This is a genomic window from uncultured Psychroserpens sp. (assembly GCF_947494225.1).
Classification (GTDB): domain Bacteria; phylum Bacteroidota; class Bacteroidia; order Flavobacteriales; family Flavobacteriaceae; genus Psychroserpens.
On the sequence record NZ_CANLUG010000004.1, the window covers coordinates 288,357 to 346,027 of the forward strand.

Below are 57,671 nucleotides of genomic sequence, written 5' to 3' on the forward strand. Positions count from 1 at the left end.
ATTAAACACCGTAATCCCAACCACATCATTACCTTCAACGATAATTTTCCCATCAACTTTTACACGTTTTATGTCCTGAGAAACCGCAACAAAAGAAGACAATGCAATGCAAAAAAGTAATAGTTTCTTCATAGTTGATATTTTTAGTTAAGTAAAGAAATGATTTGAAAACTTAATTTATTAATAAAGACTAACTAAACTTTTGTTAAATTAATCCTTTACCTAAATTTACAACAAATTACAACCAATGAAAAATATAATTATTGCTAGTACATCAACTGTTCATGGTGGAGAGCCTTTAGATTATTTACTAGAGGTATTAAGCGATTTCTTTGAGCATACTTCGGAAATTCTATTTATTCCATACGCAAGACCTGGCGGAATTACGCACGATGAATACACTTCTAACGTTAACAAGGCGTTTGAAAAAATCGACAAAAAAGTAGTAGGTATCCATGAATTTGATAACCCAAAAGAGGCGATTAGTAAAGCAAAAGGTATATTTACTGGTGGTGGAAACACCTTTGTATTAGTTAATCAACTTTACAAAAATGATCTTATTGATACCATAAAAACTACAGTTAAAAATGGGACGCCGTACTTAGGTACAAGTGCAGGCAGTAATATTTGCGGACTTACAGTTAACACTACCAATGACATGCCTATTGTGTATCCTCCAAGTTTTAAAACTTTCGGGTTTGTACCTTTTAATATTAATCCGCATTATCTTGATCCAGATCCAACAAGTAAGCATATGGGCGAAACTCGAGAAACAAGAATTAAAGAGTTTCACAAATTTAATACACAACCCGTAGTAGGTATTCGCGAAGGTAGTTGGTTAGAAGTCAATGGAGATTCAGTTGTTTTAAAAGGACCTCTTGATGCTAGAATATTTGAATACAACAAAGCTCCATATGAAGTGCAATCTGGTATTGAACTCAGTCATTTAAAATAAAAAAACTTCATCAGGTTTTGATGAAGTTTTGAGCGAGAGACCGGGTTCGAACCGGCGACATTCAGCTTGGAAGGCTGACGCTCTACCAACTGAGCTACTCTCGCATTCTGGCGGCAAATATAAACTATCTTTTCACTTTTTGATAAAGAATTTCAGAACTTTTTCAAAAAATGATATCCTAAAATTTCAAAGCCTTCATTATAGTAGAATTTATGTGATGGGTAATTTTGCACATAAGTATTTAGTTCTACCGTTGTGCACCCTTTTGTTTTAACATAATCATAGATCCAATTTAGAAATTGTTTTCCAAGTCCTTTTCCTCTATAGACACTTTCAATATAAACATGATCAATCTCCACAGTTTTTCCAGCATAATGACGTGTACAAAACCAAAGCCCCGAAACACCAATCAATTTGTCATTATCATAAATAACTGCACATTCATAATTCTGAGTTACCATCTCTGCAAAACGTTCTTTTAATATAGCTTCTGAGACTTTATGTGCACTAAGCTCTTGCACTAAAGGAATAACTTCATTTATTTGAGATTTATCTAAAATTTTAAAGCGAAATGACATGTATCAATATTTTAAGTGAAGATAATTATTTTTACTTAAGTTTGATGTAGAGCATCTTCAATATTAGCCAAGATATCACCTTAAATTAAAATGCTGGGCAAAGGAAATAAATTGGCACATATTATGCAATAGAAAAGTATAATGAATAGACGACATTTTTTTAAAACAACAACACTAGCAGGAATAGGTTTATCTATTTTTCCTCAACTTGCATTTCAAAATGCTACAAAAATTATATCCTACAAAGAGCTTATCGGAAAAGGTAATCCACAGTTATTTGGAGACGGTTTTAATCTAAGAAAAGATGCATATGATGCCTTTATAAAATTAACTTCTGAAGCACTAAAAAGTGACATTCGAATACAAGTTGTGTCTAGTTATAGAGGGTTTCAACACCAAAATAGAATTTGGGAGCGGAAGTATAAGCAAAATATTAATAATGGGTTATCACCTAAAGAAAGCATCAGAAAAATCATAGAATATTCAACAATTCCTGGAACATCTCGCCATCATTGGGGAACAGATTTAGACCTCATCGATGCTAACGTAAAACAGCCAAGGCATGTTTTAAATCCTAGTCATTTTGAGGGAGATGGTCCGTTTTCGAAATTTAAATCATGGATGGACGAACATGCAAATGATTTTGGGTTTTATTTGGTATACACCAATGAGAAAGATAGAAAAGGGTTTAAATATGAACCTTGGCATTACAGTTACAAACCATTGTCGAAACCATATTTAAAAGCATACCGTAAGCTCGATTTGAAAGACATTATAACTTCGGAAAAATTAATGGGTGGGACTCATTTTTCTGAAACATTTATCACTAATTACCTGAATCAAAATATTTTAGATATAAATCCAGAACTTTTGTAAATTTATAAACACTAATTATTACAGTCATGAGAGGAAAGAATTTTAAAGTAAGATTACTTATTGGCGTTGCCATAGCACTTTTTTTTGTTGTAAAGCGATGTAGTCAAAGGGAAGAAAATCCATATACTGGACGTATGCAAACCATTTCGATGACGGCAGATAAAGAAATACAGATTGGTTTAGCAAGTGCTCCTCAAATGGAAGCTCAACATGGCGGGATGCACCCTAACAGTCAATACCAAGCAGTTGTTGACAATGTAGGACGTAGTTTAGTTAATAGTAGTATCGCCAAAGACACACCCTATAATTATGAATTTCATTTATTGGCAGATCCGAATACAATTAATGCTTTTGCCTTACCTGGCGGACAAATATATATTACGTTTGCCTTGTTTTCTAAATTAGATAATGAATCACAATTGGCTGGAGTATTAGGCCATGAAATTGGACATGTACTAGGGCGTCATAGTGCCGAGCGAATTGCAGAAAGCGAATATTGGCAAGGTTTAGCCACAGCAGGATCTGTTGGTGGAGATATTGGAGGTTTAGTAAGCGGAATTGGTCAAAATACGTTGCTAACTAATGGTCGAGAGGATGAACTAGAAAGTGATGATCTGGGCGTAAGATTTATGATTAATGCTGGTTACGATCCAGAAGAGATGATTGGTGTAATGGAAATTCTTAAAGCAGCTGCTGGACCTAATCGTGTTCCTGAACGAATGAGCACCCATCCAGATCCAGAAAACAGGAAAGAAAAAATTAAAGAATCTATTGAAAAATATAAAAATGCACTTTAATCTCTTAAAGTGCATTTTCAACTAACTAACTCAAATAATTGTTTCTGCTTTAGAAACTTTTCGTTTACGATTCTAACCCTTTAATGTAAGCTAGAGCATCTTTCGCATTAGAAATTTCAGCATACTTCTTTGCCGTCATTCCTTTAGATGATTTTAAATTTAATTTCGCTCCTTCTTTTACAAGAAGTTTTAAAATATCTAATCTATTATACTTAGCTGCATACATTGCCGGGGTTAAACCGTTTGATTTTTTATTGACATCCTGACCTAAGTCAATTAATTTTTTTACCGTTTCGATATCTCCTTTAATAATAGAAACACAAAATGGGTCTACCACTCTTTTAGCTACCGTAGTTTCGTAAGTAGAAGGTGTTACAATGTCGTTTGTTGCATTTAAAGAGGTAAAAGAAAACCCCAATGCGATTGCGATAATTACTGCTGATTTTTTCATGATGAAAGATTTTAATTAATTGATTTTTGTTTTTTGATTATAATAAAGAGACGACATAAATTCTAAAGTGTTACACAAAAAAATCTTTAATAACATTTATTTAACTCTTTGTAAACAAATATGTTAAGACAATCACAATTAGCCTCGAATTTTTAACAAATCAAGTATTATCCTAATGCATTGATAACTAATGATATTTTGCAATCTTAAATAGAAATTAAATGTGTGAAACATCTATCTTTGATTCCATAATATTTTTTAACAATGAACAAAAAAGTAATTTTAATGATTTTGGATGGATGGGGAATGTCTCCAGATCCAAAAGTTTCCGCTATAGATCATGCCGAAACACCATTTATAGATTCTTTATACCATAACTATCCGCACGCCACCTTAAGAACTGACGGTTTGCATGTTGGTTTGCCAGAAGGCCAGATGGGAAATAGCGAGGTTGGACATATGAACTTGGGTGCAGGTAGAATTGTATATCAAGACTTGGTTAAAATTAACTTAGCTGTTAAAAATAACACCTTAAAAAATGAAAGTGTCCTTACAGATGCTTTTGAGTATGCAAAAACAAACAACAAATCTGTTCATTTTTTAGGCTTGGTGAGCGACGGAGGTGTACACTCTCACATTAATCACTTATTTGGACTAATAGATGCTGCCAATAATTGTGGTGTTCAGCATTCATATGTGCATGCCTTCACCGATGGACGAGATGTTGATCCCAAATCTGGATTTGGTTTCATTACATCCTTAGAAACACACATAAAAAATACCAACACAAAGCTAGCTACAGTTACTGGGCGATATTATGCTATGGATAGAGATAAACGTTGGGAAAGGATAAAACTAGCATATGATGCTTTGGTTAATGGTTTAGGAGAGCATTCTCACTCAGCAACAGATGCTATTGAAAACAGCTACAATAAAGATGTAACCGATGAGTTTATAAAACCCATTGTCATGGTAGACAAGGACAATCTTCCAATAGCCCAAATAAAAGAAGGTGACGTAGTCGTTTTCTTTAACTTTAGAACAGATCGTGGTCGAGAACTAACCGAAGCCCTATCTCAAAAAGATTTCCATGAGCAAAACATGCATAAGCTCGATTTACATTATGTTACATTAACTAATTATGATGATTCTTTTCATGGTATCAACGTGGTCTTTAACAAAGACAATCTTACCGAGACCTTAGGTGAAGTCCTAGAAAAACACAATAAAACTCAAATTAGAATAGCTGAAACTGAAAAATATCCTCATGTCACATTTTTCTTTTCAGGTGGACAGGAAACGCCTTTCGAAGGGGAAACTAGAATATTAAGGAATTCTCCAAAGGTGGCAACTTATGATTTAAAACCCGAAATGAGCGCCTTTGAATTAAAGGATGCTCTAATTCCAGAAATTAACAAAGGCCATGTGGATTTTGTATGTCTCAATTTCGCAAATGGAGATATGGTAGGCCATACAGGTGTCATGGAAGCTGCTATTAAGGCGTGTGAGGCTGTTGATCAATGCGTCAAAGATGTCATTGTATCGGCTTTAGACAATAATTACACAACCATTTTAATCGCAGATCATGGTAATTGTGAAACAATGATTAACCCAGATGGCACTCCACACACGGCACATACAACCAATCCGGTACCTGTGATTTTAATAGATAACGAAAACCTAAAAATTAAAGATGGGATCTTGGGTGATATAGCTCCCACAATACTGAAATTAATGGGGATTTCTCAGCCCGAAACCATGACTCAAAAACCATTAGTTTAATTAATTATGAAAAATTGTATTTTTGTAACTGTACAAAAATTAGCAGATGAATTTCCAAGATAAACTAGTTATTGCCATTGATTTTGATGGTACTATCGTTGAAGATGCTTATCCAAAAGTAGGCAAAGCTCGTATTTTTGCATTTGAAACCATGAAGCGACTTCAAGCCGATGGACACCGCCTTATACTTTGGACCTATAGAAGTGGCTCAAAACTTAATGATGCCGTTGCATTTTGTAAAGAAAACGGTATTACATTCTATGCTGTAAATCAGAGTTTTCCTGAAGAAAAATATGACAATTCCGTAAGCCGAAAAATTTATGCCGATATTTACATTGATGACAGAAATATTGGTGGCATTTTAGGTTGGGGAGAAGTATACCAACTTATCACCAATGAAGAACCCAATATGAAAGCTGCTAAGCAAAGAAAAGGGCTTTTTTCATTTTTAAAACGCTAACTGCTTATCTCTAGTTAATTCAAAATAGGTTTTATCGATTTGCTCTCTATGACTAGGATGTGCAATATTTACAAGTGATTTTACACGCTCTTTAATCGTTTTTCCATATAAATTGGCAACACCATATTCTGTAACTACATAATGTACGTGTGACCTCGTTGTAACAACTCCTGCTCCCGCTTTTAATGATGGTACTATTCTACTAATTCCATTTTTTGTCATCGATGGCAATGCAATGATTGCTTTTCCTCCTTCACTCAACGAAGCACCTCTTATAAAATCCATTTGACCTCCTACTCCAGAATACATACTTGGTCCAATTGAATCTGCACATACTTGACCAGTAACGTCTACTTCAATTGCAGAGTTAATAGCAACCATTTTAGGGTTTTGCTTAATTATGGATACATCATTCGTGTAGTTGGAAGCTCGCATTTCTACAAAAGGATTGTCATCAACATAATCATACAATCGTTTAGATCCCATCAAAAATGTGGTAAGCGCCCTTCCTCTATTTATTTCTTTATAATTACCATTTATGACGTCGTTTAAAATTAAATCAATAACACCATCCGAGAACATTTCAGTATGCAACCCTAAATCTTTATGGTTATTTAAACGAGATAATACAGCATTAGGGATACTACCTATTCCCATTTGTAACGTACTTCTATCTTCAATTAAGTTGGCAACATAACTCCCTATTTTATTCTCAATTTCCGAAGGTTCCGCCATATGATGAATTGGCAATGGTTCATTAGACTCCACAAAATAATCCACTTCTGATACATGGATAATTCCTGCGCCATGTGTTCTTGGCATTTGATTATTCACTTGAGCAATTACGACAGAAGCACTATCTATTGCAGCCAATGTAGCCTCTACAGAAACGCCAAGAGAACAATAACCATGTCTATCTGGAATTGATACATGAATTAACGCCACATCTAAATCGATGCTATTTCTTTTAAATAACAAGGGTAACTCACTAAGAAATACAGGTGTATATGATCCATTTCCTGCCTTTAAAGTATGCCTCACATTTTTTCCGATGAAAAAGGAGTTCACATGAAAACTTTTCCTAAGTTCTGGGTTTGCATAAGGCGCCGCCCCTTCTGTATGTAGTTGGCAAATTTCTACGTTTTCTAGTTCCTCATGCCTCGCTGTCATGGCTTTTATAAGGGTTTGTGGAGCAGCAGCCGCTGCTTGAATATAGACTCTGTCGTTTGAATTAATGGCTTTCAAAGCCTCTTCTGCTGTTACCGATTTGTACATGACTTTTACCTTTTATTTGACTACAAAATTAGCGTAGATTTTCAGCTTAAAACCTGTCAAATATCATATTTCAGTAAAAAAGAATTTCATTTTAATTTTAAGTATCTTTGCCCATATTTTTTAGACATGATTATAGTTAAAACAAAAGAGGAAATTGAATTAATGCGCCAAAGCGCATTAGTAGTTTCAAAAACGTTAGGAATGCTAGCTAAAGAAGTTAAAGCTGGCGTCACTACAATGGAATTAGATAAACTCGCGGAAGATTTTATTAGAGAACAAGGTGCTGTTCCTGGTTTCTTAGGTTTGTATGATTGTCCTTCAACATTACTATGTAGTGTCAATGAAGCCGTTGTTCATGGTTTACCAACTAATATTCCTTTAAAGGAAGGTGATATTGTTTCTATAGATTGTGGTGCTTTAATGAATGGTTTTTATGGTGATCATGCTTATACTTTTGAAATTGGAGAGGTGACACCAGAAACAAAAAAACTCGTACAAGTCACCAAAGAATCTCTTTATATTGGTATAGAACAACTAAAAGTGGGCAACCGAGTTGGAGATGTTGGCTACGCAATACAACAATATTGTGAGTCTCATGGTTATGGTGTTGTTCGAGAATTAGTAGGTCATGGAATTGGCCGTAAGATGCACGAAGACCCAGAAATGCCTAATTATGGACGAAGAGGTCGCGGTAAGAAATTTATTGAAGGTATGGTTGTAGCTATAGAACCAATGATTAATGGTGGAACACATAGAGTTAAACAACTAAAAGATGGTTGGACCATTGTTACTCTAGATGGTAAACCTAGCGTTCATTTTGAGCACGATATTGCTATTGTTGATGGAAAACCAGAAATATTGTCAACATTCGCCTATGTTCATGAAGCACTAGGAATTACATCTGATGAAGAAGATCGATTTAGAAAAGAAGCACTTGTATTATAATGGCTATTGAAATTGCAAATATTCCTCAAAAAGAGATTATTAAAGGCTTTAAAGCCCAGTTTGTTCATAGTGAGCATACCACAACCGCTTTTTGGGAGGTAGAAATTGGAGCAGAACTTCCATTGCACGCGCATGTTCACGAACAAATTTCGATGGTAACTGAAGGGCAATTTCAAATGACAATTGATGGTATTACTAAGATATATTCGCCAGGAATGATCGTTGTTATTCCTTCCAATGTAGAACACTCCGGAAAAGCATTAACCGCTTGTAAAATTACAGATGTGTTTTCTCCTGTAAGAGCGGATTATAAGTAATGAAGAAACTCTTTAAAATAATTTTAAATACAATACCAAGGCCTATTCTTATTAGGTTGAGCTATGTAGTGCGCCCTTTATTGGCTTTCTTTTTAAGAGGAGATACTTTTATAGATCCTATAGACGGAAAAGGATTTAGAAGTTTTTTACCATACGGTTATGGCGATCAACGCAATAATGTTCTATCACCTTCAACCTTAAGTTTAGAACGTCACAGATTATTATGGTTATACTTAAAAGAGGATACGTCATTTTTCACTGCTGAAAAAAAAGTACTTCATTTTGCCCCAGAACAATGTTTCTTAAAACGGTTTAAAAGATTGGCTAATCTCGATTACACTACGACCGACTTAGAATCTCCAATTGCCGATGTAAAAGCAGATATCTGCGATTTACCATTTGAAGATAATAGCTATGACGTTATATTATGCAATCATGTATTAGAACATATTCCTGATGACACCAAAGCTATGCAAGAACTGTATCGTGTTATGAAACCTGGAGGTTATGGCATATTTCAGATTCCACAAGATTTATCGAGAGCAAACACCTTTGAAGATAATAGTATAACCGATAAAAAAGAACGTGCTAAAATCTTTGGTCAATATGATCATGTTCGTGTCTATGGTCGCGATTATTTTGATAAACTTCGAGATATTGGCTTCACAGTTGAGGAGGTTGATTATACCGCTAATCTCTCACAAGAATTAATTGAAAAATATTGTTTAGCTCAGGGTGAGATTATTCCTGTTGTGTACAAATAAAAAAAGCTGAACTAAAAATAATTTTTAGAACAACTTTTTTAGATATTGATTAATAGCACTATTAAGACACTACATATTTATCAAAGTCACATGCTGTTTTTATTCAGGAAATGAATTCAAATTCAATGTTTCGAGTTCTTGTTTTTCGTTTTCGAAAATAATAAACACTTTAAATTCTGGGTGCGATGCTAAAAACGTTTTGACCTTTTCAATTCCCATAGCCTGAAATGCAGTAGCATAGGCATCGGCAATCATGCAATTTTTAGTAATTACTGATACACTTAAAATATTTGTTTTTGTTGGATAGCCCGTTTTAGTATTGATGATATGCGCATATCTATTTCCATTGTCATCAATTTTAAATTTTCTATACGTCCCAGAGGTGGCCATAGCTTCATCTTTTAAACTTATAGCTTTGTAAACAGATTGTCCACCATCAAACCTTGGTTCATCTAGGCCTACACGCCAGGGTGTGTTTTTTTCCAAATTTTTTCCTCTAGCACGTATTTCGCCTCCAATTTCTACTAAATAATTGGTTATCATCTTATGCTCAAGAAATTCACCAATAACGTCTACACCATAACCTTTGGCAATAGCATTGAATTCTAAATAGGCGCCTTTAGGTTTTTCTATTTTTAGAGTACCATCTCCTAAATAAATTGGACGAATTTTATCTAATCCTACAAATTGCATTAAACTATCAATAGTCTTACTATCTGTTAAAAATTTATTTTTATCGGCTCCAAAACTCCAAGCGTTAACAACATTCCCAATGGTTGGATCAAAGGTGCCTTCTGTAGCTTTAAAAATGTCTTGAGACATTACCAGTACCTTTGCAAAATGATCGTCCAAAACAATAGTTTCATTTCTGTTTAATTTAGAAATATCAGAATCTGGTATATAAGTAGACATGGATTGGTTAACAACATTAAACAAACTATCAAATTGTTTACTGTAGTCCTTTTCAGAATTATATATGACATTGTAAGTGGTTCCAAAAACAGGCCCAGATAATGTCATATTTTGAATAGCTTCACTTTGTGTTTTTGTTTCCTTTTTACATGAAAAGAAGGCACAAAGAATAAGTACCAATGTTAACTGTTTCATTTAATTTAAATTTGGTTCTATGACCTGAATGCCGTTATATTCTATTAAATAATCTTCATTAAGATGTACTGGTAAATCTTCACCATTAGGGTTTCCTAGACCAACACCAGCATACAATACTTTGGCGTCTTTTTCAAAAGCATGCTTTTTAAAAGTTTCCATCCAAACAACATCATAATTATTAGGGTTTTCTGGAAGTTTCACCGCTCTTACAATCACAAAAAAGTATTGACTTTTTTTATCAATACAAACAAATTGTGGATGCCGTTTCAATTTACTATTAATAGCTACAAATTCAAATCCACGCTGTTCTAAATCTTTTCCAACATGGTTCATAGCTAGATTATGAAGTTCTTGTTCTGTTAAGGCTTTACTCATGACACAAAGATACGATAAATGCTTTTTTTGATGACATTAAATAACAATTACGATACTTAGATATAATATAAAATCTTTTACAATGAAATTATTAAAATACATCAAATTAGTTATCGTCATTTTTACATTGTTTTCTTGCAGCAGTGGAGACGACAACAACCCAAATGAAAATATAGCGGGTAGAATCTCAAGTTGCGACAATGCTATTGGGTATACAGGTTTGTACTGGGATTTCGCAAATGCCAAACCAACTGGTTTAACACAAGTTCCGTTAATACAAAATCCTGGTCAGCAATTTGTTCACAGTCAAATACCACTTCTAGGATTTACAATACCTCAAGGTTTTACAGCCTTTGAAGTTACAGATCCGCAAACTCAAACTTTAGGTGTTAATGTATTTAGAGATGACAATGCCGTTTTATTCCGTTGGGTACCAACAAGTACTATATTTAACCAAGCGGTACCTTCTCAAAGTGTTATTGCCAACGAAATAAATACAATGTTTAACTTCTACGGTTTTAACGGAACACCAGATGTGCTCTGTTCTGAATTTAAGCAACAGGTCATATCAACAATTCCAATGGAGTTTAATGCACGATTACTTCGTTTTAATGGGAGAATTGCCCAAGTTTGGGTTATTACCACTTATGCTGCTGGAAACACTTATGTTACAATATCTGTAACCACAGCTCCCGAAACAGAATATGACACACAAGTAGCCAATACTTTTCTGCCAATAAACTTTCAGTTGTACGTTAATGAAAGTGGAGGCATCGTAGACAATGATATGGATGGATTTGATATTCTTCGTGATCCAGACGACAACGACCCAACTGTACCAGGAAACAATTAACGGTTTGAATTAGTCTCTGAAAAGTCTTCAATATGATATTGAAGGCTTTTTTTATGATGACATTTTAAAACCACTACGATGTTTAATAAAACAACAATACGATGATAACAGCAAAACATCCTTTCTTAAGTATTATGATAAGTACAATTCTAGTCTCTTGTACCTTTTCTAACTCAGGAAATAGCCAAACGAACAGCACTAACCTTTCTGCTAAAAGAAACAACAATGAACTTCATCAAAATAATTTAAAGTATAACAATGTATACGACAAAAACAACGGTTTAGTTATCTGTAGAACACCATTACCAAAAGATTGGAATTATGATTCTCGAGAAAATGCAGAATTCACCATAACTGGAGATCATAACATTAAAGTATCCAAAACAGAAACGCACAATTATGCTTATGCCAGTGATAATTTTTCACTACAATCACTAAGCCAAATGCAATCTCAAGATTTACAAATTGCGCCTGTAGAGTCTCTCCGTCAGATTTTACAAAACTATGTTATTCCTTCTGCACAATCTCAAGGGTATTCACTTATTAAACAATATGATCTCCCAAGTGTTCTAAAGTTTTGGCATCAATTTGAATCAGGAATGTTAAATACAGGAAGTAAAAGACAGTATAATGTTCTGGGAACTGACTGGAAAGACGCTAATGGAAACAGATCCTTTATAGTATTTGTTCAATCTATCATTTACAAAGACAGTTTTGTGTATTGGACCTTTCAATCTACAGAACTTGAAGCGCCTTCAACTCATTTTGAAAAAGCTAAAAACGCCTATATCTATGGCCTAGCAAATACTCAAATTAACATGCAATGGCAACAGGCTAAAAACACAGAACTATTAAACACTATCAGGCGAAACAATGCCTTCTGGGAAAATGCAACTAGGCAAAGTAAAATAGCTCATAACCAACGTATGGCAGCGATAAATGCTAGAGGAAACAGCACAAGATCTATTGGAGACACCTATAGCGACATTCTAGATATTAGTCATGCCGGTTATCTTAAAAGAAACGATATGAATAATGCTGGCCAGTCAAAAACAATAAATATGATTGGAGAACGATCTACAATTTCTAATATGGCCACAGGTGAACGCTATAACGTAAATGCCGGAAGTAAATATTATTGGGTAAATACTAATGGCGAATATTTTGGTACTGACAATTCTTTTTATGATCCAAGAATAGATAAACGCATTAATCATGAGCAATGGTCTCAATTTGAAATCGAAAACTAATTGAACAAATGTGCAATACCATAAAATTTTTAACATCCTTTGATGACATTATTTGAGGTTTTCGATGTAATAGAAACAAGTTCTTAATTAAAATCAAACTTATTATGAAACAGTATATTTACATATTAGCATTAGCCCTTATTTTTTCAAGCTGCTCGTCTGATGACACTAGTGACCCTAGCAACTCAAATCCAAGTAACTTTTCAGCAAATACAACAGATTTGAGGTTTGATGGAGCCACGATAGAATGGACAGATGCTATAGACCCCGATGGAGACAATGTTACTTATGCCATTATTCTAGAAGGGCAGGAAATAGCTTCTGGAGGCACAACTTTAGTTTATAGTTTTTCCGGACTGGAGCCAGAAACAAATTACGAAGGTTATGTTGAAGCCAGAGATGGTAATGGAGGAACATCTCGAGCAGATTTCTTTTTTACCACAGAGCCTGAGGTAATAATAATGAACGTCGAAATAGAATATAGAAGCTGGACTGGAGCAGGAGGATATGGCATAGTTGCCTATTTTGAAGTGCCAGCGGTGGATAATGCCGTAAGTTATTTTTTAGAGATTTTGGATTATACGCCAGATGTTATCCCTTCTAATGTGGGACGAACTTATTCATGGACACCAGACGACAACTTACCGCAAGGCAATAACGTTGGTTCTGGAGCTAGTCATCTCGTTGAGTATACTCCAGGTATTTATCATGCCAATACGAGTACATCGAGTGGTCCATTATCTGGATTTTCTGATGTAGAAAATTATTATGCATCTATAGTCGCTAATGCACAGCTAACCATTACAGTGGGAGAATGAAACTAGAAAATCTTAAAACACCTTAATTGTTCACTGAAGTTTTTTAAATGGATAAAGATATTTATCCATTTAAAAAACTATTCAAACGACTACTGTTTGTTAGAAAATGAAATAATTGTATCTTTCTAATGTTTAGCTATTAACATGAGGAGAGTTTACGAAACTGACTATAAACTACAATTAATTAGAGATATTAAGGACAATGATGCCGTTGCCTTAAAAAGCATCTACGCCGCTAATTATTTTAAGGTAGAGGCACTTGTACTTAAAAACAATGGGACTAAAGAACATGCTAAAGACATTTATCAAGAAGCCTTTCTAGCGGTATGGCAAAACATAAAACAAGACAAATTCACACCAAAGAATGAATCTTCTGTACATGGTTATCTATACACAATAGCAAAGAATAAATGGATGGATTTTTTAAGATCAAAAGAGTACAAAAAAACAATGGTTTCAGATCAAATAAACAATTTTAACGCTCCTGAACTTGATGTCGATACAGACACTAACAAACTGAAAGAGCAACAATTAACAAATGTCATGCAAGCATTTAAAACACTTGGGGAGCCCTGTAAGTCGCTTTTGCGTCAGTTTTATTTTGATAAAAAATCTATGAAAGACATTGCACAACACCTACAATTAGACGCAGCATCAACCCGAAATAAAAAATACAGATGCATGCAACAACTAAGAGCATTAGCATTAAAAACTAATACCCAATAATGAACCCAAACACCAACATATCGCAAGAGTTATTAGAATCTGTTGAACGTTATTTCAACGGAAACATGACTGCAGATGAACTTAGTGCTTTTGAAGGCAAACTTAAAAGCGATATAGATTTTCAAACGCAAGTTGAAGATATTAGAACATTACTTTTTGGAATAGAATCACAATCACTAAAAGAACAACTAGACGATTTCCACAATGAAATCCCTAATACTTCTGCTAAAAAAGCCCAATCTAAAGTACGATTTTTACATTTCGGAAAAATTGCAGCAGCAGCAATTGTTGTTATTGCTATAGCTAATTTTTGGTTTTTCAATCAAAGTCCCAATGAAAAATTATATGCTAACTTTTTTTCTCCAGATCCTGGTTTAGCAACAACCATGAGTTCAAATTCTAATTTTGAGTTTTACGATGCCATGGTAAATTATAAACAAGGTGATTATAAAGCGGCTATTTCAAAATGGACGACAATTCACCAGAGCAAACCAAAAAATGATACACTAAATTATTTTTTAGGTGTAGCGTATATGGCTAATAAAAATGAATCTAAAGCCATCACATATCTTGAAAAAGCTATTGAAGAACCAACCAGTAACTTTAAAAGCGAGGCCTACTATTATTTAGGCTTAGCATATTTGAAAGAAGGGCATATTGAAAAAGCCAAATCTAGTCTTGAAAACTCTAATAACAACAATAGTAAAGCCCTCTTATCTGCTTTAAATAACTAAGCAACTTTTAAAATTGATGTTTTATGAAACAATGGCGTAATTGTTTAAAAATGACCATTTTATTTGGAGCATTCTTGAGTGTTTTTAGTAGTTACTCTCAAAGTACCATATGGGATGGTGCGCAAACTATCGATTCTTTAATTTCGGTCAAAGCATTTAAAAAAGCTGATACACTCCTCCTTACTAATATTAACGATTTAAGGCATAAAAAATCCTATTTAGAACTAACCAAGCGGATCTACTATTTTGGTAAAATAGCGTTGAACTTAAATCCTAAAGACGTGGCTATTAAAAAAGTCAATGACTTTGCTAATAGTATTACAGATGCCACAGACTCTCTCGCAGTTTCGCGCCAAAAACACTTGGTTCTTGCTAGGTTCTATGTGTTCCTTCGTGATTATCAAAACGCAGCAAATCAGAACTTACTGGCTCTTGAAGAGACAAAAAAAATGCCAGATGCCACAGGTGATCTATTTGGTTTAATACATCATAATTTAAGCATAGATAACAGAAGACAAGGAAATATCAAAAAAGCAACATGGCATAGTCGTAAATCTTTAGATTATTATTTGTCGTATCCTAAATCTGACAAATCTAAAGTACTAGATGCGTACAATTCTTTAGGTGCCAGAATGTGGGATGTCTTTAAAATTGACAGCGCTTTGTTTTATTTTAAAAAAGGAGAAAAAATCATAGATGAACTGGAGCCTACAGCTATGAATAAATTTTACCATAGAGCTAAATCGCAATCAAACATTAGCTCTGTTAGTTCACTTCTAGGAAATTCTATTGAAGCCATGCTTTACAATGAAAAAGCCATTAAAAATTATTCTAACTTTATTAAATCTGATGCAGACGGTAAAGATTTCTTCAAAGAAGAGGCGCGATTATTTTTATTTTTAACGATTGAAAATTATGCAGACGATTTCAGCAAGCAAGCAAACTATACCAAAGCAAGAGATCTTATTCAATATGTCTATGACCAAAAGCTAAAATTTCTGTCTCCAGACGACTCTGAAATTGCATATTCTGCGTTGCAATTGGGTAATATATATTTAAAACTAAAACAGCATAAACTTGCCGAAGAATTATTTAATAAAGGATTAGAAATCTATACGAAAAGTGAGCAAAAAAATTACTTAGGAATTGCTGATGCCTATTACTATAAAGGTGTTATTAACGAGTATTATAACAAGGTCGATTTAGCTAAAACATATTACGAAAAAAGCAAAACCTATTACGAAACTATTTTTGGTGAGAATTATGATAAATTTTATCTGGATGCCATGGTCAATTATTCAAATTTCTATTCCAATAATGGTTATGCAGAAAAGGCCATAGAAATGGCTACCAATGCTTATGATTACGTTGTGAAAAATCAAGGACAAACAACAGCTTTAGAAAGTTCACAGTTATTAAATTTAGCTTCCATTCATTTTAACTCTAAAAACTATAACAAGGCATTTAATTATATAAACAAAACACTAAAACTTCTCAATACTTCGAGTAACGAACAAATTAATGAGTTCAGCATTGAAAAGCCTAAAGCGCTCTTACTGAAATCAAAAATAGAAGTCGAGTTACATAATTCGAAAGACTCTTTGTTTTTAAAAGATCAATATGTAAATATAAAAAAGGCTATTTCAATTTTAGAAAAACAAAAAACGGTAATAACCGAAGACCAAAATTTATCCATTATTCTTTATAATAATGATGAAATTTTTGAATTTTCAAAGCAACTTGCATTAAGACTATACAATCAAACTAAAAACCCTATTTACCTCAAAGAACTGCTTAGTTTGCACGAGTCTAAACTTTATAATAAAATTAGACAGCAACTTAATGTAAAACAGTCTTTTACCACAAAAGATATTCCTGAATCTGTTTTAGCAAAAGAACAACAGTTAAAAGCAGATCTTAATTCAATTTTAAAAAATCAAAATAACATTGAGTTCTTTATTGAAACCAATAAGACATGGCAAAACTTTCTTGAAACACTTCAAAAAGATTATCCAAAATACTACAACCTAAAATACGCATCTGTTGCAAAGTCTCTAGACTATTTTGACACACATTTTCCTGAGAATTCATCAATAATTAGATATGTATTTATCGATAAAAACCTCTATGCTTTCGTGATTGAAAAAAAGAAAATAGAAGTGCATAATATCGATGTTACTGCATTAAATAAACTTTTATTTGATCATAAAAACAATCAGCCAATCCTAGAAAACAACTTAGAGACCAACCACAATCTTTATAAGGTTTTATGGAAACCTTTCGAAAATACTATCACTAATAAAGACATCATTATTATTCCAGACAGAGATCTTTTTAATTTGAGTTTTGATGTACTTACACCTAAGCATGTCGCAAATTTTAAAGCGTTGCATACCGAAAGTTTATTAAGCAAATACAACCTGTCTTATAATTACAGTCTACTCTTAATCAACAAAAATAAAACTCCAAGTTTTTTCGAAAATAACTTTGTTGCCTTTACGCCAGAGTTTAATGATCAAATGAAGACTAAATATAAAACGGCTATTACCGACTCTGTGTTTCTAGACAAAACATACCTAACACTTTTACCTCAACCTTTTGCCGTAGATTTAGCAGAAGAATATTCTAAATTATTTGATGGTACCTCCTTTCTTAATGAAGACGCATCAAAGCAAATATTTACCGAGCAAGCGAAAGAGCATAAGATAATACACATTGGCACGCATGCCGAATCTAATAACGTTTCGCCAGAATTGTCTCGCCTCATTTTTGCTAAAAGTGCTGCGAAAGAAGACAATTCACTCTATACTTACGAAATTTACAATCAAAACTTATCCTCAAATCTCGCTATTTTAACCGCATGCGAAACTGGAAAGCCAACGTATCAATCTGGTGAAGGTATGATATCATTGGCCCATGCGTTTAATTATGCTGGTAGTGAAAGTATATTAACAAGTCTTTGGAAAATAGATGAAAAATCCAGTTCTGAAATATTAAAACTATTCTACAACAATTTAGCTAATGGTTTAAAAAAAGATGAGGCACTTAGACGCGCTAAATTAGATTATATCGCATCTGCAGAGGGAAGAACAGCAGCACCTGAGTATTGGGCTGGGTTAATTTTAATAGGAGACTCCAACCCAATCGAGATACAAACGTCATCCAATATTATATTTTGGTTAACTATTGCATTTGTGTTTTTAATTCTAATGATAGTTGTTGCAAAGAAAAAAAGCGTTTTCTAAATATAGAAAACGCCTTATATATAATAAACTCCTTTAAATTTTCCCCAAAACAAATAACATTCGAGTTTATACCTTCTCATCGGAGTTTTATTTAAATGTGAGCATTTCTCACTTAAACCTAACAAATTTTGAACTACTAAAAGTGTAATTAGAAACCGGTATAACCGCATCTTTTTCAAGTTGATACCAAGGCGACAGTGTAGCGTCTTCTAAATTTTTTACCAAATGAACACTTTGCGCAGGTGTATTACCTTGAAACAGTAAAAAACGTTTTTCTCCTTTTTCATTAATAACCTCATCACATATCATCACAATATGTCCTGGCGTTCCTCCTTTAATAAGCATATCTCCTATTTTAAGTTGACTTACATCTTCAATTTCTGAGAGTTCGTTAAATAACGATAAGGTTCCTGAGTAGGTGTAGATTAAATTCAAATACTTGTAAAAATTGGCTTCTGTATCATTAGGACTTGCTGTTTTACTAAAGGTCACCTTACTTCCGTTAATTTTTGGACGATACCCTTCGGCATATTTTTTCCATGAGCAATAATGTCCAGAAGTGAAATTAAAGCCTATCTCATCTTTTCTATTATTTTTCCATAGATATTCACTCCTAATTCTAATAAGCGCATCGGCACACTGCTGAAGTCCATTTTGAGGCACAGGTATTTCTAAAATACCCACATGACCACCTTGCCAAAAATAAGCAGTATCATCATAATTTATAATCTTACTCCCAAATGGTTTTAACTTATAATGTCTAAGATATTCTTCAAAACTCCCTTTTGCATAAGCCACACGTTTATAGCCTTCAGGACAATTAACACGCGATTTGATAGTTAAACTATCCTTATTTATTAGACTAGGTGTTTCTAAACTTGCCTTTACTGTATGCACTACTCTTTTTACCGGTTTTAACTGAAACGCTAAAAGAATAAGACATATAATAATACCAATAGTGAGTAATAGTTTTTTCATAGTATAATTAACGTTAATACATTAAGCTTTGTTATTCAACAGATAAAAAACTTAGTATATTTATCATATTAAGACAAACATATGAGTTCATCAGCTTCGGAAAAAGCATTAACATCAGAAAAATTTAATGACCTGAAATTAAAAAAACCAGCAACAAATAGTGTTGGTTTGCCTGCAGTAACATCGGCCATTAAGCATGCATTAAAATATATGGATGCGAAGACAGCTTTTGAAATATCTAAGAAAATAAATCAAAAAGGAGGTTTTGATTGCCCAGGATGTGCATGGCCTGATCCAGATGACGAGCGTTCTTCACTTGGTGAATATTGCGAAAATGGATTAAAAGCCATGGCAGAAGAAGCTCAAAACAAAATAATTGACGCCTCTTTTTTCGCTAAAAATAGTGTTGATGAGTTAGCCGAACTCTCAGATTTTCAGATTGGAAAATCTGGTAGATTAGCACAACCCATGTATCTCGCTAAAGGCGCTGCGCATTATACAGCTATTAATTGGGAAGATGCATATAAAAAAGTTGCTGATCATCTTAATAATTTAAGCACTCCTGATGAAGCCATTTTCTATACCTCAGGCCGAACAAGTAATGAAGCTGCTTTTTTATACCAACTATTTGTTAGAGCCTACGGAACTTCAAATCTTCCTGATTGCTCAAACATGTGCCATGAAGCAAGTGGTAAAGCCTTATCTGAAACCCTTGGTATAGGAAAAGGCTCAGTAAAACTTGACGATATATACAAAGCCGAATTAATTCTGGTTGTTGGTCAAAACCCTGCAACAAACCACCCAAGAATGTTGACAGCTCTTGAAAAGTGCAAAAAAAATGGCGGAAAAATAGTAGCCATAAACCCCTTACCAGAGGCAGGTCTAATAAAGTTTATCAACCCACAAAGTCCTCAAAAAATCATAACAGGAGGCACCAAGATTGCTGATGTCTTTGCTCAGGTTATGATTAATGGAGATGTCGCTCTGATAAAAGCCATCTTACTTAAATTGGTAGAAGCCGATGCGACTAATAATGCCGTTTTTGATCATGAATTTATTCAAAAGAATACAAGTTTCTATTCTGAATTTATTTCAGATTTAAAAACGTACAATTTTGACGATTGTGTGAAACGTTCTGGTGTTTCTGAAAGTGTCATTTTAGACATTGTTGATTTAATTATCAAGCGAGATAAAATTATTATCTGTTGGGCTATGGGTTTAACTCAGCATAAAAATGCCGTAGACAATATTAGAGAGTTTGTAAATATTCTACTTTTAAAAGGAAGTATTGGAAAAGAAGGTGCAGGAACTTGCCCAGTTAGAGGGCATTCTAATGTTCAAGGGGATCGTACTGTTGGTATTTGGGAAGCTGCTCCTCAAGCCTTTTTAGATAAAATTGAAGCCAAGTTTAACTTCAAACCACCAGTAAAGCATGGCTATGCCGTTATTGATGCTATAAAAGCAATGCATGAGAAAAAAGCAAAAGTTTTTTTTGGTTTAGGAGGAAATTTTATTTCAGCGGCACCAGATACAGTGTATACGGCAGAGGCCTTAGGAAATTGCGATTTAACCGTTCATGTGAGTACTAAACTTAATCGGTCTCATTTAGTAACAGGAAAAGAAGCATTGATACTTCCGTGTTTAGCCCGTTCTGAAAAAGACGTACAAAATGGTCAGGAACAACTCCAAAGTGTCGAAAATTCAATGGGTGTGGTCTCGGCTACAAAAGGAATTCTAACACCTTGTTCAAATCAGCTTCAAAGTGAAGTTGCCATTGTTTGTAATATCGCTCATGAAACTTTAAACGAAAAATCCACTGTAAACTGGTTACGTTATATAGATAATTATGCGCTTATAAGAGACGATATTCAAGAGGTGGTAGCAGGATTCGAAGATTATAACAATAAACTTCAACGACCTGAAGGCTTTTATTTACCTAATGGTGCCCGAACCAGACATTTCAAAACTAAAACAGGGAAGGCACACTTTTCTATTAATAAATTACCTGATTGGCAGTTAAAAGAAGGCGAGTTTATGATGACCACCATAAGAAGTCACGATCAATTTAACACTACTATTTATGGCTTAAATGACAGATATCGCGGTGTTTTTAATGAACGACGTGTTGTTTTCATGAATCCTGAAGACATGGAACAAAAAGGTTTAATGGCGAAAGACATTGTTAATATAACATCTACGTTTAATGGCGTGATGAGATCAGCACAAAAATTTAAAGTTATTCCTTATAAAATCCCTAGGCATTGTTGCGCCACATATTTTCCTGAGGCCAATGTTTTAGTGCCAATAGATAGCTATGCACATACAGCAAAAACACCATCCTCTAAAAGTGTCATTGTTACTATAGAAAAAGAAATCATTCAAAACATACCAAAATAACAGTTTAATATTATGAAAACACATTGCACACCTCTACTTTTTTTGTTTTTATTTTTTAATTCAATATTACAAGCACAGGAAGCCTATTTTCAAACAGATCCAACACTGACTCCAGATGGAAAAACTATAGTATTTAGTTATGATGGTGATTTATGGAAAACTCCTACTTCTGGTGGTGAAGCCTTACGAATCACAGCTATGGATGGTGAAGAAACTCTACCTCGAATTTCTCCAAATGGGAATTGGATTGCATTTAGTGGTACACAATACGGCAACAAGGATATTTATATTATGCCTATTAATGGTGGAGAGATTAAACAGCTTACATTTCATGATGCAGCAGATGATGTAGACAGCTGGTCTTGGGACTCAAAGCAAATTTATTTTACTTCTTCGCGTTACAATCGATTTGCTGGCTATGCTTTAAACATAGATGGAGGGACACCTGTGCGATTGTTTGATCATTATTTTAACAATGTGCACAATGTTGTTGAACACCCAAACACTGGTGAAATCTTCTTTAATGAGAGTTGGGAAAGTAAAAACTTCACTCATCGTAAACGTTATAAAGGTGATTACAATCCTGATATTAAGTCGTATAATCCAAAAACCGACACCTATAAAGAATATACAAGCTATAGAGGTAAGGATATGTGGGCAACAGTAGATCGAAATGGTCAAATATTCTTTGCTTCAGATGAGAACAACGATGAGTATAACCTCTATACATTTTTAAACAATTCTAAAATAGCTCTAACTAAGTTTTCATCGTCTATAGGGAGACCACAAGTAAGTGCAAATGGTCAAAAGGTAGTATTCACGAAAGACTACCAAATCTTTATATATGATGTGGCCACTAAAAAAGCACAGAAAGTGGCAATAAGACTAAATAGAAACAATACCCTTTCTAAATCGCAAGATTTCAAGGTAAAAGACAATATAAGTTACTTCGACATTTCGCCAGATAACAAAAAAATAGCCTTTGTATCACGTGGAGAGTTATTTGTATCTGATATCAAAGGTCAATTTATCAAAAAGCTAAATACCACTTCAAATGAGCGTGTTTTAGAAGTGAAATGGCTAAAAGATAGTAGAACATTATTGTACAATCAAACGGCAAATGGTTACAGTAATTTATTCACCATTTCGGCCGATAGAGATGGCACAGAAAAGCGTGTCACCAATGAAGCCAAGAATAACATCAATATTGTTCTGGATCACAAACTTGAAAACGCATGTTATATAAGCGGAAGAGACGAACTCAAACTTATGAGTTTAGGTTCATTTAAAAGTAAAACTATTGTTAAGGACGAGTTTTGGGCACTATATGCAGGTGCGGCTTACTTCTCTCCAGATGATTCTTATCTGCTTTATAATGCATATCGAAATTTTGAACTCGATATTTTTACATATCATATTCCATCAAAAAAAGTCATCAACTTAACCAATACAGGGGTTAGCGAATCTAATCCTGTATGGTCGCCAGATGGCAAGTACATTTTCTTTGAATCTAACTTAACTGAGCCGGGTTTTCCTAGAGGAAATAGAGAAGTTCATATTTACAGAATGGCATTAGATAAGTATGAAGCTCCTTATAAACTGGATAAATTTGATGCGCTTTTCAAAGAAGAAAGCAAAGACGATAACGATGATAAGGACAAAAATGATGACAAAGAAGATGCATCTTCTAGCGCTGTTACTATCGTAATTAATGAAAACGGCCTAATGGAACGTATAGAGCGTATAGGTCCTAATTTTGGATTACAAGGTGGTATAGATATTATTGGTAAAGATGAAACTACTTATATTTATTATTTTTCTAATCATGATAAAGGCAACTATAATTTATGGCGAACCATTATTAAACCTTTTGAACCTAATAAAACTGAAAAAGTAGGAACACAAAGTATTAGAGGTTTTCAAACAAAAATTGTAAAGAACACTCCATATATGCTCGTTAATGGCGCCATTAATAAAGTAAATCTAAGCTCTAATAAGCTCACTAAAATTAAAATCGACGCTACATTTCAGAAGAACTTAAACGATGAATTTAATCAAATGTTTTTTGAAGCATGGGCAGGTTTTGAATCTAATTTTTATGATGAAAATTTCCATGGAGAAAATTGGCAGAAATTAAGAGACAAATACGCCTCTTTTTTACCTTATATAACAAAGCGTTCACAGCTTAGCCTATTATTTAATGATATGTTAGGTGAGTTAAATACGTCTCATTTCGGATTCAGATCTAATGGTCCAGAAGATGATGCTTATTATGGAAGTAGAACGATGGAAACCGGAATTCAATTTGATAAAAACAATCCATATACTGTGGCGCGTATTGTTGCTAAAAGTCCTGCTGACGTCACTGGAAAAGATATTAAATCTGGTGATGTGCTTACACATGTTAATGGTCAGGCTGTAGATGCAAAAAGGAACAGAGCCTACTATTTCAGTAAGCCATCAAGGGATAGAGAGATACGTCTAACTTTTAACAGAGCTGGCAAATCACACGATGTGAGTATTCATCCTATTTCATCAGGAAATTTAAGAGGTTTATTATATGACGAATGGGTTGCTAATAATCAATCTTATGTAGATCGTAAAAGTGGAAATAAGATTGCCTATGTGCACATGAAGAATATGGGAGGAGGCCAGCTGAACAATTTCAAAAGAGAAATGGTATCTGAAGCCTATAATAAAGAGGCCTTAATTCTAGATTTAAGAAATAATACTGGTGGTAATGTTCATGATGACGTTTTACAATTCTTAGCACAAAAGCCTTATGCTCAGTGGAAATATCGTGAGGGCAAACTTGCTCCTCAACCAAATTTTGGACCTGCTGCAAAACCTATCATTATACTTGTTAATGAGCAAACTCTTAGTGATGCCGAAGTAACTTCAGCTGGATTTAAAGAGCTCGGATTAGGAAAAGTTATAGGAACAGAAACGTATCGTTGGATCATATTTACATCTGGCGCAGGATTAGTAGATGGCTCTTTTTATAGGTTGCCATCTTGGGGTTGCTATACTTTAGATGGAGATAATTTAGAGTTCACTGGTGTAAGTCCAGACATCTATGTAAAAGAAGACTTTAAAGACCGCTTACATGATAATCAACCTCAACTCGATAAGGCCATTGAGGACATTTTGAAAAGCCTAAAAAAGTAAACATTATTAATGCGTTTAAAAATAGAGTTCTTATATAATAGTCTAGTTGTAACACTTGTATGCTTCTTCCTACTTATAGTTAGCTGTAAGCATCAAAACGATCTGCCAGACCCTTTAGAAGCTGGCTGGAACAATGAGTCGGTTTGTGAGGTTGTTGAAGACAATGCAAATGCCAGAGTACTTAAGTGTACATTTAAACCAGGTGTTGGACACGAAAAACATTACCATAGACCGCATTTTGGATATACCATAGCGGGAAGTAGATTCAGAATTAAAGATACTACAGGAACAAGAGACGTAAATGTGCCAACGGGTTATAGTTTTAGTAAAGATGAAATGACTGTCCATGAAGTATTAAATATTGGTGACAGCACAGCCGTTTTTTTAATAGTAGAATACAAATAAAACGTCATGAGTGGATTTGACATTGTTATAGTAATTACCGTAATCCTATGTGCCAGACTTGGTATACGATTGGTTGCGGCATATATTAAAATGAAACAGGAATCAAAGGAAGATTATCCGAAAGACAACTCATAAGCTACTGCGCTTTAAAAAACAAAAAACCAACTCAATTGAGTTGGTTTTTTTTATCTAGATTCCACATCGTTATTGCGAAGTGATTGTCATAATTACATAACATTTAGTGTCTATCCACCAAAGTCATCAAATCTAATATTCTCGTCATCTATACCAAAATCTTCACCCATTTTTTGAACAGCTTGATTCATTAATGGAGGGCCACAGAAGTACAATTCGATATCTTCTGGTGAATCATGCTTTGATAAATATTGGTCTATTACCACTTGATGAATAAAACCTACAAACCCATCACCTGCTTCGTCATTTATATCAGCCTTAACTTTCCAATTGTCTTGTTCTAGTGGTTCTGATAATGCCAAATAGAATTTAAAATTTGGAAAATCTTTTTCTAATGCTCTAAAATAATGTATATAAAACAACTCAGCTTTAGAACGTCCTCCGTACCAATAAGTAACTTTACGACCTGTTTTAATAGTTCTAAACAATTCGTATAAATGCGAACGCATTGGCGCCATACCAGCTCCTCCACCAACGTACAACATCTCAGCTTCAGACTCATTGATAAAGAATTCGCCATAAGGCCCCGAGATAGTCACTTTATCTCCTTCTTTTTGGTTAAAAATGTATGACGATGCAATTCCTGGATTTACATCCATCCATCCACCTTTGGCACGATCAAAAGGAGGTGTTGCAATACGAACGTTAAGCATGATTTTTCTTCCCTCAGCAGGGTAAGAAGCCATAGAATATGCTCTTTCAACAGTTTCAGTATTTTTCATTACCAATGGCCATAATCCAAATTTTTCCCAATCTGGTTTAAATTTATCTGGCTCTCCTGGATGATCTTCAGGATGCGCAGTAACATCCATTTCAGAATACTTAACTTCAATTTCTGGAATTTCAATTTGAATATAACCACCAGCTTTATAGCCCATATCTTCTGGAATCTCTACAATAAATTCTTTAATAAACGTGGCTACATTATAGTTAGAAACAACTGTTGCTTCCCATTTTTTAATTCCAAAGATTTCTTCCGGAATGGTGATTTCCATGTCTTGTTTTACCTTTACTTGACAAGATAAACGAGCACCATGTTGTAATTCTTTTCTACTGAAATGTGGCGTTTCTGTAGGTAATGCTTCACCACCTCCAGATAAAACGTGACATTCACATTGTATACATGTTCCACCTCCACCACAAGCAGATGGTAAGAATATTTTTTCTCCTCCTAATGTTGAAAGTAAAGTACCTCCAGAAGCCACTTGAATCTCTTTTTCACCATTTATCTTAATCGTTACTGGACCAGATGGTGATAATTTTTGTTTAACAAACAATAATAGGGCAACCAATATTAATGTTACTAATAAAAATGCTGCTACTGTAGCTATTACTGTTCCTAATGTTCCTGCTGCTAATACCATGTTAATTAATTAGTTGTGTTATCTCCAAATTCATTATTCTCTTCCTCATTTTGAAGTTGTTGTACTTCTTCTTGAGGATTTGTGCTTTCTTCTTCACCTCCAGTTAACATTCCACCAAAACTCATAAAACCAATAGCCATAAGTCCAGTGATAATAAATGTAATTCCTAAACCTCTTAGAGCAGGTGGCACATTAGAGTATCTAATTTTCTCGCGGATAGCGGCAATAGCTAAAATTGCTAAGAACCATCCTATACCAGAACCTATACCATAAGTTGTAGCTAATCCTAATGTTGCTATTTCTCTTGATTGCATAAATAATGAACCACCTAAAATGGCACAGTTTACAGCAATTAATGGTAAAAAGATACCAAGAGAGTTATATAATGAAGGAGAGAATTTCTCTACTACAATTTCCACCAATTGTACCATGGTAGCAATTGTTGCAATAAACATGATAAATGATAAGAAACTTAAATCATAATCTGCATACTCTGGTCCCATCCAAGATAGTGCTCCAGGTTGTAATATATATTGATCCAACAACCAGTTTAAAGGCACTGTAATCGCTAATACGAAAATTACAGCGGCTCCTAAACCAACAGCTGTTGACACTTTCTTAGATACGGCAAGGTAAGAACACATCCCAAGGAATGTGGCAAATACCATGTTATCTATAAATATTGATTTGAAAAATAATTCTATATGTTCCATATTTTATATTTTTTCCTCTTTCATTTTTTCTCTAACTAGAATAACGCTTCAGAGAAATTGAAGAGGATTTTAATCCTCAATTAATGTTTTGTTTCTTGTACGTTGTACCCAAATAATAATACCTACAACTATTAATGCCATTGGCGATAATAACATAAATCCATTATTCTCATAACCAAATGCATAAAGTCCAGTTTTCTCAATAGGGTCTCCTAATACAGGAATACCTAATAAAGTTCCAGAACCTAAAAGCTCTCTAAAAAACCCTACAATAATTAATATTACAGCATATCCTAATGCGTTTCCTATACCATCCAAGAATGATCTCCAAGGTCCATTACCTAAGGCAAAGGCTTCAAAACGTCCCATGATAATACAGTTGGTAATAATTAATCCTACAAAAACGGAAAGGGTTTTACTTAATTCGTATGCAAAAGCTTTCAGAACTAAATCCACTATAATTACCAAAGTTGCTACAACAATAAGCTGTACAATAATTCTAATTTTTGATGGAATAATATTTCTCATTAATGAGATAACCACATTACCTACACCTAATACAAACAATACGGAGATTGACATTACTATAGATGCCTCAAGCTCTGCTGTAATTGCCAAAGCCGAACAAATACCTAATACTTGGATTGTAATTGGGTTATTATCTGCTAATGGATCTTTTATTAAAGCTGCGTCTTTTTTTGAAAGTAAGCCCATATTACTATTTTTTTAAGTTTTTAAAATAAGGCACATAAAGTTTTAAGTCACTTTTAATCATTGCCGAAACACCATCACCTGTAATAGTGGCTCCTGCAATAGCGTCTACCTCATTATCTGTTTTATCATTATTTTTTGGATCTGCATTACCCTTGGCAACATTAATTCCTTTAAAACTTCCATTGGACATTAAGTGTTCTCCAATGAAATCATCCATAAAGAAACGTTGTTTAATATTAGCACCTAAACCAGGTGTTTCTCCTTTATGATCAAAATATGCACCTTGCACAACCATATTCTCATCCATAGCAACATAAGCCCAAATGGCATCCCATAGACCTTTTCCTCTAATTGGAGCGATATAATATGTCTTACCATTTTCATCTTCTCCAACAAACAGAGGTAATTGTCTTTCTTCACCTGCCTTTGCTTTTGCTTGCTCTTTCTTAACATCGATTAAATACGCTTGATCATTCTCTACAGCCTGACCATTTTTACTTACAACCAATTGTTGTTTGATGTATTTATCAAATAATTGTGGAGCATCATCTGTTGATACAAAGTTTGCACTAGTACCTTCATTTTCATTTATGCCCATAGCATAGAGAATATTTTGTTGTTTCTCTAAACGTTCATTTTCTGTAATTTTATCTTTTGTTGCTTCTGCAATTCCTGATAAAAGTGTACCAACAATCAATACCATAGCTATGGCAAAAATTATCGTATATGAGTTTTTATCTGTTCTCTTTTCCATCATTAAGCAGTTTTAACTTTTAGACGTTTCATTCTTTTCTTCACATTACCTCGAACTACGTAATGATCTATAGTTGGTGCAAACACATTCATTAATAGAATAGCTAACATTACACCTTCTGGATAGGCTGGATTAAATACACGAATCATTATTGAAATAAACCCAACTAAAAATCCGTAAATCCATTTTCCTTTATTTGTTTGCGAAGCTGTTACAGGATCTGTAGCCATAAAGACTGTACCGAAAGCAAATCCACCAATAAGTAAATGGTGCCAAAACTCTGTATTCATCAAGCCAAAGAATTTGCTTGACTCTGTTATCCATCCTGAACTTATTACACCATTAAAAATTAATCCCATGGCTAATGCTCCTAAAACAGATGACAACATAATTCTCCAGCTTCCAATCTTCGTAAAGATTAAAAATAATCCAGCCAATAGAATTAAAATTGTTGATGTTTCACCAACAGAACCAGGAATAAAACCATTGAACATATCCATGATCTCATAACCAGCTCCTTTATTTTGAGCTAGACTTCCTAATACTGTTTCACCAGATATGGCGTCAAGTTTTTCACCAGCTGCAATCAATTGATCGCGCTCAACCGCACCTTGAACCCAAACTTTATCACCAGACATCCATGTTGGATAAGCGAAGAATAAAAAGGCTCTAATGGTTAAGGCAGGATTTAGAATATTCATTCCAGTACCACCAAACACTTCCTTTCCAATAACAACACCAAATGCTACAGCAACTGCAAGCATCCATAACGGTGTATCAATTGGTACAATTAAAGGCACTAACATACCTGTTACCAGATATCCTTCTTCTACCTCATGTTTGTTTTTCATTGCAAACAAAATCTCAATGGCTAAACCTACACCATAAGACACGATTACTAATGGAATAACTTTCCAGAAACCAACCATAAAGTTGTCCATAGTCCAAAATCCAGAACTAAAGAAACCACCTGTTGCTTGTTGAATCTCTCCAAATGCTAAGTGATGTTGGTAACCAGCGTTAAACATTCCAAAAAGCAAACAAGGAACCATTGCCATAATCACAATGTTCATGGTACGCTTTAAATCATCGGCTGCTTTTATATGAGTCCCATTATGGGTTGTCTCATTAGGTAAGAATAAAAACGTATGAATTGCCGAAAATGCAGGCAACCATTTTTTGTCTTTGTTCTTTTCTCTAAAATTATGTAAACTACTTTTTAAACCCATTATCCTATCTCTTTAAGCATTAAGTCTAATCCTTTTCTAATTATATCTTGGTGTGGCTGTTTGGAAACACAAATAAATTCTGTCAAGGCAAAATCTTCAGGTGCTACTTCGTACATTCCTAAAGCCTCCATCTCATCTAAATCTTCGTACATACATGCTTTTAGAATTTGCATCGGATAGATATCCAATGGAAAAACTTGCTCATATGATCCAGTCACAACAAAAGCCCTATGTTCACCATTTGTATTGGTGTTTAGGTTATACTTTTTCTTCGGATTCAACCAAGAAAACGTCAATGCTCTTGATGTTGATATTTTATTAAAAATTGGTTTATTCCAACCAAAAAATTCATAATCATCTCCTTCAGGGATAACGGTAATGACATTATCATAATATCCTAAACTCCCATCTGGTTTTACTTGTTTTCCAGATAATACATTACCAGAAATAATACGATCGTTTCCATCTTTTTCAACACCATTATCGTACACCATAGTTGCCACTTCGCTTCCTATTTTGGTTTTAAAGTATCTCGGTTTTTTAACTGAAGAACCTGCTAAAGCCACAATGCGTTCTGCATTAAATTTACCTGTAAGCAATAATTCACCAATAACAACAAGGTCTTGTGCATTTACAGTCCAAACAGTCTCGCCTTTATTTATAGGGTCTATTTTATTAATATGAGTTCCAACATTTCCTGCAGGATGAGGACCAGATACTTGATGAACTGTTGCGTCATTCATATTTGCCAATGGTGAGTTGTTAGACCCAACAGCAATATGAACTTGACCATCTGTTAATTTTGATAAGGCAGAAACAGCCGCTTGTAATTCGGTCTCTTTTCCTTCTAAAACAAAATCTAAATCGGCCGCTAGAGGAGCTGTTGCATAACCAGAAATAAAAATCGATTTAGGCGATTTTTCAGGATTTGCAATTACATCATATGGTCTTTGCTTAATAAATGCCCAACAACCTGAAGCCAATAAATGGCCTTTTATTGCCGCTGCATCAGCGTCCATATTAAACTTTCCAAAGTCTTTAAAGGATTGCTCCTTGTCCGCTTGAATCTTAATAGCATCAATACGTCTTTTAGGACCTCTTAATACTTCTACCACAGTTCCTGAAACTGGAGACACGAACTTAATGTCTTCATTTGATTTATCATAAAAGATAACATCACCTGCTTTTAACGTAGCACCTTCTTTGGCTACAAGTTTCGGAATAACGCTGTGAAAATCTTCGGGTCTGATAGTGCAGAAATTACTTATAATGGCTTGTTCAACTGCTTTTTCAGCTTCACCAATAAGTTTTATATCCAGACCTTTTTTAATCTTAATGTCTTTTGACATACGCTTTATATTGAAATTAGTTGTCTAAAAATCGGTGCAAATTTACGAATTTACCACGTAATAAAATAGTAAGGCTTTCTAAGTTTGTTATTTTTAAGGATTCTAAATAAGCTGAACAATATTAAGGCATAGATTTTGTTTATCTTTACATATCAAACTATTATTAATGATTAAGAACACTTATTATTTTCTGTTAGCTTTACTGGTTTCGAATTTGGGATTTTCCCAAGTTGAAGAAGTAAATCCTCCCGATTATATCAAGACCATCACCTTTAAAAGTAGAACGTCTTCGCAAGGACAACTCCCTATTATTAGATTAGGTGAGGCCTTTAATTTAGAATTTGACGTTCTCACTACAGATGAGCCCGATTTCTATTACAAAATAGAGCATTACAATTATGATTGGACGAAATCTAATTTGGTAAAAATGGAATACATGAGCGGCTTTGATAACTTCAGAATCATCAATTATCAAAACTCATTTAATGCCTATCAACTCTATTCTCATTATGATCTACAAATCCCGAATAAGCAAACACGGGGTTTAACCAAATCTGGAAATTATATCATCTCTATTTTTAACGAGGATGACGAACTTGTATTCTCTAGAAAATTTATGATTTATAAAGAACAAGTAGGTGTAGGCGTTAGCATTAAAAGGTCTAGAGATGTCAAATACCTAGAGAGTAAACAGAGTGTTGATATTGTTATAAATTCTGGTGGTTTAAACTTAAACAATCCTAAGGAAACTGTAAAAACTCTAATCATTCAAAACAACAATTTACACACGGCCATTACCGGAATTAAACCTCAATACACTATTGGAAAAGAGCTTATCTACAAATACACCACAGAAACAGCATTTTGGGCAAGTAATGAATTTCGGTTCTTTGAAACTAAAGATGTTAGAGGGGCCAATGTTGGTGTTCAATTTATAGACCTTAAAGATATTTACAACAGCTACTTATTTCTTGACGGACCACGATATAGTCAGCCTTATACTTATAATCCTGACATTAACGGTAATTTTTTAATTACTGCTTTAGATACCGATGACGTAGATATTGAAGCCGATTATACAAAAGTTCATTTCTCTTTGATTCATCCAAAACTTGAAGATGGTAAATCTGTGTACGTCTATGGGAATTTCAATAATTATGGGCTAGACGACTTAAACAAAATGTCATATGACGATACAAGTGGTCGATACGAAGCTGTAATTAAACTCAAACAAGGATTCTACAACTATAAATATGTTGTTGCCGATAGTAAAGGCCAAATAGATGAAGGTAAAATTAGTGGCAATTTTTGGCAAACCGAAAACAATTACAAAGTACTCGTGTACTATAGAGATTTAGGTGCTCGTTTTGACCAGCTTATTGGTTTTGGAGAAGCAAATTCGGTAAATATTACTAATTAATCTCTGAGTGCTAATTGCTTAAAAGTATCGTAATTCAATTGTCGGTCAATAAAACGTTTAGTAGATTCATCATACGACACGCAATTTTCAATAGGTTGAGCATATAAATGTAAACTTATAGAAGAGCCATTAGCACTATTTTTTAATTTATGAAACCCAATTTTGTCGTTCATAAACGTAAGCTGCTGTGGTATTACTTTTTGTGATCCTACCTCCTTTAAATGATCTAAGTCATCAAGACTAAACATAACTTCTTCCATTTCTCCCTCTAGTAAATACACCCAGCAATCTTCACCATCATGACCATGAATAGCCGTGCCTTGACCTTTTTCCCAACACAATAGAATAAGCTCAAATTTATCATCTCTATACAAACAGTTTCTCGTGTATTTTTCCTCAGACCAACTTTCAAACGGTTTAAAGTCTATAGTCTCGAAATTAAAATTATTAAGCACACTATTGTAATCTTCAACTGAAGACTTCGACAAAATCGCTATTAGTTTTTGAATGTTCTCTGGAGATTTCAAAGTAAGAATCTGATATTTAAGGGGATTTTCATATTATTCCGAAAAATAGGAATAAATTTACACAAGCCAAAATTTAAGACCCATCACTGCAAATGCAAAACGATTTATCTTTGTTCTCAGAACTCGTAGAATTGCTAATTTCTGAAGAAAAAAATCATCCTGTAGCAACTCCTATTGACACAAATGTTCTCTATGAGACACTCGATCTTCAACTTACTAATGAGCCAACTATTGACAGTGATTTTAAGACTAGCTTAAAAGACATTATTAGAAGTACTCCTAAAACAGCATCTACGTCTTTTTTTAATCAATTATTTGGTGGAAGAATTCCAAGAGCTACATTAGGCGATTTACTGGCTGTTATGCTCAACAATAGCATGTACACATACAAAGTAGCTGGACCGCAAGTAGGCATTGAAAAAACGGTATTACGCAAAATTTGTGATATTATTGGTTATCCAAGTTCTGCAGATGGCACTTTTGCTCCTGGTGGATCTATGAGTAACTACATGGCAGTACTAATGGCTAGAGATAAATACAATCCTTCTGTTAGAAATGAAGGAATTAATAACACAATGACACTCTACACCTCCGAGGTATCTCATTATTCTATTGCAAAAAATGCATCTTTTATAGGTGTTGGAAGACACCAAGTAAGATCGATAAAAACAAATGACAAAGGCCAAATGTTAGCCGAAGATCTAGATGCCAAAATCACTCATGATATTGCTCAAGGATATCAACCTTTTTTCGTGAATGCCACTGCCGGAACTACTGTTTTGGGAGCCTTTGACGATGTTAAACAACTCAGCAAAGTTTGCAAAAAACATGATGTCTGGCTACATTTAGATGGTGCTTATTGTGGCGCTGTTATTTTTAGTGATGACTATAAACATCTAACCAATGGTATAGAATACACCGATTCATTTAGTGTAAATGCTCATAAAATGCTAGGAACTCCATTGAGTTGTTCTATAATTGTTACAAGAGACAAAGCCCATTTATATCAATCTTTTTCTAATGAGGCAGACTATCTGTATCAAACCAATAATGACGATTTTAACTTAGGAAAAACATCACTACAATGTGGTCGCCGAAATGATGCCTTAAAATTATGGACGCTTTGGAAATCTGTTGGTGGTAACGGACTTAAATCTATAGTAAACCATCAATTCCATCTAGCAGATATTGCCAGAAATTACATAAAAAACCATCCTGACTATACCTTATACAGTTATGACAACTCCATTTCGGTTTGCTTTAACTATAAAGCTATTCCTGCAAAAACTTTGTGCACAGCTCTATATGAGCATTCACAATTAATGGTAGGTTTTGGGAATTTCCGAAATCAAGATTTTGTGAGAATGGTAACTATTAATACTGTCCTTCAAGAAAAGGACATCATTAACTTTTTTAAAACCATTGAGGAATTTGCAATTTCAACTGATTTTTAAAACCGTTAATCGGCTGAAAATCTAAATGTTGTTAAAAATTTGCATAATTTTAAAAAAGTGTCCAATTTAGTTGAAAATTATTTATTTTTGTAAGCTATTATTTTCAATAATTCATGGTTCAACAAGTTACAAGTGGGATTAAAATCTCTGTCGAAACATCTTTCGAAGGTACATTTTATAAAAACTATAAAGTGCACTTTGCTTTTGGCTATAAGGTAACTATTGAAAACCAGAGCAAAGATTCTGTCCAACTCAATTCAAGATATTGGAGAATACTAGATGCACTCAATAATGTTGATATTGTTGAAGGCGAAGGTGTTATTGGTAAAAAACCTGTTTTAAAACCTGGAGAATCACATACCTATAATTCGGGTTGCTTGTTAACCTCTCCTTTTGGTGCCATGCAAGGTCACTATAATATGGTTAACTTTACAAACACCAACAAATTCAAAGTTATTATTCCTTCGTTTAAATTAAGTGCTCCTTTTGCTCTTAATTAACTGAAAAATGTTTTTGAAATTCAAACTTGTAGGTTGTATCATTCTGCTTGATATGAAAGAACTTACAGTTAGAATAATGTACAAACTCGTAGGCAGAATTAATATCAAAACCCTCTAAAGTAATTTTATAAATTCCATCACAATCTATATCGCCATGTGGTGAAATTCGTCGATACCTATAATTCACTTTGCAATTTAAATCATGAATCTCAAACCATGCTCCAGCGCCAATACCACTTAACCATTGAGCATGATCAACCTTAACATTATTTTGTTTGGGTTCAAGGCCGCCAACCATACTTGGCCTATACCCTTTAAGTACGTCTAAAAACAAACGTCTATTCTCTTTAGCTACTGTTGACTTAAACTCAGAAATCTCACCGGTTTCCGAAACCTTATATACAAAATCTTCGGTATCAGCAATCACAACATTTCCTATTGTACTTGGTGTAAATCCCTTTGACTTAATAAGTTTCGATTTAATCTTCTCATTTGTGATACTCGCAATCAAACTATCTGTCACAAAACGTGCACAGTTGCATGCCTCTTTTACAAAAGCCGCATATCTCACAAAACCTTTGCTTTGCTCATTGTTAATATAAGTTCTTGCTTTTTTGTAATCAATAGCACTGCATACAGAAGCATATAAATGACCTTCTCCATGTGTTAATTTAGGTTGCGTTGCCAAAAATTTCAGAATGTCCTCAAGATTTTGAATGGTATCACCTTCAATCTTAGCTTGGATCGGGAAATTTAGCTCAAAATCTGTTTCTCTTCCTCTCACTCTTCCGTGAGATGAAGTCGTCACATATCTTCCAAAATCATGATATTCTAAAATACCTGTAGACTTATCAATAAGAACTAAAGCAGCATGTCCAGCCCTTACATGTTTTTTATTTCCAATAAAAAAAAACCTCAAAAATCTAGAGTACCACTCATCTGCATGAGAGACAATTGTTTCTGGGTAAGCTAGAGTTAGAATAATTCCGTCGTTCATATAAATAGTATTGATGGCAACTTACAAAAATTTACCCATTATTTTAACCTTGTTTTAATGGTCATTTCGTCATTAGTCGTCAAAAAATCGTAACTTTGCATCTTCAAAATAAAAAGCAATTTCTAAATCAAAAATTTAAGATGGGAAAAGGATTTTTCAACGTACCAGTAGCTATAAATGAGCCTGTAAAATCTTATGCTCCAGGATCTCCTGAGCGTGAAGCAGTTTTAGCCGCTTACAAAAACATGTGGAATACTAAAATTGATGTTCCATTATATATTAACGGAAAAGATGTGACGACAGGAAATACTAAAACCATGTCTGCACCTCACGACCATCAACATATTGTAGGAACGTATCATTTAGCCGAAAAATCTCATGTAGAAGATGCTATTGCTACGGCTCTTAAAGCTAGAGAAACATGGGCTGAATTACCTTGGGAACAACGTGCAGGGATTTTCTTAAAAGCTGCCGAATTAATTGCTGGACCTTACAGAGCCAAAATTAATGCAGCAACCATGATTGCTCAATCGAAAACAGTACACCAGGCTGAAATTGACGCAGCGTGTGAATTAATAGATTTCTTGCGTTTTAACGTACAATTCATGACTGATATTTACCATGAACAACCTGAAAGTACAAGCGGCGCTTGGAACCGATTGGAATATCGTCCTCTTGAAGGGTTCACATATGCAGTAACACCATTTAATTTTACTGCAATTGCAGGAAATCTTCCTGCTTGTATGGCCATGATGGGGAATGTAGTAGTTTGGAAACCTAGTGATAGTCAAATATTTTCTGCAAAGGTAATTATGGATGTATTTAAAGAAGCTGGTGTCCCTGATGGCGTTATTAACGTCGTATTTGGAGACCCTGTTATGATTACAGATACTGTAATGGACAGTCCTGATTTTTCTGGATTACATTTTACTGGTTCAACATACATTTTTAAAGAACTTTGGAAAAAGATTGGAAATAATATTCATAACTACAAAACCTATCCTAGAATTGTAGGAGAAACTGGAGGTAAAGATTTTATTATTGCCCACAAAACAGCCAATCCTATTCAAGTTGCTACAGCCATCTCCAGAGGTGCTTTTGAGTTTCAAGGACAAAAATGTAGTGCAGCTTCAAGGGCTTATGTACCTTCGAACTTATGGGAAACTGTGAAAAATCGCGTTATTGAAGATGTAACATCTTTTAAAATGGGGTCGCCTGAAGATTTAAGTAACTTTGTTACAGCTGTAATTCACGAAGGATCATTTGATAAATTAGCTAAGTATATAGATGCTGCCAAAAATGATAGTGATGCTGAAATCATCGTTGGTGGACATTACGATAAAAGCAAAGGATATTTTATTGAACCAACTGTTATTGTAACTAACAATCCAAAATACACGACTATGTGTACAGAATTATTTGGCCCTGTTATTACAATTTATGTATATGATGAAAATGAGTATTCTGAAACTTTAAAACTAGTAGACGAAACTAGTGAATATGCATTAACTGGAGCTGTTTTAGCTACAGATAGATATGCAATTCAAGAAGCAACAAAAGCACTTCAAAACTGTGCTGGAAACTTCTATATTAATGATAAACCAACAGGAGCAGTTGTAGGTCAACAGCCATTTGGAGGAGCAAGAGCATCTGGAACAAATGACAAAGCTGGTAGTGCTTTAAACTTATTGCGTTGGGTATCTCCAAGAATGATAAAAGAAACATTTGTAACACCAACAGATTATCGTTATCCGTTCTTAGGATAAAACCTTATATGTCAGCATTTAAAAATCCTCAAATTGAACAGTTTGAGGATTTTTTTTACGTTTAATCTTAAAACGCTAGATAACATACGGTTAACTTAATGAAACTTTGTATCTTGTTAGTCACATTAAAAAAAATAATTGACTATGATGAAAAAGTACTTTTTACCTCTATTATTATTCCCTTTTTGTGTTCAGGCGCAAACGATAGAATTTGAATCTACACGTACAGCAGATTTTACTGGCTATACTGGCGAGACAGAATTTGCAGGATTAGGAGAATATGAAATATTTCTAGATACAGATACTGGTGTTCTTGACAAACCCATCATCTTAGTCGATGGATTTGACCCAGGAGACACAAGAACCATTGCTGGACTATACAGTTTATTAGATTTCACTGGTTCTGAAGGTGATCAAAATTTAGCCGACTTAGTTCGAGCCCAGGGATTTGATGTTGTTATTTTAAATTTCCCATCATATTTCAGGCTTAATGACAACTCGCTTTTAAATATTGATGACGCTACTGATACTAATGCCGATATGGTAATTGATGAACTTGACTATCCTGGTAGCACACTTGTAAATGGTGGTGCAGACTTTATAGAGCGCAACTCTATGTTATTAGTTGATCTTATTGAGACACTAAATGCAGACAAAGTTGGCGACGAAGAATTAGTAATAATTGGTCCTAGTATGGGCGGATTAATTTCTCGTTTTGCATTGAATTTTATGGAAAATGATGCTGGATTAGATCACGAAACACGATTATGGATCTCGTTTGACTCACCTCATCTCGGTGCCAATGTGCCATTAGGTTTCCAACACCAATTCAATTTTCTTGGATTTGGTCTAGGTGACGATTTAAATGTAGTTCAATTACAAGATGTTGTAAATGGACTCTTAAAATCACCTGCCGCAAGACAATTATTAGTTGATCATTTTGAAGCTCATCTTATGGATGGTAGCGAGTTTGATTTTGATCCTACAAAGTTATTACCCGAAGCACATCCTTATAGAGCTATTTTTGAAAACAACATCAATAGTTTAACCCCAACAGGTTTTCCTCAGAATACACGAAACGTATCTATTATAAATGGTAGTGGAATTGGCGCTGCATATAAAGCCGTCGATGGCACCACAGATGTGACACCCGGTTTTGTTGCTTTAGCCATTGAGGATCTCGAAATCCCTGGATCTCCATTACCGCAAACAACAGCCGATATTAATATTAACTTTACACCTTTTACAGAAGATGATATGGGTAATAATGTTGGCCCTCAATTAATTAGTAAAGTTTTTGTGGAAGGATTTTTGATTTTTGGTTTTATAACTCTTGTAGATGTCGAAATACAAGCAGAAGCTCCAAGTTTTTCAGATGGTGTTGATGCAGCTTCAGGAGGTCTTTTCGATCTAGGAGGCTTTACAGATGGACTCGGTGGAGATCCGATTATCGATAATTTTCTTACCTCATTAACAGTAGATAAATTTAGTTTTATCCCTTCTGTTAGTGGAATGGCCTTAGAAATCACAAACAATGAAGTTAATTGGTATCACGATATTAATCTTGGTGATCCAGGTGGCACAGGAGATACTTTAAACAATACACCTTTTGTAAATTGGTATATGCCAGATGCGAATGAAAATCACGTTGAACTTACTGAACAAAATGTAGCATTTGCTCTAACTGAAATTTTTCAAGAAACCTTGTCAAATACAGATTTCGAAAACATAGCATCAATTAAGGTAGAAAAAAACCCTATTGAAAATGAACTAACAATTTTAAGTAGTGAGGTTCTAGATGACGTCAATATTTCTTTAATAGATATTACGGGAAAACTTGTCTTTTCATCTCATCAGACCTTAGATAGACGATCAAATATTCCTTTAAATCTAGATTCTGGACTATATATTCTAAGTCTTCAATCAAAGGAAAACTTCAATTACCGAACAAAGATTATTATAAAATAACATAAAAGCCCTCTCAAATTTGAGAGGGCTTTTTTTTAGAATTTTCTATATTCCTTGTAAGTATTTTATCAATACTTCTACAAAGACTTCATGATAATATTATATTTCATCATTGGCGTTTTTGCAAGTATTGTTGGTGCTCTACCTTTAGGCGCATCCAATATAGCAGTTATAAATACAACAATAAAACAAAATGCAAAACAGGCTTTTAAAATCGCTATTGCAGCTGGTGTTGCCGAAGTAATTCTTTCCTACTACGCACTACATTGCAATATGGTTGTGAGAGATTTTTTTGACCGTAACATGTGGATTCAAATTACCATTGTTATTATTTTAATGATCGTTGGTGGGTTTTTATTTTTCAGAAAAACCAAAACAAAAGCACCTAAGAAAAGAAAGTTAACTTCATCTAAATATGCCACTGGCTTCTTTTTAGGAATCTTAAATCCGCCTGTTCTAATTTATTGGATTGTTGCTTTTGGTATTATTAATAATAATGACTTAATGCTATCTCTTGGCTCACCTCTATTTGTGTTGTTTCTCTTTTTTACTGGTGTATATCTAGGCAAACTTTTAACCTTATATCTCTATAGTAAATTTAGCATTGCCATTAAAAATAAGGTTCAAAATATTACCATTGTTATCAATAAAGTTACTGGAGTATTACTCATTGTTATTGGTGTTGCTCAAGCAATAAAATTATCATTTTAATGTGTTGTGCGATTAGATTGCACTCATATATTAAAGTGTAAACCTAAGCACTAAGCCTTCATTTGCTCTTACATTAAAAACAGTATTATCTTCAAAAATGAGATATTGTCCTTTAATACCCACCAATTTACCAGTATAAGTCTTTAACTTTTGAATATTAAGACTTTTAGGCTTTTCAGGGTATTTATGAACTGGAAATTTAAGGTTTGTTTCGGTATTTGAAGCGATATAATAATCCTGAGCCTCATTAGGAATGAATTTTTTTAAGCGCTCACGCCACTCTACTAAGTTTTCATCCTCAATTTCATTTTTAAGCATTTTTCTCCAATTCGTTTTATCAGCTACATGATCTTTTAAGGCAACTTCTGTAATTCCAGCTAAATATCGGTTTGGCACCTCAACAATTTCAATTGCTTCATGCGCACCTTGATCAATCCAGCGTGTTGGAACTTGACTTTTTCTGGTCACACCAACTTTAACATTACTAGAATTTGCGAGATAAACAATATGGGGCTGTAATTGTGCTTTTTTTTCGTATTCCAAATCTCGATCTTCTTTTCCCAAATGTGCTGTGCTTAATTCTGGACGCATAATCCAATCACCAGCTTGAGGGATATCAAAAAAATCCTGTTTACAAAATCCTTGACGGTAAATAGGTCTATTTAAACCACACTTTAAACATTGATACTTTACAAATTCCATCGTAATGGTTTTATCTATTAACTGATTCATATTCAGAAAATCATCTTCGAAGACTAAATAATATTGAATAGGTTCTACAAACTCAGTTTGCATTTTTGTTAAAACACCTTGATAAAACATATAAAAAAAAGTATTATTTTTAAAACTTAAAGATACTATAAAAATGCCGATTCCATTAGTAAATTCTATTGCTTCGTGGTTCTTAAAAAAACGATTTCATCAAATTGAATTGTTTTTAAAATACCCTAATGAAGTGCAAAATGAATTACTTTTTCAACTCCTTTCTGCTGCAAAGGATACTGAAATTGGTAAGGCGTACGATTTTGACTCTATCTCAAATTACCAAACCTTTTGTGAACGTATTCCTATTTCTTCTTATGAAGATTGTCAAGATATGATTGAACGATCACGACGAGGCGAACAAAATATCTTTTGGCCTCATCCCATCAAGTGGTTCGCCAAATCGAGCGGAACAACAAATGCCAAAAGTAAATTTATACCTGTTAGTACCGAATCTTTAGAAGATTGCCATTATGCTGCCAGTAAAGATTTACTGTGCATGTACCTCAACAACAATGAGGATTCACAATTATTTACGGGTAAAAGTTTGCGCCTTGGAGGAAGCAAAGAACTCTATAAAGAAAACGGAACTGTATTTGGCGACTTATCTGCAATACTTATAGACAACATGCCATTTTGGGCTGAGTTTAGTAGCACACCAAGTAGCAAAGTGTCTTTAATGAGCGATTGGGAAATAAAAATGAAAGCTATTGTTGAGGAAACTAGAAATGAAAATGTAACCAGTTTAGCAGGCGTCCCTTCTTGGATGCTTGTTTTACTTAATAACGTCTTAGATGCCACTGGAAAAGATAACCTCTTTGACATCTGGCCAAATCTAGAAGTCTATTTTCATGGTGGTGTAAGTTTCGTTCCTTATGTAGATCAATATAAAGCCATACTACCAAAACCTCATTTTAAATATTATGAAATATACAATGCTTCGGAAGGCTTTTTTGCCATTCAAGATCAAAATAATAGCAGTGAGTTATTGTTAATGCTAGACTATGGAATCTTTTATGAATTTATTCCTATGGACACCTACGGAACTCCACAACAGAAGGTAATACCCTTAAATGATGTTGTTGTAGGCAAAAATTATGCTGTTATTATTACTACAAATGCTGGACTTTGGCGTTACAAGATTGGAGATACAATACGGTTTACATCTATCAATCCATATCGCATAAAAGTATCTGGAAGAACCAAACATCATATTAATGCTTTTGGAGAAGAGCTAATTATTGAAAATGCTGAAGATGCTCTACGCGATGTATGCTCTACAACTAATGCAGAAATTGTAGACTATACAGCTGCTCCAATTTTTATGAATGGTAAAGACAAAGGGTCTCATGAATGGTTAATTGAATTTAAAAAACCGCCTCAAGACCTGCATACCTTTAATACATTACTGGACACAAAATTAAAATCATTAAATTCGGATTATGAAGCAAAACGCCATAACAATATGACATTAAACATGCCAACTGTTCACGTCGCAAGAGAACGTCTCTTTTATGACTGGTTAAAACAACATGACAAACTTGGAGGTCAGCATAAAATACCGCGATTATCTAATAGCAGAGAATATATAGATGAGCTATTAAGTTTAAATTTTTCATCTTAATGTTTTAACCATTCATCGATAAAATATGCGTAAACCCTAAATTAGTCGGATTTACACCCTCTTTTATCTAATAAACACAATAAAAAAAGTTATTTAATGTTTTAGATTATAATTTTAAGACATAATTAATCCCAAAAACCCTCACAATGAAAACGCCTTTCCTCACGGTGTTTACCCTACTATTATGTATGGTATCCTCACCTACCGTTTCAAACCTAAACGACGAATCCAATAATCCAAAACGTATTGATAAGCACAATAAAAGCGGATTAGAATTTTATGTTTACAATTCTGATGTTAACACAAAATATTCTGAAATCCCATCGGCTGTGTTTAAAAACAAGCTGATTATGGTATCCTCTAAGAAAATTGGCGGATTAGGAAATGGTATAGATAAACATACTAATGAGCCATTTTCAGAATTATTCTGTCTTGATATTGATGCTTATGGTACTGCCAAAAACCCTTTGTTTTTCTCAAGAATTATAAACACTAAAGACAATGAAGGGCAGGTTGCTTTTTCTCCAGACGAGCAAACAATGTATTTCACAAGAAGTAAACGTGAAAACTCGCGTAACTATCAATTATACAAAGTTGTTCTTGAAGAAAACTCTAATGGTAACTGGGTAAATGAAGTAGAATTAAACATTAGTAATGATGGCTATTCTATAGAAAACCCACATGTTTCATTTGATGGTACCGAACTCTATTTCTCATCAAATATGCCGGGCTCTTTTGGAGGCTATGATTTATATGTCTCACATATTAATCCAGACGGCTCTTTAGAACAACCCCAAAATCTTGGGCCAAAAATAAATACCCAATTTGATGATAAGTTTCCTCATTTATCAAAAGACGGAAAAAAACTATTCTTTTCATCAAAAGGTCATAATGCCATTGGCGGTTTCGATATTTTTGTAAGTTCTATTTCAGAAGACATTAAAACACCTAGAAATCTTGGTACTGAGGTCAATTCAGAATTTGATGAAATTGCTTTTATGTTTACAACTGAAGACCAAGGCTTTTTCTCTTCTAACAAAGAAGAAGGCCAAGGTAGTTTCGATATGTATCGTTTTAAATCCAATATTATTTACCAACAGTTACAAGGTGTTGTTGTAAATGATCAAGAAAAACCATTACCCAATACAACAGTGGTTTTATATGATGTAGACGGAAATGAGCTTGAACGTCAAACAACAGGAATTGATGCATTCTATAGCTTTAAAGTAAAAGCATACGAACGCTATTCTCTTAAGGTCTTGAAAAAAGGATTCGAAAAATTCGAATCACGATTTTCGTCATACAAAACAGACGCTTTAATTTACAAAGAAGTCTTAAAGTTGTCATCTAAAGTATCGGCTTTGGATCATTAATATGATAAACCATTTTTAAAACATCGATGAACGGTAGAGGTTTTTCCCACACAACGAGTATTTATTGATGTTCGTCCAAAAGCTGGCAAAGTCATTTTTATTCTGAAATTATTGCTCCTATATTTACGAAGTCTTGAAGCAAAATAATGTTAGAAAGACCTAGAATTGTAAAAAAATATTCAAAATATTGTTTAGCAATATTAGTTTTTAAATCCTAATAAAAAAACCACTCTCGGGAAAGAGTGGTTTTCTTTTTTTTACTGAAATCTCAAATTTCAATTTAAGAAACTGCCTTCAATTTTTTAAGTTTTGTTTTGGTAAGCTTACCTTCGGCGTAAGACTTCGTTACGTTTAATTTCTTATCGTTTGAGCTAGGCATTTCAAACATAGCGTCAGTTAAGATTTCTTCGCATAGTGAACGCAAACCTCTTGCTCCTAGTTTATACTCTATTGCTTTGTTCACAATAAACTCTAAAGCACCTTCAGTTATAGAAAATTCGATATCATCCATAGCAAACAATTTCTTGTACTGCTTGATAATCGCATTTTTAGGCTCTGTTAAGATAGCCCTTAATGTATTACCATCTAAAGGATCCATGTACGTAAGTACTGGAAGACGACCAATGATTTCTGGTATAAGACCAAAATCTTTCAAATCCTTTGGTATAATATACTGCAACATATTATCTGGATCTGCAATTTCATCATCATGAGATGCCTTATAACCAATAGCAGCCATATTTAATCGTTTCGAAATTACACGTTCGATACCATCAAATGCTCCACCAGCAATAAATAAGATATGTTGTGTATTAACTTCAATGAACTTTTGATCTGGATGCTTACGACCTCCTTTTGGTGGCACATTAACAACTGTTCCTTCAAGTAGTTTTAATAAGGCTTGTTGTACACCTTCTCCAGAGACATCTCTTGTAATTGACGGGTTATCACTCTTACGTGCAATTTTATCGATTTCATCAATAAACACAATGCCACGTTCGGCCTTTTCCAGGTTATAATCTGCGGCCTGAAGTAAACGTGTTAAAATACTTTCTACATCTTCTCCTACATAACCTGCTTCTGTTAGTACAGTTGCATCAACAATGGCAAGTGGTACATTAAGCATTCTTGCTACAGTTTTTGCCATTAATGTTTTTCCAGTACCTGTTTGTCCAACCATAATAATATTTGACTTTTGAATTTCAATATCATCATCTGATGAAGGCTGTAATAAACGTTTATAATGGTTATACACCGCTACAGACATTACTTTTTTAGTGTGTTCCTGACCTATAATATATTCGTCAAGAAAAGACTTAATCTGCTGAGGCTTTTTAAGCATTAGTTCTGAAGACAACTCTGCATTATCAGACTGCTTAGATTCTTCTAAAACAATACCATGGGCTTGCTCTATGCATCGATCACAAATGTGCGCATCCAAGCCAGCAATCAATAGATTGGTCTCTGGTTTCTTTCGTCCACAAAACGAACATTCTAATTCTTCCTTTGCCATAAATCATTTTAAAACCTACGGGTTTCTAAAAACCAATAAGCGTTTGTTTTTTATCCTCTTGATAGTACTTCATCTATCATTCCGTATTCTTTAGCTTTATCTGCCTTCATCCAGTAATCGCGATCACTATCTTCGTAGATTTTGTCGTAATCCTGCCCAGAATGCTTACTAATAATCTTATATAACTCCTCTTTAAGGGTTAATATTTCACGTGCTGTAATTTCAATATCACTCGCTTGTCCTTGCGCGCCTCCTAGAGGTTGGTGAATCATCACACGTGAATGTGTTAATCCGCTACGTTTTCCTTTTTCTCCAGCGCATAACAACACAGCTCCCATAGAGGCAGCCATTCCTGTACAAATAGTTGCTACATCAGGCTTAATTAACTGCATCGTATCATAAATTCCTAAACCGGCATACACACTCCCTCCGGGTGAGTTGATATATATTTGGATGTCTTTAGAAGCATCTGTACTCTCTAAAAACAATAATTGCGCTTGAATAATATTGGCTACTTGATCATTAATCGCAGTCCCCATAAAGATAATACGATCCATCATTAAACGCGAGAATACATCAAAAATAGCGATATTCATTTGGCGCTCTTCAATAATATTCGGTGTTAAGGCCGTTGGATACATACTACTAATAATTTTGTTGTAATATGTGCTGCTAATGCCTTGATCTTTTATTGCGAATTTTTCAAATTCTTTTCCGTAATCCATATATAGTCTTCAAATTTTTTAATGTAAACAAAAAGCGCAAGACGGTGAAGTCTTACGCTCAAAGATACTAATTTATAATATTATTTCTCCCATTTAAAAAAATAGTGCCAGTCAATACTCAAATATCGAATTTCAGCTTACCTACTTCCTTTTGGCAGAATACCCATTATGGGTTTAGCTGTAAAACTCTTTTACAAAATCGTCGTAAGTTATCTCTTTTGTCTTAAGATTAGCTTCGGCTTTGTATAGGTTTAACAGTTTTGTACTCATCAATTGATCTGACAAACGTTTTACCTCATCTTTATTAGATAAGATTCTTGCTGCAATACCTTCTAACTCTTCATCACTAGAACCTGTTTGACCAAATTGTGCCATTTGCGCTTTAATCATCTCTTTAGCGTGATCCTTTAAATCATCAAATGATACTTGAAGGTCATGCTTTTCAATTAACTTACCTTCAATTAATTGATAGCGCATGCTCTTTTCAGATTTTTCGTATTCCTCTTTAGCCTGCTCTGCATCCATCACTTCTTCACCTGCAGTTTGCATCCATTTTTGTAAAAACTCAGCTGGTAAATCAAATTTTGTATTGTCTACCAAATACTCAGTAACATCATTTAATAGCTTTTGATCACCTTGCTGTGCAAATTGCTTTTCAGAATCTTCTTTAATTTTAGCCTTCAATTCTGTTACAGAAGTTACAGCTTTTGGCCCAAATAACTTATCAAATAACTCTTGATCTAAATCTGCTAATTCTCTAGAATTAATCTCATTAATTGTAAATGAAACCTCAATCTCTAAACCGTGAGCATCATCATGAGACACCTTTAAGAAGGTCATTAAATCATGATCATCGTTAAATAAACCTTTAGTTTTTAATGTAATCACATCACCAACTTTAGCACCAATAAATTTCTTTGCAGTTGCTTTTCCTTTAAACTTATCTAAAGTAATCATTGTTGAGTTATTGATTTCTTTCTCTTCGTTAACAAAAACACCTGTGATTTCAGAATCTTTTGCTACTTCAGTTTCAGAAACAATTTTACCATATTGTTTTCTAATATGTTCAACTTGATTATCTAACATTTTATCATCAGCAACGATGTTATAATGTGTAATTGCTTTTTTACCTTTTAAGTTAACATCAAACTCAGGCGCTAATCCCAATTCAAACTCGAAGCTAAAGGCATCTGCATCCCAATCTAAATCATCTTGAGGTTTTGGTAATGGATTACCTAAAACGTCTAATTTTTCTTCGGTTAAGTATTTACCCAAAGCATCTTGCAAAAGCTTATTTACCTCATCAACTAAAACAGCCTTACCATATTGCTTTTTTACTAAGCCCATTGGTACATGACCTTTTCTAAAACCAGGTATATTAGCCGATTTACGGTAATCGCTTAATATTTTTTCTACTTTATCGCTGTAATCTTCTTTAGCGATATCTACTTTTACCACTGCATTTAATGCATCGATGTTTTCTCTTGTAATATTCATTGTATCTACTATAAACCCAAAATGGGAATTAACTTTTTGTACTAAAAAGGGCTGCAAAAATACGACTTTTTTTGCAACCCAACAATAGTTTAATTAACTGATTTTGTGACTACTTTTTCTTCTCTTTTAAAAACGAGTAAGCAATAGATTGTGAGATAGATAACAGAATACTAAAGAGTAAAGCTGTCCAAAAGCCATTCACACCAAAACCATCTATAAATTTATCTGCTAATAATATGATACAAGCGTTGATTACAAATAAAAATAGGCCTAAGGTAACGATAGTAATAGGCAAGGTTAAAATAATGAGTATTGGTTTTACAATAGCATTTAACAACGCTAAAACAACAGCTACAATTATAGCCGATTGATAACCATCAAGTCCTACGCCTGGTAAAAAATGGGCTAACAACATCACAATACCTGCGGTGAGTAATATTCTAATTATAAGATTCATAAGCTCTATGTTTTGTTGTTATGAAGTTACAAAATTTATAACTGCATCGTAAAAATCGGCTGGATTTTCGGCATGCAACCAATGACCAGCATTACTAATGGTTTCTATTTTTGCAAGTGGAAAGTGTTGCTTAATCAATGCTTCATCGCTTGGCATCACATATTCGCTTTTGTCTCCTCTTAGGAATAGGGTTAGTTTTTCAAATTTGTTATGCATAGGTAGTGCTTCTCCAACTTCGGATACGTTGGCTTTTAAAACATCTAAATTAATTCGGAGTCCGAGCTGTCCCTTTTCAACCCAATATAAATTTTTAAGCAAGAACATACGTGTTCCAACTTCGGAAACATACTGCGATAAGAAAGTGTCTGCCGCTCCCCTAGTTTTTATATGGTCAAAATCTAAGGCACTGAGCCCTTCTAAAATAGCATCATGATGTATGGGATAAAAACGCGGACTTATATCTGCTACGATCAATTTTGATATGAGTTCAGGATATTCAGTCGCGAAGAGCATGGCCGTTTTCCCCCCCATTGAATGCCCCAACAAAATACTATCTTCTAATTGATGTTCATCACAATATTGTTTTAAGTCTTGAGCTAGCACGTCGTAACTAAATTCGTTATCATGAAAACTGCGCCCATGATTACGCTGGTCTACCAAATGTATTTCAAAGCCTGCATCTGCAAACTTATTCCCGAGTGTTTTCCAGTTATCGGACATACCTAGAAATCCGTGGAGGACAATAAAAGGTTGCCCTTGTCCTATAATTTTTGAGTGTAGCATCATTGTAATCGTTGTAAATACATCTGTACGACATTTTCAACACCTAAGTATAAACTTTCAGATACTAGAGCGTGTCCGATGGACACTTCTAATAAACCAGGAATATTCTGTTTAAAAAACTTGATATTCTCTAAAGACAAATCGTGTCCTGCGTTAACACCTAATCCAATTTCATTAGATAACTCGGCCGCTTTTGTAAAAGGCTCAATTGCTTCTTTATGGCCTAATCCATATTGATGTGCGAAAGTTTCGGTATATAATTCTATACGATCTGTCCCTGTTGCTTTAGCACCTTCTACCATCTCTAAAATAGGATCTACAAAGATGGAGGTTCGAATAGCATTCGATTTAAATTCGGAAATCACTTCAGTTAAAAAATCTTTGTGTTTTATCGTATCCCATCCAGCATTAGATGTCAAGGCATCAACAGCGTCTGGCACCAAAGTAACCTGGGTTGGTTTTACCTCTAGTACTAAATCCACAAATGATTTTATTGGGTTTCCTTCAACATTAAATTCGGTATAAACTTCTGATTTTAAGTCTCGTGTGTCTTGGTATTTTATATGGCGTTCATCTGGTCTTGGATGAACCGTAACACCTTCGGCTCCAAATCGCTGTACATCTTTTGCAAACTGAACAACGTTTGGTGTGTTACCGCCTCTCGAATTTCTTAAGGTTGCTATCTTATTGATATTTACGCTTAACTTGGTCATAACTTTATAATTTGATTACAAAAATACAAAGTCCTTCAACCTTAATTGTGGTTATTTTTAATTAATTTTGAATAGAATTTAACAAGATTATGCCTTTACGAGAATACATTATTAACGATATAAAACCACTCAATATAAATGATAAGGTAAGTGATGTTCAGCTTATATTTAATGAATTGACCTATTCACATATTCCTGTTGAAAATGAAGGCACTTATCAAGGCTGCATTTCTGAAACAGATGCACATTGTTTTGAATCTCAAAAAACTATAGCCAATTGCAACTACGCCCTAGATGGTTTTTACGTAAGAGCAGACACTAATTGGCTTGACGTACTTGAGACTTTTGCTCAAAACTCATGTAATATCATGCCTGTACTTGATAAGCATAATAATTACTTAGGCTATTATGAACTAGGTGATATTATTGGTTTATTTAATGAAACACCATTTTTTGCAGAACCTGGTGGCATTCTTATTGTAGAAAAGGGGATTCAAGATTATTCCTTTAGTGAAATTAGCCAAATTGTGGAATCTAATGATGCCAAAATACTTGGTGCCTTTGTGTCTAAGATGGAAAGTGACGTGATTCAAATTACGTTAAAAATTGGAAACTCTGGACTTAATGATGTGATTCAAACCTTTAGACGCTATAGCTATAATATAATTTCTGGTCATGAGGAAGACACTTACGTTGAGAATCTCAAAGAACGCTCAGAATATCTTAAGAAATACTTAGACATTTAATGATGAAGGTAGCCGTTTATAGTCAGTATTATCCAGAAAAATCTTTAAAGTCATTTGAAGACCTTATCAAGGTGCTTTTAGATAATAATGTACAAGTGCACGTAGAAGACACTTTCTATAATGCTTCGAAAGACTTGGTTGATATGAACTCAACTGTTCAAAAATTCTCGACACTAGATGAGAGTTACGACCTATTAATAAGTGTAGGTGGTGATGGTACCATTTTAAGAGCAATTACCTTTGTAAGAGACTTTTCTATTCCTATTGTAGGCATAAATACAGGACGATTAGGATTTTTAGCTACCATTCAAACCGATGAAATTAAAGTCGCTATTGAGCATATTCTCAATGGGAATTACAAAATTTCAGAACGCACCTTACTTAGTGTTGAGACCAATTCTGAAAATGAAACCTTAAAAGACACTAACTTTGCGCTTAATGAAATTGCTGTAAGTCGAAAAAACACAACCTCTATGATTATCGTAGAAACCCATTTAAATGAAGAATACCTTACTTCATATTGGGCAGATGGACTTATTGCAGCAACACCAACAGGCTCAACAGGCTATTCTTTAAGTTGTGGCGGTCCTGTGATAACACCAGAAGCTAACAGCCTAGTGTTAACGCCTATTGCACCTCATAATTTAAACGCAAGACCTTTAGTCATTCCTGATGACACAACTATACAACTAAAAGTAGATGGTAGAGAAGACCAACATTTGATGTCTTTGGATTCTAGAATCATCACACTATCTAATGCTACCCTTATCACTATCAAAAAAGCCAACTTTAAAGTTAAAATGGTAGAGCTCTTAGACGAAAGCTTTATTGATACACTCAGAAAGAAAATGCTCTGGGGAGAAGACAAACGTAATTAAACAATAAAACCTTATAAAATCTGTTTTCTGTAAGACTATTTGCCACAAATTACCATAGGCAATTCATATTTATTATATTTGCAAACTTTTAAAAATTTATGAGGTATTTAATCTTATTTTTATTGAGTATATGTTTCGTGCAAAAAAGCCACTCTCAAATCTATGAAGTTGGTGTGTTTGCTGGTGGAAGCAATTTTATAGGTGATGTAGGACGAACCAACTACGTTAACCCAAATACAGCTGCTCTTGGTTTACTTTTGAAATGGAACAGAAGCCCAAGACATTCTTGGAGAGTCTCAATTATATATTCTGATTTAAAAGGTTATGACCAAAAATCGGATGACCCAAGACGTATAGAACGCGATTATACATTTGACAGTAACCTTTTAGAAATCTCGGCAGGTATGGAATTTACCTTTTGGGATTTTGATTTACACCAAGGCGATTTAAAAATAACACCATATTTATATTCTGGTATCTCAACAGCGAAACATCCTAATTATTTTTTCAACGCTTCTGGCCAATATACCTCAGAAGGTACGGATAGTTGGGCTTTTGGAATTCCAATGGTACTTGGTATTAAAAGTAATATCACGAACCATTTAATTTTAGGTTTTGAAGTGGGCGCCCGATATACGTTTTCGGACGAATTGGATGGTAGTGTTCCAGACGCAAAAGAATTAGAAGTATTTTCTTTTGGTAATACAAACAGTAACGATTGGTATGTTTTTACCGGTTTTACACTAACTTATACATTTGGTCAAAGACCATGCTATTGTAATTTTTAAATGAATTTGAAAGATCAAATATTAACCGAAAAACTTCCACATCACGTTGCCATAATTATGGACGGAAATGGGCGTTGGGCAAAACAGCAAGGTTTGCTTAGGGTAATAGGTCATGAAAACGGAACAAAATCTGTAAGAGATGTTGTAGAAGCAAGTGCCGAAATAGGAATAAAAAACTTAACCCTTTATGCGTTTTCTACTGAAAACTGGAAACGCCCTAAACTAGAAGTTCAAACATTAATGAAACTTCTGGTTAAATCGTTGAAAAAGGAAATTAAAACGCTTCAAGACAATAACATCCGCTTATTAGCTATTGGAAATCTTAAAGATTTACCAAAAAAAGCTCATCAAGAGTTGTTAGAAGTTATAGATAAAACCAAAAACAATACACATATGACATTGACTTTAGCCCTTAGTTATGGGGCTAGAGAAGAGATTGTTAAGGTTATAAAGGAATTAACGGATAAAGTTAAAAATAATATAATTTCTGTTGAAAGTATTGATGAATCAATTATAAATAAGCATCTTTACACGCATAATTTACCAGATGTTGACTTATTAATAAGAACGAGTGGTGAACAAAGGATAAGCAACTTTTTGCTTTGGCAAATTGCTTATGCCGAATTATATTTTACAGACATTCTTTGGCCTGATTTTAAAAAGAAGGACCTTTATGAAGCTTTGATAAATTATCAAAATAGAGAACGACGATTTGGAAAAACAAGTGAACAACTTAGCTAATTACTTACTTTTGAAAACATATATTAAGCCACTACTCCTAGCATTTATTTTTATTACTTCTAATATAGTAGTTGCGCAACAATCAGATTTTAACCAAGGTAAAAAGTACATTTTAGAAGAAGTGACTGTAACTGGTAATACAAGTTACAACCCTGGAACCATTGTGTCTTTCTCAAGACTAAAAATTGGCGAAGAAATTGTCATTCCTGGAGAACAAATTAGTATTGCCATTAAAAAGTTATGGAATTCTAATCTCTTTAGTAGTATAGATATTTATTTAACCAGAACCGAAGGTAATAAAGCTTATTTAGAAATAAATCTTGAAGACCTTCCTCAATTAAATAATATTGATATTCAAGGTGTTAAAAAAAGTAAAGTAGAAGAACTTAAAAAAGAAAATAACCTTGCTAAAGGTGTTTCTAAAGTTACCGAAAACTTAATTACTACAACACGAAATTACATTACCAATAAATATAAGAAAAAAGGGTTTTTAAATACCAAGGTAACGGTTAACACTAAAGAAGTTGATAACGATTCTATTGACAAAAGTCAGGTGGACATGCTCATTTTTATTGATAAAGGTGAAAAAGTAAAAATTAATAAGATCATTTTTAATGGCAACGATAAAGTTTCAGATAAGAAACTTAGAAAAGCCATGAAAAACACGAAACAAAAAAATCCGATACGTATTTTAAAACGTTCGAAATTTATCAAAGATGACTTTGAAGAAGATCTCGTAACTCTTATTGATGCTTATAAAGAAAGAGGATATAGAGATGCAAGAGTCATTTCAGATTCTATTGTTTATAAAGATGATAAGACCATTACGCTCTATATCAATGTTGAAGAAGGAGAACAGTATAAATTTGGGGAAATTAAGTTTGTTGGAAACACTGTTTTTTCAGATAAATACTTAGAAAACTATCTTAAAATTAAAGAAGGGTCTACTTATAATGGTGTTGAATTACGTAAGCGTATTGCAGACAATAGTAAGCCAGATGCCCTAGACTTAACCAATCTTTATCAAGATAGCGGTTATTTATTCTCTACTATAAACCCAGTAGAAACTAGTGCAGAAGGTAATGTAATAGACATGGAAATTAGAATTTCCGAAGGTAAGCCAGCCTATTTTAATAACGTAACAGTTACTGGAAATGATAAAACAAATGACCACGTTATTTATAGAGAGCTAAGAACTAAACCAGGTCAACTATATCGTAAGAGTAATGTTATTAGAACGATTAGAGAACTTGGGCAATTAGGATTCTTTGATGCGCAACAGTTAACACCAAACATGAAAAACTTCAATACACAGGATGGTACTGTTGATATTGAATATCAGGTTGTGGAAAGAGGGTCTAGTCAAATTGAACTCCAAGGTGGTTATGGAGGTGGTGGCTTTATAGGTACTTTAGGATTGTCATTTAATAACTTTGCTATTAAAGATATCTTCAATAAAGAAGCCTACAAGCCAATTCCGTCTGGAGATGGTCAAAGTTTAGCCTTGCGTTTACAGGCATCACAATTTTTTCAAACTTATAGTTTCTCATTTTCAGAACCTTGGTTAGGAGGTAAACGTCCAGTACAATTATCGACATCTATTTCTCATACGAGACAATTTTTATTTGATCCAATTTCAAGACGAGCAGATAAAGACAGACGTTTTAATATTACAGGTATTACCGTTGGATTGGCAAAACGTTTAAAAGTGCCAGATGATTTCTTTCAATTGTCTCAGGCCATAAGTTTTCAGCATTATAACTTAAAAAACTACAATACAGGGTTATTTACTTTTGGTGATGGATACTCAAACAACTTATCGTATACTATTGGTTTAACTCGAAACAACACACGTACAGACCCTATATATCCAACAGGTGGTTCTAATTTTTCTATTAGTGCAAAGTTATCTCTACCATATTCGTTATTTAACGATGTGGATTATGAGGCACTAAAAGACGAACGTGCATTACTTGATCCAACAGATGCAGATGATGTTCAAAGAATTGGTGAAATCGATCAAGAACGTTTTAATTGGTTAGAATTCTATAAAGTTAAATTTAAAGGAGATTGGTATACACGACTTGTTGATAAATTAGTATTTAAATCTAGTGTGGAGTTTGGTTTTCTTGGAGCTTATAACCAAGATAGAGGTGTTATTCCTTTTGAACGTTTCTTCTTAGGAGGAGATGGTCTAGGTAATTTTGCCTTAGATGGAAGAGAGGTTATCCAACTTCGAGGCTATCCAAACCAATCATTATCATCTCAAGATGGTGGTTCTATTTATAACAAGTTTTCTCTCGAATTACGTTATCCTATTACATTAGGAGCTCAAGCAAAAATCTATGCGTTGACCTTCTTAGAAGCAGGAGCATCGTTTGATAACTTTAGAGATTACAATCCGTTTAACGTTAATCGTTCTGCTGGAGCAGGTATTAGAATATTCATGCCAGCATTTGGATTATTAGGTATTGATTTTGGTTATGGGTTTGACGCTCTTCCAGGTCAAACTGTTAGAAATGGATTGGAAACTCACTTCATAATTGGACAACAATTTTAATTTTGGCACGATATTTTCTATTATCAATATGACGATTTAATGAGTGTGTTAAAATTTTTCAGAATATATTTCGTTAATTTGAAAAACCAAACACAATGACAGGATCGTAATTTTAATCTGTCGTTATATAGTTTATAAAAGATATCATAAATCAAAAATAATACAGATGAAAAGTAAAGTTCTTTTTTTAGTGACCGTTTTAAGTCTAATGAGCTTTGTTTCTAATGCACAACGAGGTGTTAGGATAGGTTATATAGATACCGAATATATTTTACAAAATATCCCTGAGTATCAAGAAGCATCCTCTCAACTTGACCAAAAAGTTCAACAGTGGAAAACAGAGATAGAACAACGTCTTACAGTTATTGATTCTAAAAAGAAGCAATTAAACAGTGAAAGTGTTTTATTAACCAAAGAGTTGTATGAAGAACGTCTAGAAGATATTTCTTTTGAAGAAGCTGAAATTTTAGATTATCAACAAAAGCGTTTTGGACCCAATGGAGATTTGATGATTCAAAAACAGCAATTGATTCAGCCAATTCAAGATCAGATATTTGCAGCAGTACAAGAAATTGCTAGTGGCAAGAAATATGATTTCATTTTTGATAAATCTGCAGACGTGGTGATGTTGTTTTCGGCAGAACGATTTGATTTAAGTGAATTAGTTATAAGAAGTATAACACGATCGGCAAAACGAACTCAAGCAAAATCTAGAGCAGATCGTAAAAAAGCTGCAAAAGAAGATGTTGTACCAGTTGTAAATAAGGAAGTTGATGAACGCCAAAAGGCTATTGAAGATAAGAAAACAGCTCGTGAGGCAGAAATTGCTAAACGTCAAGAAGCTCAATTAAAAAGAAGAGATTCGCTTAAAGCTGCTGCTGCCGCAAAACGTCAAAAAATATTAGACGATAGAGCTAAAGCAAAAGCAAAGAGAGATAGTACAAATGCTTCGAAAACGCAAAAAAAGAGTACGACAGAAAAAGGCAAAAATGCAAGAAAAACGGATTCAACAGCAGCAAACGCAGCGTCAGGAACTAAAACACCTGCGCAGTTAGCTGAAGAAAAAAGACAACAAAAAATAAAAGATCGTGAAGCAAGAAAAAAAGCGCTTGAAGACCGAAAAAAGAAAATTTTAGAAGACCGAAAGAAAGCAAAAGAAGAACGCGAAGCTCAGAAAAAAGCAAAAGATTCCGTTCCTGATGATAACTAAAACAATAATTATAACACGTAACAAATTTTAAAATGAAACACTTAAAAACCCTATTATTCGCAGCTATACTATTTGTTGGTACGACAAGTCTTGCAACAGCGCAAAGTAAAGTTGCACATATAAATACAACAGAGTTAGTTCAAGCTATGCCTGAAATGAAAGCGGCTCAAGCAGAAATTGAGAAGTTGTCAAAAACTTATGATGCAGATTACAAAACTTTGGTAACTGAGCTTCAAAATAAAGTAAAGCAATATAGAGCTGAAGTTGATACAAAAACGGAAGAAGAAAACACAAAGCGTGCTCAAGAAGTACAACAAATGGAGCAAAGTATTCGTGAGTTTCAAGCTGGAGCGCAAGAAGATTTATCTAAAAAAGAAGCTG

At 34.0% G+C, this 57,671-nt stretch carries 55 protein-coding genes and 1 tRNA gene (2 of these 56 cut by a window edge); 33 read left to right on the forward strand and 23 right to left on the reverse strand.

Annotated elements, in window-relative coordinates:
- Window positions 1-132: the 5' portion of a carboxypeptidase-like regulatory domain-containing protein gene (locus Q0893_RS11710; protein WP_298902320.1), read on the reverse strand. Its footprint begins 681 nt before the window's first position; only the first 132 of its 813 coding nucleotides appear in the window; its start codon is at window positions 130-132; its stop codon lies off the left edge, out of view.
- 115 nt (window positions 133-247) lie between these two features.
- Here Q0893_RS11710 and pepE point away from each other — a divergent pair, with 115 nt between their 5' ends.
- Window positions 248-955 carry a dipeptidase PepE gene (gene pepE / locus Q0893_RS11715; RefSeq protein WP_298902319.1) on the forward strand — a complete coding sequence of 236 codons (708 nt, stop codon included), beginning with the start codon at window positions 248-250 and terminating at the stop codon, window positions 953-955.
- 31 nt (window positions 956-986) lie between these two features.
- On the opposite strand, the gene Q0893_RS11720 is transcribed toward pepE, so the two are convergent.
- Together Q0893_RS11720 and Q0893_RS11725 are read right to left on the reverse strand one after the other, a co-directional pair.
- A tRNA-Gly gene (locus tag Q0893_RS11720) sits at window positions 987-1,059 on the reverse strand.
- 48 nt (window positions 1,060-1,107) lie between these two features.
- Window positions 1,108-1,533 carry a GNAT family N-acetyltransferase gene (locus Q0893_RS11725; RefSeq protein WP_298902317.1) on the reverse strand — a complete coding sequence of 142 codons (426 nt, stop codon included), beginning with the start codon at window positions 1,531-1,533 and terminating at the stop codon, window positions 1,108-1,110.
- A gap of 141 nt (window positions 1,534-1,674) precedes the next feature.
- Here Q0893_RS11725 and Q0893_RS11730 point away from each other — a divergent pair, with 141 nt between their 5' ends.
- Together Q0893_RS11730 and Q0893_RS11735 are read left to right on the forward strand one after the other, a co-directional pair.
- On the forward strand, window positions 1,675-2,409 hold the full coding sequence (locus tag Q0893_RS11730) for a M15 family metallopeptidase (protein WP_299275770.1): 735 nt from the start codon (window positions 1,675-1,677) through the stop codon (window positions 2,407-2,409).
- A gap of 26 nt (window positions 2,410-2,435) precedes the next feature.
- Window positions 2,436-3,206: a M48 family metalloprotease gene (locus Q0893_RS11735; RefSeq protein ID WP_298902313.1), complete on the forward strand. Its 771-nt coding sequence runs from the start codon at window positions 2,436-2,438 to the stop codon at window positions 3,204-3,206.
- Window positions 3,207-3,270: 64 nt separating this feature from the next.
- Here Q0893_RS11735 and Q0893_RS11740 read toward each other — a convergent pair whose 3' ends face one another.
- Complete coding sequence (locus tag Q0893_RS11740) at window positions 3,271-3,657, reverse strand: ankyrin repeat domain-containing protein (RefSeq protein ID WP_298902311.1); 387 nt, start codon at window positions 3,655-3,657, stop codon at window positions 3,271-3,273.
- Between the two features lie 264 nt (window positions 3,658-3,921).
- On the opposite strand from Q0893_RS11740, the gene gpmI reads away from it, so the two are divergent.
- Both gpmI and Q0893_RS11750 read left to right on the forward strand, forming a co-directional pair.
- Window positions 3,922-5,439, forward strand: a complete 1,518-nt coding sequence (gene gpmI / locus Q0893_RS11745) for a 2,3-bisphosphoglycerate-independent phosphoglycerate mutase (RefSeq protein WP_299275775.1) — start codon at window positions 3,922-3,924, stop codon at window positions 5,437-5,439.
- 46 nt (window positions 5,440-5,485) lie between these two features.
- Entirely contained in the window at window positions 5,486-5,899 is a 414-nt protein-coding gene (locus tag Q0893_RS11750) for a BT0820 family HAD-type phosphatase (RefSeq protein WP_298902308.1), read from the forward strand.
- On the opposite strand, the gene Q0893_RS11755 is transcribed toward Q0893_RS11750, so the two are convergent.
- Complete coding sequence (locus Q0893_RS11755) at window positions 5,888-7,174, reverse strand: acetyl-CoA hydrolase/transferase C-terminal domain-containing protein (RefSeq protein WP_299275779.1); 1,287 nt, start codon at window positions 7,172-7,174, stop codon at window positions 5,888-5,890. The two genes, Q0893_RS11750 and Q0893_RS11755, sit on opposite strands and share 12 nt — an antisense overlap.
- Window positions 7,175-7,300: 126 nt before the next feature.
- Here Q0893_RS11755 and map point away from each other — a divergent pair, with 126 nt between their 5' ends.
- The 3 genes from map to Q0893_RS11770 are packed head-to-tail and all read left to right on the forward strand — an operon-like array spanning window position 7,301 to window position 9,200.
- Complete coding sequence (map, locus tag Q0893_RS11760; protein ID WP_298902305.1) at window positions 7,301-8,119, forward strand: type I methionyl aminopeptidase; 819 nt, start codon at window positions 7,301-7,303, stop codon at window positions 8,117-8,119.
- Entirely contained in the window at window positions 8,119-8,436 is a 318-nt protein-coding gene (locus Q0893_RS11765) for a cupin domain-containing protein (RefSeq protein WP_298902304.1), read from the forward strand. The genes map and Q0893_RS11765 overlap by 1 nt, the downstream gene beginning before the upstream one ends.
- Window positions 8,436-9,200: a class I SAM-dependent methyltransferase gene (locus Q0893_RS11770; protein WP_298902303.1), complete on the forward strand. Its 765-nt coding sequence runs from the start codon at window positions 8,436-8,438 to the stop codon at window positions 9,198-9,200. Before Q0893_RS11765 ends, Q0893_RS11770 begins: the two co-directional genes overlap by 1 nt.
- Before the next feature lie 99 nt (window positions 9,201-9,299).
- Here Q0893_RS11770 and Q0893_RS11775 read toward each other — a convergent pair whose 3' ends face one another.
- Both Q0893_RS11775 and Q0893_RS11780 read right to left on the reverse strand, forming a co-directional pair.
- Window positions 9,300-10,307 carry an FAD:protein FMN transferase gene (locus Q0893_RS11775; RefSeq protein ID WP_298902302.1) on the reverse strand — a complete coding sequence of 336 codons (1,008 nt, stop codon included), beginning with the start codon at window positions 10,305-10,307 and terminating at the stop codon, window positions 9,300-9,302.
- Entirely contained in the window at window positions 10,308-10,685 is a 378-nt protein-coding gene (locus Q0893_RS11780) for a Na(+)-translocating NADH-quinone reductase subunit F (protein WP_298902300.1), read from the reverse strand.
- An 82-nt stretch (window positions 10,686-10,767) separates the two neighbouring features.
- Between Q0893_RS11780 and Q0893_RS11785 the strand changes: the two genes are divergently transcribed.
- The 6 genes from Q0893_RS11785 (at window position 10,768) to Q0893_RS11810 (ending at window position 18,311) form a co-directional block, all read left to right on the forward strand.
- Window positions 10,768-11,538 (forward strand): hypothetical protein, encoded by a 771-nt coding sequence (locus tag Q0893_RS11785; protein WP_299275786.1) that lies wholly within the window; start codon window positions 10,768-10,770, stop codon window positions 11,536-11,538.
- Between the two features lie 101 nt (window positions 11,539-11,639).
- Window positions 11,640-12,788, forward strand: coding sequence for a hypothetical protein (locus Q0893_RS11790; protein WP_298902298.1), 1,149 nt, complete (start codon window positions 11,640-11,642; stop codon window positions 12,786-12,788).
- Between the two features lie 104 nt (window positions 12,789-12,892).
- On the forward strand, window positions 12,893-13,606 hold the full coding sequence (locus Q0893_RS11795; RefSeq protein ID WP_299275790.1) for a hypothetical protein: 714 nt from the start codon (window positions 12,893-12,895) through the stop codon (window positions 13,604-13,606).
- A 144-nt stretch (window positions 13,607-13,750) separates the two neighbouring features.
- Complete coding sequence (locus tag Q0893_RS11800; protein ID WP_298902295.1) at window positions 13,751-14,332, forward strand: sigma-70 family RNA polymerase sigma factor; 582 nt, start codon at window positions 13,751-13,753, stop codon at window positions 14,330-14,332.
- Complete coding sequence (locus tag Q0893_RS11805; protein WP_298902294.1) at window positions 14,332-15,066, forward strand: tetratricopeptide repeat protein; 735 nt, start codon at window positions 14,332-14,334, stop codon at window positions 15,064-15,066. Before Q0893_RS11800 ends, Q0893_RS11805 begins: the two co-directional genes overlap by 1 nt.
- A 23-nt stretch (window positions 15,067-15,089) precedes the next feature.
- A complete protein-coding gene (locus tag Q0893_RS11810; protein ID WP_299275795.1) occupies window positions 15,090-18,311 on the forward strand; it encodes a CHAT domain-containing protein in 3,222 nt (1,073 codons plus the stop codon).
- Window positions 18,312-18,419: 108 nt separating this feature from the next.
- Here the strand turns inward: Q0893_RS11810 and Q0893_RS11815 are convergent, their stop codons facing one another.
- Entirely contained in the window at window positions 18,420-19,289 is an 870-nt protein-coding gene (locus Q0893_RS11815) for a DUF4846 domain-containing protein (RefSeq protein ID WP_298902291.1), read from the reverse strand.
- An 81-nt stretch (window positions 19,290-19,370) separates the two neighbouring features.
- Here Q0893_RS11815 and Q0893_RS11820 point away from each other — a divergent pair, with 81 nt between their 5' ends.
- Genes Q0893_RS11820 through Q0893_RS11835 form a run of 4 tightly spaced genes read left to right on the forward strand, consistent with a single transcriptional unit; the run spans window position 19,371 to window position 25,394 of the window.
- Entirely contained in the window at window positions 19,371-21,686 is a 2,316-nt protein-coding gene (locus tag Q0893_RS11820) for an FdhF/YdeP family oxidoreductase (protein ID WP_299275798.1), read from the forward strand.
- 12 nt (window positions 21,687-21,698) lie between these two features.
- A complete protein-coding gene (locus Q0893_RS11825) occupies window positions 21,699-24,854 on the forward strand; it encodes a S41 family peptidase (RefSeq protein WP_298902289.1) in 3,156 nt (1,051 codons plus the stop codon).
- Window positions 24,855-24,863: 9 nt separating this feature from the next.
- Complete coding sequence (locus tag Q0893_RS11830; RefSeq protein ID WP_298902288.1) at window positions 24,864-25,259, forward strand: cupin domain-containing protein; 396 nt, start codon at window positions 24,864-24,866, stop codon at window positions 25,257-25,259.
- A 6-nt stretch (window positions 25,260-25,265) separates the two neighbouring features.
- Complete coding sequence (locus tag Q0893_RS11835) at window positions 25,266-25,394, forward strand: hypothetical protein (protein ID WP_298902287.1); 129 nt, start codon at window positions 25,266-25,268, stop codon at window positions 25,392-25,394.
- 110 nt (window positions 25,395-25,504) lie between these two features.
- Here Q0893_RS11835 and nqrF read toward each other — a convergent pair whose 3' ends face one another.
- From nqrF to Q0893_RS11865, 6 genes are all read right to left on the reverse strand, one after another.
- On the reverse strand, window positions 25,505-26,818 hold the full coding sequence (nqrF, locus tag Q0893_RS11840; protein ID WP_298902285.1) for an NADH:ubiquinone reductase (Na(+)-transporting) subunit F: 1,314 nt from the start codon (window positions 26,816-26,818) through the stop codon (window positions 25,505-25,507).
- A 5-nt stretch (window positions 26,819-26,823) separates the two neighbouring features.
- Entirely contained in the window at window positions 26,824-27,531 is a 708-nt protein-coding gene (gene nqrE, locus Q0893_RS11845; RefSeq protein WP_298902283.1) for an NADH:ubiquinone reductase (Na(+)-transporting) subunit E, read from the reverse strand.
- A 69-nt stretch (window positions 27,532-27,600) separates the two neighbouring features.
- Window positions 27,601-28,245, reverse strand: a complete 645-nt coding sequence (locus tag Q0893_RS11850) for an NADH:ubiquinone reductase (Na(+)-transporting) subunit D (RefSeq protein WP_298902282.1) — start codon at window positions 28,243-28,245, stop codon at window positions 27,601-27,603.
- A 4-nt stretch (window positions 28,246-28,249) separates the two neighbouring features.
- The gene (locus tag Q0893_RS11855; RefSeq protein ID WP_299275805.1) at window positions 28,250-28,999 is read right to left on the reverse strand and encodes a Na(+)-translocating NADH-quinone reductase subunit C; all 750 of its coding nucleotides are present in this window, start codon (window positions 28,997-28,999) and stop codon (window positions 28,250-28,252) included.
- A gap of 2 nt (window positions 29,000-29,001) precedes the next feature.
- Window positions 29,002-30,228 (reverse strand): NADH:ubiquinone reductase (Na(+)-transporting) subunit B, encoded by a 1,227-nt coding sequence (locus Q0893_RS11860; protein WP_299275808.1) that lies wholly within the window; start codon window positions 30,226-30,228, stop codon window positions 29,002-29,004.
- On the reverse strand, window positions 30,228-31,577 hold the full coding sequence (locus tag Q0893_RS11865; protein WP_298902279.1) for a Na(+)-translocating NADH-quinone reductase subunit A: 1,350 nt from the start codon (window positions 31,575-31,577) through the stop codon (window positions 30,228-30,230). The genes Q0893_RS11860 and Q0893_RS11865 overlap by 1 nt, the downstream gene beginning before the upstream one ends.
- A gap of 166 nt (window positions 31,578-31,743) precedes the next feature.
- Between Q0893_RS11865 and Q0893_RS11870 the strand changes: the two genes are divergently transcribed.
- Window positions 31,744-32,997: a type IX secretion system plug protein domain-containing protein gene (locus Q0893_RS11870; RefSeq protein ID WP_298902278.1), complete on the forward strand. Its 1,254-nt coding sequence runs from the start codon at window positions 31,744-31,746 to the stop codon at window positions 32,995-32,997.
- On the opposite strand, the gene Q0893_RS11875 is transcribed toward Q0893_RS11870, so the two are convergent.
- The gene (locus tag Q0893_RS11875) at window positions 32,994-33,485 is read right to left on the reverse strand and encodes a cysteine dioxygenase family protein (RefSeq protein WP_299275813.1); all 492 of its coding nucleotides are present in this window, start codon (window positions 33,483-33,485) and stop codon (window positions 32,994-32,996) included. The genes Q0893_RS11870 and Q0893_RS11875 overlap by 4 nt on opposite strands.
- A gap of 131 nt (window positions 33,486-33,616) precedes the next feature.
- On the opposite strand from Q0893_RS11875, the gene Q0893_RS11880 reads away from it, so the two are divergent.
- A complete protein-coding gene (locus Q0893_RS11880) occupies window positions 33,617-34,978 on the forward strand; it encodes an aminotransferase class V-fold PLP-dependent enzyme (RefSeq protein ID WP_299275816.1) in 1,362 nt (453 codons plus the stop codon).
- Window positions 34,979-35,091: 113 nt separating this feature from the next.
- Window positions 35,092-35,478 (forward strand): Co2+/Mg2+ efflux protein ApaG, encoded by a 387-nt coding sequence (gene apaG / locus Q0893_RS11885; RefSeq protein WP_230936663.1) that lies wholly within the window; start codon window positions 35,092-35,094, stop codon window positions 35,476-35,478.
- Here the strand turns inward: apaG and Q0893_RS11890 are convergent.
- Entirely contained in the window at window positions 35,471-36,475 is a 1,005-nt protein-coding gene (locus Q0893_RS11890; RefSeq protein WP_298902274.1) for a DUF6695 family protein, read from the reverse strand. The two genes, apaG and Q0893_RS11890, sit on opposite strands and share 8 nt — an antisense overlap.
- A 140-nt stretch (window positions 36,476-36,615) precedes the next feature.
- Between Q0893_RS11890 and pruA the strand changes: the two genes are divergently transcribed.
- The 3 genes from pruA to Q0893_RS11905 all read left to right on the forward strand — a co-directional run bounded on the left by pruA (window position 36,616) and on the right by Q0893_RS11905 (window position 40,920).
- Window positions 36,616-38,241: an L-glutamate gamma-semialdehyde dehydrogenase gene (gene pruA / locus Q0893_RS11895; protein ID WP_298902273.1), complete on the forward strand. Its 1,626-nt coding sequence runs from the start codon at window positions 36,616-36,618 to the stop codon at window positions 38,239-38,241.
- Between the two features lie 144 nt (window positions 38,242-38,385).
- Complete coding sequence (locus Q0893_RS11900; RefSeq protein ID WP_299275821.1) at window positions 38,386-40,209, forward strand: T9SS type A sorting domain-containing protein; 1,824 nt, start codon at window positions 38,386-38,388, stop codon at window positions 40,207-40,209.
- Window positions 40,210-40,299: 90 nt separating this feature from the next.
- Window positions 40,300-40,920 carry a LysE family transporter gene (locus Q0893_RS11905; protein WP_298902271.1) on the forward strand — a complete coding sequence of 207 codons (621 nt, stop codon included), beginning with the start codon at window positions 40,300-40,302 and terminating at the stop codon, window positions 40,918-40,920.
- A 30-nt stretch (window positions 40,921-40,950) separates the two neighbouring features.
- Here the strand turns inward: Q0893_RS11905 and Q0893_RS11910 are convergent, their stop codons facing one another.
- The gene (locus Q0893_RS11910) at window positions 40,951-41,742 is read right to left on the reverse strand and encodes a DUF2797 domain-containing protein (protein WP_299275825.1); all 792 of its coding nucleotides are present in this window, start codon (window positions 41,740-41,742) and stop codon (window positions 40,951-40,953) included.
- Between the two features lie 43 nt (window positions 41,743-41,785).
- On the opposite strand from Q0893_RS11910, the gene Q0893_RS11915 reads away from it, so the two are divergent.
- Both Q0893_RS11915 and Q0893_RS11920 read left to right on the forward strand, forming a co-directional pair.
- The gene (locus Q0893_RS11915) at window positions 41,786-43,306 is read left to right on the forward strand and encodes a GH3 auxin-responsive promoter family protein (protein ID WP_298902268.1); all 1,521 of its coding nucleotides are present in this window, start codon (window positions 41,786-41,788) and stop codon (window positions 43,304-43,306) included.
- 146 nt (window positions 43,307-43,452) lie between these two features.
- Entirely contained in the window at window positions 43,453-44,679 is a 1,227-nt protein-coding gene (locus tag Q0893_RS11920) for a hypothetical protein (RefSeq protein WP_299275829.1), read from the forward strand.
- Window positions 44,680-44,959: 280 nt separating this feature from the next.
- Here the strand turns inward: Q0893_RS11920 and clpX are convergent, their stop codons facing one another.
- The 6 genes from clpX to Q0893_RS11950 all read right to left on the reverse strand — a co-directional run bounded on the left by clpX (window position 44,960) and on the right by Q0893_RS11950 (window position 50,367).
- Window positions 44,960-46,192 carry an ATP-dependent Clp protease ATP-binding subunit ClpX gene (gene clpX / locus Q0893_RS11925; RefSeq protein ID WP_298902265.1) on the reverse strand — a complete coding sequence of 411 codons (1,233 nt, stop codon included), beginning with the start codon at window positions 46,190-46,192 and terminating at the stop codon, window positions 44,960-44,962.
- A gap of 50 nt (window positions 46,193-46,242) precedes the next feature.
- Complete coding sequence (clpP, locus tag Q0893_RS11930) at window positions 46,243-46,917, reverse strand: ATP-dependent Clp endopeptidase proteolytic subunit ClpP (protein WP_230936673.1); 675 nt, start codon at window positions 46,915-46,917, stop codon at window positions 46,243-46,245.
- Window positions 46,918-47,091: 174 nt separating this feature from the next.
- Window positions 47,092-48,414: a trigger factor gene (gene tig / locus Q0893_RS11935; protein WP_298902264.1), complete on the reverse strand. Its 1,323-nt coding sequence runs from the start codon at window positions 48,412-48,414 to the stop codon at window positions 47,092-47,094.
- Between the two features lie 109 nt (window positions 48,415-48,523).
- Window positions 48,524-48,871: a phage holin family protein gene (locus Q0893_RS11940; RefSeq protein WP_299275835.1), complete on the reverse strand. Its 348-nt coding sequence runs from the start codon at window positions 48,869-48,871 to the stop codon at window positions 48,524-48,526.
- Between the two features lie 18 nt (window positions 48,872-48,889).
- Window positions 48,890-49,657 (reverse strand): alpha/beta fold hydrolase, encoded by a 768-nt coding sequence (locus tag Q0893_RS11945; protein ID WP_299275838.1) that lies wholly within the window; start codon window positions 49,655-49,657, stop codon window positions 48,890-48,892.
- Complete coding sequence (locus Q0893_RS11950) at window positions 49,654-50,367, reverse strand: pyridoxine 5'-phosphate synthase (RefSeq protein ID WP_299275841.1); 714 nt, start codon at window positions 50,365-50,367, stop codon at window positions 49,654-49,656. Before Q0893_RS11950 ends, Q0893_RS11945 begins: the two co-directional genes overlap by 4 nt.
- Window positions 50,368-50,456: 89 nt before the next feature.
- On the opposite strand from Q0893_RS11950, the gene Q0893_RS11955 reads away from it, so the two are divergent.
- The 7 genes from Q0893_RS11955 to Q0893_RS11985 all read left to right on the forward strand — a co-directional run.
- Window positions 50,457-51,113 carry a CBS domain-containing protein gene (locus Q0893_RS11955; RefSeq protein WP_298902259.1) on the forward strand — a complete coding sequence of 219 codons (657 nt, stop codon included), beginning with the start codon at window positions 50,457-50,459 and terminating at the stop codon, window positions 51,111-51,113.
- Between the two features lie 2 nt (window positions 51,114-51,115).
- Window positions 51,116-51,991 (forward strand): NAD kinase, encoded by an 876-nt coding sequence (locus Q0893_RS11960; RefSeq protein ID WP_299275845.1) that lies wholly within the window; start codon window positions 51,116-51,118, stop codon window positions 51,989-51,991.
- Window positions 51,992-52,113: 122 nt separating this feature from the next.
- Window positions 52,114-52,779 (forward strand): DUF6089 family protein, encoded by a 666-nt coding sequence (locus tag Q0893_RS11965; RefSeq protein WP_366915884.1) that lies wholly within the window; start codon window positions 52,114-52,116, stop codon window positions 52,777-52,779.
- Complete coding sequence (locus Q0893_RS11970; RefSeq protein WP_298902257.1) at window positions 52,780-53,520, forward strand: isoprenyl transferase; 741 nt, start codon at window positions 52,780-52,782, stop codon at window positions 53,518-53,520.
- Between the two features lie 10 nt (window positions 53,521-53,530).
- Window positions 53,531-56,080: a POTRA domain-containing protein gene (locus Q0893_RS11975; protein ID WP_298902256.1), complete on the forward strand. Its 2,550-nt coding sequence runs from the start codon at window positions 53,531-53,533 to the stop codon at window positions 56,078-56,080.
- Window positions 56,081-56,246: 166 nt separating this feature from the next.
- A complete protein-coding gene (locus tag Q0893_RS11980) occupies window positions 56,247-57,290 on the forward strand; it encodes an OmpH family outer membrane protein (RefSeq protein WP_298902255.1) in 1,044 nt (347 codons plus the stop codon).
- Window positions 57,291-57,322: 32 nt separating this feature from the next.
- Window positions 57,323-57,671, forward strand: partial view of an OmpH family outer membrane protein gene (locus Q0893_RS11985; RefSeq protein WP_298902254.1) — the 5' portion only. It continues 161 nt past the right edge of the window; only the first 349 of its 510 coding nucleotides appear in the window; its start codon is at window positions 57,323-57,325; its stop codon lies off the right edge, out of view.

Coding starts and splice junctions, on each gene's coding strand:
- pepE (WP_298902319.1), top strand. CDS start 248: ATGAAAAATATAATTATTGCTAGTACATCAACTGTTCATGGTGGAGAG.
- Q0893_RS11725 (WP_298902317.1), bottom strand. CDS start 1,533: ATGTCATTTCGCTTTAAAATTTTAGATAAATCTCAAATAAATGAAGTT.
- Q0893_RS11730 (WP_299275770.1), top strand. CDS start 1,675: ATGAATAGACGACATTTTTTTAAAACAACAACACTAGCAGGAATAGGT.
- Q0893_RS11735 (WP_298902313.1), top strand. CDS start 2,436: ATGAGAGGAAAGAATTTTAAAGTAAGATTACTTATTGGCGTTGCCATA.
- Q0893_RS11740 (WP_298902311.1), bottom strand. CDS start 3,657: ATGAAAAAATCAGCAGTAATTATCGCAATCGCATTGGGGTTTTCTTTT.
- gpmI (WP_299275775.1), top strand. CDS start 3,922: ATGAACAAAAAAGTAATTTTAATGATTTTGGATGGATGGGGAATGTCT.
- Q0893_RS11750 (WP_298902308.1), top strand. CDS start 5,486: ATGAATTTCCAAGATAAACTAGTTATTGCCATTGATTTTGATGGTACT.
- Q0893_RS11755 (WP_299275779.1), bottom strand. CDS start 7,174: ATGTACAAATCGGTAACAGCAGAAGAGGCTTTGAAAGCCATTAATTCA.
- map (WP_298902305.1), top strand. CDS start 7,301: ATGATTATAGTTAAAACAAAAGAGGAAATTGAATTAATGCGCCAAAGC.
- Q0893_RS11765 (WP_298902304.1), top strand. CDS start 8,119: ATGGCTATTGAAATTGCAAATATTCCTCAAAAAGAGATTATTAAAGGC.
- Q0893_RS11770 (WP_298902303.1), top strand. CDS start 8,436: ATGAAGAAACTCTTTAAAATAATTTTAAATACAATACCAAGGCCTATT.
- Q0893_RS11775 (WP_298902302.1), bottom strand. CDS start 10,307: ATGAAACAGTTAACATTGGTACTTATTCTTTGTGCCTTCTTTTCATGT.
- Q0893_RS11780 (WP_298902300.1), bottom strand. CDS start 10,685: ATGAGTAAAGCCTTAACAGAACAAGAACTTCATAATCTAGCTATGAAC.
- Q0893_RS11785 (WP_299275786.1), top strand. CDS start 10,768: ATGAAATTATTAAAATACATCAAATTAGTTATCGTCATTTTTACATTG.
- Q0893_RS11790 (WP_298902298.1), top strand. CDS start 11,640: ATGATAACAGCAAAACATCCTTTCTTAAGTATTATGATAAGTACAATT.
- Q0893_RS11795 (WP_299275790.1), top strand. CDS start 12,893: ATGAAACAGTATATTTACATATTAGCATTAGCCCTTATTTTTTCAAGC.
- Q0893_RS11800 (WP_298902295.1), top strand. CDS start 13,751: ATGAGGAGAGTTTACGAAACTGACTATAAACTACAATTAATTAGAGAT.
- Q0893_RS11805 (WP_298902294.1), top strand. CDS start 14,332: ATGAACCCAAACACCAACATATCGCAAGAGTTATTAGAATCTGTTGAA.
- Q0893_RS11810 (WP_299275795.1), top strand. CDS start 15,090: ATGAAACAATGGCGTAATTGTTTAAAAATGACCATTTTATTTGGAGCA.
- Q0893_RS11815 (WP_298902291.1), bottom strand. CDS start 19,289: ATGAAAAAACTATTACTCACTATTGGTATTATTATATGTCTTATTCTT.
- Q0893_RS11820 (WP_299275798.1), top strand. CDS start 19,371: ATGAGTTCATCAGCTTCGGAAAAAGCATTAACATCAGAAAAATTTAAT.
- Q0893_RS11825 (WP_298902289.1), top strand. CDS start 21,699: ATGAAAACACATTGCACACCTCTACTTTTTTTGTTTTTATTTTTTAAT.
- Q0893_RS11830 (WP_298902288.1), top strand. CDS start 24,864: ATGCGTTTAAAAATAGAGTTCTTATATAATAGTCTAGTTGTAACACTT.
- Q0893_RS11835 (WP_298902287.1), top strand. CDS start 25,266: ATGAGTGGATTTGACATTGTTATAGTAATTACCGTAATCCTATGTGCC.
- nqrF (WP_298902285.1), bottom strand. CDS start 26,818: ATGGTATTAGCAGCAGGAACATTAGGAACAGTAATAGCTACAGTAGCA.
- nqrE (WP_298902283.1), bottom strand. CDS start 27,531: ATGGAACATATAGAATTATTTTTCAAATCAATATTTATAGATAACATG.
- Q0893_RS11850 (WP_298902282.1), bottom strand. CDS start 28,245: ATGGGCTTACTTTCAAAAAAAGACGCAGCTTTAATAAAAGATCCATTA.
- Q0893_RS11855 (WP_299275805.1), bottom strand. CDS start 28,999: ATGGAAAAGAGAACAGATAAAAACTCATATACGATAATTTTTGCCATA.
- Q0893_RS11860 (WP_299275808.1), bottom strand. CDS start 30,228: ATGGGTTTAAAAAGTAGTTTACATAATTTTAGAGAAAAGAACAAAGAC.
- Q0893_RS11865 (WP_298902279.1), bottom strand. CDS start 31,577: ATGTCAAAAGACATTAAGATTAAAAAAGGTCTGGATATAAAACTTATT.
- Q0893_RS11870 (WP_298902278.1), top strand. CDS start 31,744: ATGATTAAGAACACTTATTATTTTCTGTTAGCTTTACTGGTTTCGAAT.
- Q0893_RS11880 (WP_299275816.1), top strand. CDS start 33,617: ATGCAAAACGATTTATCTTTGTTCTCAGAACTCGTAGAATTGCTAATT.
- apaG (WP_230936663.1), top strand. CDS start 35,092: ATGGTTCAACAAGTTACAAGTGGGATTAAAATCTCTGTCGAAACATCT.
- Q0893_RS11890 (WP_298902274.1), bottom strand. CDS start 36,475: ATGAACGACGGAATTATTCTAACTCTAGCTTACCCAGAAACAATTGTC.
- pruA (WP_298902273.1), top strand. CDS start 36,616: ATGGGAAAAGGATTTTTCAACGTACCAGTAGCTATAAATGAGCCTGTA.
- Q0893_RS11900 (WP_299275821.1), top strand. CDS start 38,386: ATGATGAAAAAGTACTTTTTACCTCTATTATTATTCCCTTTTTGTGTT.
- Q0893_RS11905 (WP_298902271.1), top strand. CDS start 40,300: ATGATAATATTATATTTCATCATTGGCGTTTTTGCAAGTATTGTTGGT.
- Q0893_RS11910 (WP_299275825.1), bottom strand. CDS start 41,742: ATGTTTTATCAAGGTGTTTTAACAAAAATGCAAACTGAGTTTGTAGAA.
- Q0893_RS11915 (WP_298902268.1), top strand. CDS start 41,786: ATGCCGATTCCATTAGTAAATTCTATTGCTTCGTGGTTCTTAAAAAAA.
- Q0893_RS11920 (WP_299275829.1), top strand. CDS start 43,453: ATGAAAACGCCTTTCCTCACGGTGTTTACCCTACTATTATGTATGGTA.
- clpX (WP_298902265.1), bottom strand. CDS start 46,192: ATGGCAAAGGAAGAATTAGAATGTTCGTTTTGTGGACGAAAGAAACCA.
- clpP (WP_230936673.1), bottom strand. CDS start 46,917: ATGGATTACGGAAAAGAATTTGAAAAATTCGCAATAAAAGATCAAGGC.
- tig (WP_298902264.1), bottom strand. CDS start 48,414: ATGAATATTACAAGAGAAAACATCGATGCATTAAATGCAGTGGTAAAA.
- Q0893_RS11940 (WP_299275835.1), bottom strand. CDS start 48,871: ATGAATCTTATAATTAGAATATTACTCACCGCAGGTATTGTGATGTTG.
- Q0893_RS11945 (WP_299275838.1), bottom strand. CDS start 49,657: ATGATGCTACACTCAAAAATTATAGGACAAGGGCAACCTTTTATTGTC.
- Q0893_RS11950 (WP_299275841.1), bottom strand. CDS start 50,367: ATGACCAAGTTAAGCGTAAATATCAATAAGATAGCAACCTTAAGAAAT.
- Q0893_RS11955 (WP_298902259.1), top strand. CDS start 50,457: ATGCCTTTACGAGAATACATTATTAACGATATAAAACCACTCAATATA.
- Q0893_RS11960 (WP_299275845.1), top strand. CDS start 51,116: ATGAAGGTAGCCGTTTATAGTCAGTATTATCCAGAAAAATCTTTAAAG.
- Q0893_RS11970 (WP_298902257.1), top strand. CDS start 52,780: ATGAATTTGAAAGATCAAATATTAACCGAAAAACTTCCACATCACGTT.
- Q0893_RS11980 (WP_298902255.1), top strand. CDS start 56,247: ATGAAAAGTAAAGTTCTTTTTTTAGTGACCGTTTTAAGTCTAATGAGC.